This is a genomic window from Streptomyces sp. NPDC059957 (assembly GCF_042730015.1).
Taxonomy (GTDB): domain Bacteria; phylum Actinomycetota; class Actinomycetes; order Streptomycetales; family Streptomycetaceae; genus Streptomyces.
Window position 1 is genome coordinate 56052 of the sequence record NZ_JBHWMB010000017.1, and the last position, 57671, is coordinate 113722.

48 protein-coding genes and 2 pseudogenes (2 of these 50 cut by a window edge) are annotated in these 57671 nt (G+C 69.6%); 28 read left to right on the forward strand and 22 right to left on the reverse strand.

Going from position 1 to position 57671, the window contains the following annotated elements; genetic code table 11:
- Positions 1-38: the 5' end (the start) of an ATP-binding protein gene (locus ACFWBW_RS14115; protein WP_385371825.1), read on the reverse strand. 415 nt of this gene lie to the left of the window's left edge; 38 of the gene's 453 nt are visible here — the first part of the coding sequence; its start codon is at positions 36-38; its stop codon lies off the left edge, out of view.
- A 197-nt stretch (positions 39-235) separates the two neighbouring features.
- On the opposite strand from ACFWBW_RS14115, the gene ACFWBW_RS14120 reads away from it, so the two are divergent.
- Positions 236-1123: a helix-turn-helix domain-containing protein gene (locus tag ACFWBW_RS14120; RefSeq protein ID WP_385371828.1), complete on the forward strand. Its 888-nt coding sequence runs from the start codon at positions 236-238 to the stop codon at positions 1121-1123.
- Positions 1124-1135: 12 nt separating this feature from the next.
- Positions 1136-1357: a DUF397 domain-containing protein gene (locus ACFWBW_RS14125; protein ID WP_385371831.1), complete on the forward strand. Its 222-nt coding sequence runs from the start codon at positions 1136-1138 to the stop codon at positions 1355-1357.
- A gap of 82 nt (positions 1358-1439) precedes the next feature.
- Here ACFWBW_RS14125 and ACFWBW_RS14130 read toward each other — a convergent pair whose 3' ends face one another.
- Positions 1440-2615: an 8-amino-7-oxononanoate synthase gene (locus ACFWBW_RS14130; RefSeq protein ID WP_385371834.1), complete on the reverse strand. Its 1176-nt coding sequence runs from the start codon at positions 2613-2615 to the stop codon at positions 1440-1442.
- A gap of 157 nt (positions 2616-2772) precedes the next feature.
- On the opposite strand from ACFWBW_RS14130, the gene bioB reads away from it, so the two are divergent.
- From bioB to ACFWBW_RS14150, 4 genes are all read left to right on the forward strand, one after another.
- A complete protein-coding gene (gene bioB / locus ACFWBW_RS14135) occupies positions 2773-4089 on the forward strand; it encodes a biotin synthase BioB (protein ID WP_385371838.1) in 1317 nt (438 codons plus the stop codon).
- On the forward strand, positions 4082-5422 hold the full coding sequence (locus tag ACFWBW_RS14140; RefSeq protein WP_385371841.1) for an adenosylmethionine--8-amino-7-oxononanoate transaminase: 1341 nt from the start codon (positions 4082-4084) through the stop codon (positions 5420-5422). The genes bioB and ACFWBW_RS14140 overlap by 8 nt, the downstream gene beginning before the upstream one ends.
- A gap of 1 nt (position 5423) precedes the next feature.
- A complete protein-coding gene (gene bioD / locus ACFWBW_RS14145; RefSeq protein ID WP_385371844.1) occupies positions 5424-6125 on the forward strand; it encodes a dethiobiotin synthase in 702 nt (233 codons plus the stop codon).
- Positions 6126-6272: 147 nt separating this feature from the next.
- Positions 6273-7139 (forward strand): DMT family transporter, encoded by an 867-nt coding sequence (locus tag ACFWBW_RS14150; protein ID WP_385371847.1) that lies wholly within the window; start codon positions 6273-6275, stop codon positions 7137-7139.
- A gap of 149 nt (positions 7140-7288) precedes the next feature.
- Here the strand turns inward: ACFWBW_RS14150 and ACFWBW_RS14155 are convergent, their stop codons facing one another.
- Both ACFWBW_RS14155 and ACFWBW_RS14160 read right to left on the reverse strand, forming a co-directional pair.
- Positions 7289-7933 carry a hypothetical protein gene (locus ACFWBW_RS14155; RefSeq protein ID WP_385371849.1) on the reverse strand — a complete coding sequence of 215 codons (645 nt, stop codon included), beginning with the start codon at positions 7931-7933 and terminating at the stop codon, positions 7289-7291.
- Positions 7930-8361: a GNAT family N-acetyltransferase gene (locus tag ACFWBW_RS14160; protein ID WP_385371852.1), complete on the reverse strand. Its 432-nt coding sequence runs from the start codon at positions 8359-8361 to the stop codon at positions 7930-7932. The genes ACFWBW_RS14155 and ACFWBW_RS14160 overlap by 4 nt, the downstream gene beginning before the upstream one ends.
- A 380-nt stretch (positions 8362-8741) precedes the next feature.
- On the opposite strand from ACFWBW_RS14160, the gene ACFWBW_RS14165 reads away from it, so the two are divergent.
- The 6 genes from ACFWBW_RS14165 to ACFWBW_RS14190 all read left to right on the forward strand — a co-directional run bounded on the left by ACFWBW_RS14165 (position 8742) and on the right by ACFWBW_RS14190 (position 14988).
- Positions 8742-10082 carry a hemolysin family protein gene (locus ACFWBW_RS14165; protein ID WP_385371855.1) on the forward strand — a complete coding sequence of 447 codons (1341 nt, stop codon included), beginning with the start codon at positions 8742-8744 and terminating at the stop codon, positions 10080-10082.
- Positions 10079-11098, forward strand: coding sequence for a hemolysin family protein (locus ACFWBW_RS14170; RefSeq protein WP_385371858.1), 1020 nt, complete (start codon positions 10079-10081; stop codon positions 11096-11098). The genes ACFWBW_RS14165 and ACFWBW_RS14170 overlap by 4 nt, the downstream gene beginning before the upstream one ends.
- 74 nt (positions 11099-11172) lie before the next feature.
- The gene (locus ACFWBW_RS14175) at positions 11173-11964 is read left to right on the forward strand and encodes an SGNH/GDSL hydrolase family protein (RefSeq protein ID WP_385371861.1); all 792 of its coding nucleotides are present in this window, start codon (positions 11173-11175) and stop codon (positions 11962-11964) included.
- Between the two features lie 336 nt (positions 11965-12300).
- Complete coding sequence (gene purB, locus ACFWBW_RS14180; RefSeq protein WP_385371865.1) at positions 12301-13734, forward strand: adenylosuccinate lyase; 1434 nt, start codon at positions 12301-12303, stop codon at positions 13732-13734.
- Positions 13731-14291 (forward strand): G/U mismatch-specific DNA glycosylase, encoded by a 561-nt coding sequence (mug, locus tag ACFWBW_RS14185; RefSeq protein ID WP_385371995.1) that lies wholly within the window; start codon positions 13731-13733, stop codon positions 14289-14291. The genes purB and mug overlap by 4 nt, the downstream gene beginning before the upstream one ends.
- A gap of 46 nt (positions 14292-14337) precedes the next feature.
- Entirely contained in the window at positions 14338-14988 is a 651-nt protein-coding gene (locus tag ACFWBW_RS14190; RefSeq protein WP_385371997.1) for an HAD family hydrolase, read from the forward strand.
- 40 nt (positions 14989-15028) lie between these two features.
- Here the strand turns inward: ACFWBW_RS14190 and ACFWBW_RS14195 are convergent, their stop codons facing one another.
- Both ACFWBW_RS14195 and ACFWBW_RS14200 read right to left on the reverse strand, forming a co-directional pair.
- Positions 15029-15778, reverse strand: a complete 750-nt coding sequence (locus ACFWBW_RS14195; protein ID WP_385371868.1) for an ABC transporter permease — start codon at positions 15776-15778, stop codon at positions 15029-15031.
- A gap of 26 nt (positions 15779-15804) precedes the next feature.
- Entirely contained in the window at positions 15805-16716 is a 912-nt protein-coding gene (locus ACFWBW_RS14200) for an ABC transporter ATP-binding protein (RefSeq protein ID WP_385371871.1), read from the reverse strand.
- Positions 16717-16824: 108 nt separating this feature from the next.
- Here ACFWBW_RS14200 and ACFWBW_RS14205 point away from each other — a divergent pair, with 108 nt between their 5' ends.
- The 3 genes from ACFWBW_RS14205 to ACFWBW_RS14215 all read left to right on the forward strand — a co-directional run bounded on the left by ACFWBW_RS14205 (position 16825) and on the right by ACFWBW_RS14215 (position 19948).
- On the forward strand, positions 16825-18018 hold the full coding sequence (locus tag ACFWBW_RS14205; protein ID WP_385371874.1) for a sensor histidine kinase: 1194 nt from the start codon (positions 16825-16827) through the stop codon (positions 18016-18018).
- Positions 18019-18022: 4 nt separating this feature from the next.
- Positions 18023-18673, forward strand: a complete 651-nt coding sequence (locus tag ACFWBW_RS14210) for a response regulator (RefSeq protein ID WP_385371877.1) — start codon at positions 18023-18025, stop codon at positions 18671-18673.
- Between the two features lie 120 nt (positions 18674-18793).
- Positions 18794-19948, forward strand: coding sequence for an ROK family transcriptional regulator (locus tag ACFWBW_RS14215; protein WP_385371880.1), 1155 nt, complete (start codon positions 18794-18796; stop codon positions 19946-19948).
- A gap of 399 nt (positions 19949-20347) precedes the next feature.
- Here ACFWBW_RS14215 and ACFWBW_RS14220 read toward each other — a convergent pair whose 3' ends face one another.
- Positions 20348-21106, reverse strand: coding sequence for a GntR family transcriptional regulator (locus ACFWBW_RS14220; RefSeq protein ID WP_385371883.1), 759 nt, complete (start codon positions 21104-21106; stop codon positions 20348-20350).
- 400 nt (positions 21107-21506) lie between these two features.
- Here ACFWBW_RS14220 and ACFWBW_RS14225 point away from each other — a divergent pair, with 400 nt between their 5' ends.
- The 5 genes and pseudogenes from ACFWBW_RS14225 (at position 21507) to ACFWBW_RS14245 (ending at position 27816) form a co-directional block, all read left to right on the forward strand.
- Positions 21507-22346, forward strand: a complete 840-nt coding sequence (locus ACFWBW_RS14225) for an alpha/beta fold hydrolase (protein WP_385371886.1) — start codon at positions 21507-21509, stop codon at positions 22344-22346.
- 137 nt (positions 22347-22483) lie between these two features.
- Entirely contained in the window at positions 22484-24082 is a 1599-nt protein-coding gene (locus ACFWBW_RS14230; protein ID WP_385371889.1) for an alkaline phosphatase D family protein, read from the forward strand.
- 218 nt (positions 24083-24300) lie between these two features.
- A complete protein-coding gene (locus tag ACFWBW_RS14235; RefSeq protein ID WP_385371892.1) occupies positions 24301-25746 on the forward strand; it encodes a GNAT family N-acetyltransferase in 1446 nt (481 codons plus the stop codon).
- Positions 25747-25910: 164 nt separating this feature from the next.
- A pseudogene (locus ACFWBW_RS14240) lies at positions 25911-26032 on the forward strand (Lrp/AsnC family transcriptional regulator); the annotation flags it as partial.
- Positions 26033-26097: 65 nt separating this feature from the next.
- Positions 26098-27816 carry a DUF885 domain-containing protein gene (locus ACFWBW_RS14245; RefSeq protein ID WP_385371895.1) on the forward strand — a complete coding sequence of 573 codons (1719 nt, stop codon included), beginning with the start codon at positions 26098-26100 and terminating at the stop codon, positions 27814-27816.
- Positions 27817-27898: 82 nt separating this feature from the next.
- Here ACFWBW_RS14245 and ACFWBW_RS14250 read toward each other — a convergent pair.
- From ACFWBW_RS14250 to ACFWBW_RS14260, 3 genes and pseudogenes are all read right to left on the reverse strand, one after another.
- Positions 27899-28204 (reverse strand): annotated as a pseudogene (locus ACFWBW_RS14250) (rhodanese-like domain-containing protein); the annotation flags it as partial.
- A 14-nt stretch (positions 28205-28218) separates the two neighbouring features.
- Positions 28219-31230, reverse strand: coding sequence for an AAA family ATPase (locus ACFWBW_RS14255; RefSeq protein WP_385371898.1), 3012 nt, complete (start codon positions 31228-31230; stop codon positions 28219-28221).
- Positions 31227-32399, reverse strand: coding sequence for an exonuclease SbcCD subunit D (locus ACFWBW_RS14260; protein WP_385371901.1), 1173 nt, complete (start codon positions 32397-32399; stop codon positions 31227-31229). The genes ACFWBW_RS14255 and ACFWBW_RS14260 overlap by 4 nt, the downstream gene beginning before the upstream one ends.
- Positions 32400-33188: 789 nt before the next feature.
- Here ACFWBW_RS14260 and ACFWBW_RS14265 point away from each other — a divergent pair.
- Positions 33189-33575: a CS1 type fimbrial major subunit gene (locus ACFWBW_RS14265; RefSeq protein ID WP_385371904.1), complete on the forward strand. Its 387-nt coding sequence runs from the start codon at positions 33189-33191 to the stop codon at positions 33573-33575.
- Positions 33576-33730: 155 nt separating this feature from the next.
- Here the strand turns inward: ACFWBW_RS14265 and ACFWBW_RS14270 are convergent, their stop codons facing one another.
- The gene (locus ACFWBW_RS14270; RefSeq protein ID WP_385372000.1) at positions 33731-34840 is read right to left on the reverse strand and encodes a protein kinase family protein; all 1110 of its coding nucleotides are present in this window, start codon (positions 34838-34840) and stop codon (positions 33731-33733) included.
- 315 nt (positions 34841-35155) lie between these two features.
- Positions 35156-35299, reverse strand: a complete 144-nt coding sequence (locus ACFWBW_RS14275; RefSeq protein WP_385371907.1) for a hypothetical protein — start codon at positions 35297-35299, stop codon at positions 35156-35158.
- Positions 35300-36175: 876 nt separating this feature from the next.
- On the opposite strand from ACFWBW_RS14275, the gene ACFWBW_RS14280 reads away from it, so the two are divergent.
- Complete coding sequence (locus ACFWBW_RS14280; protein ID WP_385371910.1) at positions 36176-37006, forward strand: BTAD domain-containing putative transcriptional regulator; 831 nt, start codon at positions 36176-36178, stop codon at positions 37004-37006.
- Between the two features lie 62 nt (positions 37007-37068).
- Here the strand turns inward: ACFWBW_RS14280 and ACFWBW_RS14285 are convergent, their stop codons facing one another.
- The 3 genes from ACFWBW_RS14285 to ACFWBW_RS14295 all read right to left on the reverse strand — a co-directional run bounded on the left by ACFWBW_RS14285 (position 37069) and on the right by ACFWBW_RS14295 (position 38596).
- On the reverse strand, positions 37069-37866 hold the full coding sequence (locus tag ACFWBW_RS14285) for a thioesterase II family protein (protein WP_385371912.1): 798 nt from the start codon (positions 37864-37866) through the stop codon (positions 37069-37071).
- Positions 37853-38245, reverse strand: a complete 393-nt coding sequence (locus ACFWBW_RS14290) for a hypothetical protein (protein ID WP_385371915.1) — start codon at positions 38243-38245, stop codon at positions 37853-37855. The genes ACFWBW_RS14285 and ACFWBW_RS14290 overlap by 14 nt, the downstream gene beginning before the upstream one ends.
- A gap of 207 nt (positions 38246-38452) precedes the next feature.
- Positions 38453-38596 carry a hypothetical protein gene (locus ACFWBW_RS14295; protein WP_385371918.1) on the reverse strand — a complete coding sequence of 48 codons (144 nt, stop codon included), beginning with the start codon at positions 38594-38596 and terminating at the stop codon, positions 38453-38455.
- Between the two features lie 581 nt (positions 38597-39177).
- On the opposite strand from ACFWBW_RS14295, the gene ACFWBW_RS14300 reads away from it, so the two are divergent.
- Both ACFWBW_RS14300 and ACFWBW_RS14305 read left to right on the forward strand, forming a co-directional pair.
- Positions 39178-40803, forward strand: a complete 1626-nt coding sequence (locus tag ACFWBW_RS14300) for an amino acid adenylation domain-containing protein (protein WP_385371921.1) — start codon at positions 39178-39180, stop codon at positions 40801-40803.
- Between the two features lie 32 nt (positions 40804-40835).
- Positions 40836-41756: an FAD-dependent oxidoreductase gene (locus ACFWBW_RS14305; protein ID WP_385371924.1), complete on the forward strand. Its 921-nt coding sequence runs from the start codon at positions 40836-40838 to the stop codon at positions 41754-41756.
- A gap of 3 nt (positions 41757-41759) precedes the next feature.
- On the opposite strand, the gene ACFWBW_RS14310 is transcribed toward ACFWBW_RS14305, so the two are convergent.
- From ACFWBW_RS14310 to ACFWBW_RS14330, 5 genes are all read right to left on the reverse strand, one after another.
- Positions 41760-43730, reverse strand: a complete 1971-nt coding sequence (locus tag ACFWBW_RS14310; protein ID WP_385371926.1) for a hypothetical protein — start codon at positions 43728-43730, stop codon at positions 41760-41762.
- Between the two features lie 2 nt (positions 43731-43732).
- Positions 43733-45001, reverse strand: a complete 1269-nt coding sequence (locus tag ACFWBW_RS14315; protein WP_385371929.1) for an ATP-grasp domain-containing protein — start codon at positions 44999-45001, stop codon at positions 43733-43735.
- 46 nt (positions 45002-45047) lie between these two features.
- Positions 45048-45296, reverse strand: coding sequence for a phosphopantetheine-binding protein (locus ACFWBW_RS14320; protein WP_385371932.1), 249 nt, complete (start codon positions 45294-45296; stop codon positions 45048-45050).
- The gene (locus ACFWBW_RS14325; protein WP_385371935.1) at positions 45293-48076 is read right to left on the reverse strand and encodes a condensation domain-containing protein; all 2784 of its coding nucleotides are present in this window, start codon (positions 48074-48076) and stop codon (positions 45293-45295) included. The genes ACFWBW_RS14320 and ACFWBW_RS14325 overlap by 4 nt, the downstream gene beginning before the upstream one ends.
- 206 nt (positions 48077-48282) lie before the next feature.
- The gene (locus tag ACFWBW_RS14330) at positions 48283-50193 is read right to left on the reverse strand and encodes an amino acid adenylation domain-containing protein (protein ID WP_385371938.1); all 1911 of its coding nucleotides are present in this window, start codon (positions 50191-50193) and stop codon (positions 48283-48285) included.
- 776 nt (positions 50194-50969) lie between these two features.
- On the opposite strand from ACFWBW_RS14330, the gene ACFWBW_RS14335 reads away from it, so the two are divergent.
- Positions 50970-52631 carry a carbamoyltransferase N-terminal domain-containing protein gene (locus ACFWBW_RS14335; protein WP_385371941.1) on the forward strand — a complete coding sequence of 554 codons (1662 nt, stop codon included), beginning with the start codon at positions 50970-50972 and terminating at the stop codon, positions 52629-52631.
- A gap of 22 nt (positions 52632-52653) precedes the next feature.
- Here the strand turns inward: ACFWBW_RS14335 and ACFWBW_RS14340 are convergent, their stop codons facing one another.
- Together ACFWBW_RS14340 and ACFWBW_RS14345 are read right to left on the reverse strand one after the other, a co-directional pair.
- Complete coding sequence (locus ACFWBW_RS14340) at positions 52654-53280, reverse strand: hypothetical protein (RefSeq protein ID WP_385371944.1); 627 nt, start codon at positions 53278-53280, stop codon at positions 52654-52656.
- 83 nt (positions 53281-53363) lie between these two features.
- On the reverse strand, positions 53364-54737 hold the full coding sequence (locus ACFWBW_RS14345) for a condensation domain-containing protein (protein WP_385372003.1): 1374 nt from the start codon (positions 54735-54737) through the stop codon (positions 53364-53366).
- A gap of 435 nt (positions 54738-55172) precedes the next feature.
- Here ACFWBW_RS14345 and ACFWBW_RS14350 point away from each other — a divergent pair, with 435 nt between their 5' ends.
- The 3 genes from ACFWBW_RS14350 to ACFWBW_RS14360 form a co-directional block, all read left to right on the forward strand.
- Positions 55173-56132 (forward strand): TauD/TfdA family dioxygenase, encoded by a 960-nt coding sequence (locus tag ACFWBW_RS14350; protein WP_385371947.1) that lies wholly within the window; start codon positions 55173-55175, stop codon positions 56130-56132.
- 81 nt (positions 56133-56213) lie between these two features.
- Positions 56214-57329, forward strand: coding sequence for a glycine amidinotransferase (locus ACFWBW_RS14355; protein ID WP_385371950.1), 1116 nt, complete (start codon positions 56214-56216; stop codon positions 57327-57329).
- A 45-nt stretch (positions 57330-57374) separates the two neighbouring features.
- Positions 57375-57671, forward strand: the start of a protein-coding gene (locus ACFWBW_RS14360) for an amino acid adenylation domain-containing protein (protein WP_385371953.1). The gene runs 9372 nt beyond the window's last position; only the first 297 of its 9669 coding nucleotides appear in the window; its start codon is at positions 57375-57377; its stop codon lies off the right edge, out of view.

Here is a 57671-nt window from a genome sequence, read left to right on the forward strand (position 1 = left end):
CTCGGCAGAGTGACGGATGCTTCCAGATGATCTGCCATGGCGACGGTCCCTTTCCCACCGGGGCGAAGCCGCCCCGGATCTGTGCTGGACGCCAGAGTGCCACCCATCGTCCTGCCGTTTCCGCCGATCCCTCAAGATATGCATATATCTGTCGCTCAATGCGGTGAACTCTGCTACGGAAGAGCGTATTTGGACGGCAGACTGGTGCGAGCTGTGCCGGTGGAAGGAGGCGGGTGTGCAGCATGGTCCCGCGGTGCGCCGACGCAAGCTCGGCGAGGAACTGCGTGCCCTTCGTGACCGGACCGGACTCACCAGCGGTGAGGCGGCCCGGCTGGCGGGTTGGCACCAGTCGAAGATCAGTCGTATCGAGACGGGGCGCAGCGGCGTCAAGGTGGAGGACATCCGGCTGCTGCTGGACGTGTACGGGGAAGACGTCGTCAGTGCGCAGCAGCGCGCCCTGCTGGAGGCCCTCTCGGCTTCGGCGGCGGGCCCGGCACCGGACGCCGACACCGGGCGCGGCCGCCAGTGGTGGCACGACTACCGGGGGCTGCTGCCGCAGGAGTACCGGGACTTCATCAGCCTGGAGGCCGGTGCCCGGTCGGCCCGCACCGTCGAGCTGTCGGTGGTGCCGGGACTGCTGCAGACCCCGGGGTACGCGCGGGCCGTGACCCGGGCCGCGCTGGGCGGGCTGCCGGAGCCGAAGGTGGACGCGCTGGTCGACGTACGGCTGGCACGTCAGTCCGTACTGCGGGCCGATCCGCCGCTGGAGCTGAGCGCGGTGCTGGACGAGGCGGTGCTGCGGCGCACGATCGGCGGGGCGGGGGTGATGGAGGAACAGTTGAGACACCTGGTGGAGGTGGCGCGTCTGCCCCAAGTGCGGCTTCAGGTACTGCCGTTCAGCGTGGGGGGACATCTCGGCCTCACCGGGCCGTTCGTCATCTTCTCATTTCCGAACATCGCCGATCTGGATGTGGTGGTACTCGACCATTTGACGAGTAGCCTCTATCTGGAGCGGAAGGAAGACCTTGAGGCGTACAGCGCCGCGTTCCGCACCATCCAGGCGCACGCCCTCCCGCCCCGCGATTCGTCGGATCTCATCAGCGCCCTCGCTGACGACGCGTAAGGAGGCACCTCCGTGTCCGCAACCCCCTTATCCACAGGCGGACTTCTGAACAGCGCGCGGTGGCGGCGAAGCAGCCGCAGCACCGGAATGAACAACTGTGTGGAAACGGCCGCCCTCGGCGGCGGTCTGCTCGCCGTCCGCGACTCCAAGCGGACGGACGGCCCGGCCGTGCTCTTCACCGGGCACGCCTGGGACGGCTTCCTCGTCTCCGTTCGTGCGGATCTTGAGACGTAGGCACGGCGCAGGCCGGGCCAAAAGCCGGGCCTGCCGGGCACAGCAAGGCGTGACAGAGCGGGAGCGCCCGTAACGGCTCCGTCTAGAGGTCCGTGGCTCCGGCCGGAGCGGTCCCCAGGATCGTCTCCACCGCACGGCCGATCTCCACCCCCGTGAGATCCGCCCGCGCGGTCAGTCGCAGCCGGGAGATGCCGTCCGGCACCGACGGCGGCCGGAAGCACCCCACGGACAGACCTGCCTCGCGGCAGTCGGCGGCCCAGCGCAGTGCCGCCGAAGCCGACGGGGCCCGTACCGACACCACGGCCGCGTCCGGCCGGGCCGCGGTCAGGCCGGACGCGGTGAGCCGCCCGTGCAGTTCGGCGGCCACCTCGCGGGCGCGGTCCGCGCGCTCCGGTTCCCGCTGGAGCAGGCGCAGGGCGGCCAGTGCGGCGCCCGTCGCGGCCGGGGCCAGCCCGGTGTCGAAGATGAAGGTCCGCGCCGTGTTGACCAGGTGCCGGATCACCTTGGCCGGGCCGAGCACCGCCCCGCCCTGGCTGCCCAGGGACTTCGAGAGGGTCAGCGTCGCGACCACCCCGGGAGCCCCCGCGAGCCCGGCGGCGTGCAGCGCCCCGCGGCCGCCCTCGCCCAGCACCCCGAGGCCGTGCGCGTCGTCCACGAGCAGGGCCGCGCCCTCGGCCCGGCAGGCCTCGGCATGGGCCGCGAGCGGAGCGGCGTCCCCGTCGACCGAGAACACCGAGTCGGTGACCAGCAGCGCCCGCCCCCGGTGGGCGGCGAGCGTCTTGCGGGCGGCCTCCGGATCGGAGTGCGGGACGACGGCGGTCTCGGCGCGCGACAGCCGGCAGCCGTCCACGATCGAGGCGTGGTTGCCCGCGTCGGAGACCACCAGGGTGCCCCGGTCGCTGAGCGCGGTGACGGCCGCCAGGTTGGCCGCGTATCCGGAGGAGAGCACCAGCGCCGCCTCGAACCCGCAGAAGGCGGCGAGCTCCCGCTCCAGCTCGGCGTGCAGTTCGGTGGTGCCGGTGACCAGCCGCGATCCGGTGGCCCCCGCGCCCCAGCGCTCGGCCGCCTCGCGCGCGCCCCGTACGGTCTCCGGGTGCCGGGACAGCCCGAGGTAGTCGTTGCTCGCGAGGTCGAGGAGCGGGGAGGACGCCGGGCGCGGACGCAGCGTCCGGACGAGTCCGGCCTGCTCCCTGGCCCGCTCCGCTTCGTCGATCCAGGAGAAGACGTCCACGGGGGCGGGGGTGTGCTGGTGCGGCATCGACGGTCCTCGAGTTTTTGTCGGCAGTCCACAGACCTGCCCGACCCTAACCGCACGTGACCCCTGCGTCAGGTGTGGCGATACACACACTCTCTTCCGGCCATGTTGTTCGATCTCTCCTTGGCCGGGAGTGCCCGGGTGGGACAGGATCGACAGCATGGACCTGCTGAACACCCTCGTGGACAAGGGGCTGCGGCGTGAGCTGCCGACCCGCGAAGAGGCACTCGCCGTGCTGGCGACCTCTGACGACGAACTGCTCGACGTGGTGGCCGCGGCCGGCAAGGTGCGCCGACAGTGGTTCGGCCGCCGGGTCAAGCTGAACTACCTGGTCAACCTGAAGTCGGGGCTCTGCCCCGAGGACTGCTCGTACTGTTCCCAGCGACTGGGATCGAAGGCCGAGATCCTCAAGTACACGTGGCTGAAGCCCGACGAGGCCTCCCAGGCCGCGGCCGCGGGCGTCGCCGGCGGGGCGAAGCGGGTGTGCCTGGTGGCGAGCGGGCGCGGTCCGACGGACCGCGACGTGGACCGTGTCGGCAAGACGATCGCGGCCATCAAGGAGCAGAACGAGGGCGTCGAGGTGTGTGCCTGCCTCGGCCTGCTGTCGGACGGCCAGGCCGAGCGCCTGAAGGACGCGGGTGCGGATGCCTACAACCACAACCTGAACACCTCCGAGGCCACGTACGGCCAGATCACCAAGACCCACACCTACGCGGACCGGGTCGACACGGTGCAGAAGGCGCACGCCGCCGGCCTCTCGGCCTGCTCGGGCCTGATCGCGGGCATGGGCGAGAGCGACGAGGACCTCGTCGACGTCGTCTACGCGCTGCGCGAGCTCGACAGCGACTCGGTCCCGGTCAACTTCCTGATCCCCTTCGAGGGCACCCCGCTCGCCAAGGAGTGGAACCTCACCCCGCAGCGCGCCCTGCGCATCCTCGCGATGGTCCGCTTCGTCTGCCCCGACGTCGAGGTCCGCATCGCGGGCGGCCGCGAGGTGCACCTGCGCACCCTGCAGCCGCTGGCGCTGCACGTGGCGAACTCGATCTTCCTCGGCGACTACCTGACCAGTGAGGGCCAGGCCGGACAGGCCGACCTCGACATGATCGCGGACGCCGGTTTCGAGGTGGAGGGCGCCGGTACGACGACCCTGCCCGCGCACCGCGCCGACGTCGCGGCGGCGGCCACCGGGGGCTGCGGTTCGAAGAGCACCGGCGCCTCGGGCTGCGGCTCTTCGGACTCCGGCGCCTCGCTCTGCGGCTCTTCCGCCACGGCGGACGAGGCCGGCTGCGGTTCGGCGTGCGGCGGCTGCTCGGGGCACGCCGGGCACGAGGCCCCCGTAGCGGCCTCCGTGGCCGCATCCGTAGCCGCTCCGGCCGAGGGACCCGTACCGGCTCAGGCCGAAGCGGGCGAGGTCCGGCCCGGTCTGGTGGCGGTGCGCCGCCGCGGTGCGGGAACGGATCTCGCGCCCAATGCCTGACCAGCACCCCGCGCACGACCCGCTCCACTCGCCCGACGCGCTGCCGGCCGCCGAACTGCTCGCGCTGGACCGGCAGCACGTCTGGCACCCGTACGGCCCGATGCCCGGACGCCAGGAGCCGCTCGTCATCGCCTCCGCCTCGGGGGTCCGCCTGCGGCTGGCCGAGCCTTCGCAGGGGCACGACGAGCTGGTCGACGGCATGTCCTCCTGGTGGTCGGCCATCCACGGGTACAACCACCCGGCGCTGAACGAGGCCGTGACCGGCCAGCTCGGCCGGATGTCGCACGTGATGTTCGGCGGACTCACCCACGAGCCCGCCGTCCGGCTGGCCGCCAAGCTCGTCGAGCTCACCCCGGCCGGCCTGGAGCACGTCTTCCTCGCCGACTCGGGCTCGGTCTCGGTCGAGGTCGCGGTGAAGATGTGCCTCCAGTACTGGCGTTCGGTGGGGCGCCCCGAGAAGAGCCGCCTGCTCACCTGGCGCGGCGGCTACCACGGGGACACCTGGCAGCCGATGGCCGTCTGCGACCCCGAGGGCGGCATGCACGAGCTGTGGTCGGGCATCCTCCCGCGCCAGCTCTTCGCGGACGCCCCGCCGAGCGGCTTCTCCGCGCCCGTGGAGGAGTCCTACGCCGCCCACCTGCGCTCCCTGTTCGCCGCGCACCGGGACGAACTGGCGGCCGTGATCGTGGAGCCGGTGGTCCAGGGCGCGGGCGGCATGCAGTTCCACAACCCGGGCTACCTACGGGTGCTGCGGGAGCTGTGCGACGAGTTCGACGTGCTGCTGATCCTGGACGAGATCGCCACGGGCTTCGGCCGCACGGGCGCGCTGTTCGCGGCGGACCACGCCGGGATCACCCCGGACGTGATGTGCCTGGGCAAGGCGCTGACCGGCGGGTACCTCACCCTGGCCGCGACGATCTGCACGGAGCGGGTCGCGGACGGGATCTCGCAGGGCGAGGTCCCGGTCCTGGCCCACGGGCCGACCTTCATGGGCAACCCGCTGGCCACCGCGGTGGCCCTGGCCTCCATCGACCTGCTGCTCGGCCAGGACTGGCAGGGCGAGGTCAAGCGCATCGAGGCGGGCCTGCTGGAGGGCCTGGCCCCGGCCGCGGACCTGCCGGGCGTACGGGAGGTACGGGTCCTGGGCGCGATCGGCGTCATCCAGCTCGACCACCCCGTCGACATGGCCCGCGCCACCGCGGCGGCGGTCCGGGAGGGCGTCTGGCTGCGCCCGTTCCGGGACCTGATCTACACGATGCCGCCGTATCTGACGGGTGACGCGGACGTGGCCCGCATCTGCAGGGCCGTGGTCGCGGCCGCGAAGGAGGCCTGACATGGCGGTGCTGATGGTCTCGGGAACGGGAACCGAGATCGGCAAGACGGTCGTCACCTCGGCCGTCGCGGCGGCCGCCCTCGCGGCGGGCCTCTCGGTGGCCGTGCTCAAGCCGGCCCAGACGGGCGTCGGCCCGGACGAGCCCGGCGACGCGGCGGAGGTCGGCCGGCTGGCGGGCTCCGCGGTCACCACGAGGGAGCTCGCCCGCTACCCGGAGCCGTTGGCCCCGGACACGGCGGCCCGGCGCGCGGGTCTTCCGACCGTGCCCCCGGAGCGGATCGCGGAGGCGGCCCGCGAGCTCGCCCTCTCCCACGACCTGGTCCTGGTCGAGGGCGCGGGCGGCCTCCTGGTCCGCTTCGACGAGGCCGGCCACACCCTGGCGGACGCGGCCCGCCTGCTCGGTGCTCCGGTGCTGATCGTGGCTCCGGCGGGCCTCGGCACGCTCAACTCCACCGCCCTGACGGCCGAAGCCCTGCGGTCCCGCGGCCTCGCCTCCCCGGGCGTGGTGATCGGCAGCTGGCCGGCCGAACCGGACCTGGCGTCCCGCTGCAACCTGGCCGACCTGCCCTCGGTCTCCGCACTCCCCCTCCTGGGCGCGGTCCCGGCCGGCGCGGGCACCCTCCCGCCGGCCGCGTTCCGCACCTCGGCGCCCGGCTGGCTCGGCGCCCCCCTCCACGGCACCTGGTCGGCACCGGCCGGCTGACCCCGCGTCCACGGGCGGCGAGGCTCCGTACGGTGCCCCGCCCCGTCCCCCCGGTCGGTGCGGCCGGACGGGGGAACGGGTGGTGCCGTGCGGTCACCCGGCGGTGTCGTGTCGGGCACTCGCGGCGGGGCGGATGAGTATCGGGGGGTGGGCTTCCTCGTGCCGGTCCTCTTCGCGCTGTTCGCGGCGCTCAGCAACGCGCTCGCGACCGTGCTCCAGCGGCGGGCGGCGCTCATCGTGCCGCAGAGCGAGGGCTTCCGCTTCGGGCTGGTGCTCGACCTGCTGCGGCAACCGCTGTGGATCGGCGGGATCCTGGCCGTGATCGCGGCCGGCGCCGGACAGGCCGTGGCGCTGGCCACGGGCCCGCTGACCCTCGTACAGCCCCTGTTCGTCCTGGAGCTGCCGCTCGCCCTCCTGATCGCCTCGCTGGTGACCCGGACCCGGATGCCGGGGCCGCTGTGGCTCGCCGTGGGAGCAGTGGTGGCCGGACTCGGGATCGTGCTGGTGGCCGCCTCACCGACGGGGAACCGTACGGACGTCCCGGCCGACCGGTGGGTCATGGCCCTGGCGGCGTGCGCCGTGGCCGTGGCGGTGCTCGGCGTGGTCGGCCTGCGGCGGCGGCCCGGCCGGATGCGGGCCGGATGCCTCGGCGCGGCCACCGCCGTCTGCTACGCGCTGACCGCCGCGCTGATGAAGTCGGCCATGCACGTGCTCGACGAAGGCGGCATCGGCGCCTTCCTGCGCACCTGGGAGACCTACGGCTTCGCCGCGACCGGCATCTGCGCCCTCCTCCTCCTCGAACACGCCATGCAGGGTGGCCCGCTGGTCGCCTCCCAGCCCGCGCTGACGCTCGGCGACGCGGGCGTCAGCGTCGCCCTGGGAGTGCTGCTGTACGAGGAACACCTGCGGACCCACTGGTGGCTGCTCCCACAGCTGCTGGGCCTGTCCCTGATCTGCTCCGGAGTCCTCGCCCTGGCCAGGCACAGCGCGGGGACCGACGTCGACACGACGTAAGAGGCCGGCTCCGGCCCGAAGACCAGCCGACTCCGGCCCGAAGACCAGCCACCTCCACGGCGGCAACGCCTCCGCGTGCCAGCAGCCTCCGGGGCGCCAGTCGCCCCGACAGGTCAGCGGCCTCCACGGGCCCAGTCGCCCCCGCAGGGTCAATGGCCTCCGCGGGGCTCCAGGCAGCCGCCCTCGACGTACATTCCGTGGGCCTCCACGGTCACCGGCGGACCCAGCCGGCCCGTCACGCACGGGCCGCTCTCGGGGACCGACAGGACGAACGAGACGTTCACCGACCCGGTTCCGTAGACGCCACCGCTGTCGAACCCGTACCCCAGCTCGGTCAGGACCGCGCGGACCTCCTCCGAGGTGCGCGGCGCGCCCTTCCCGCCGGAGCCGCCCGTCACCGCCGCCTTGATCCGTGCGGCGTGCGCGTCCCCCCGGCACCGGGCCCCGGGGGTGAGCCGCGCCTGCTGTTTGAAGGCGTGGTTCTCCGCGTACTTGCGTGCCTCGGGATCCGCGGGCAGTTCCCCCGCCGTGGCCTCGGGGCTCGCTCCGGCCTCCCCCACGTCCGCGCACCGCGCCGCGATCCCGGGGAACAGCTTGTCGTGGCGCGCGACCGCGGCCGCCGCCTGGGCCGCGTAGTCCACGGAGGGGGTCACGGACGGCGCCGGGGGCTCCTCCGGATCTCCCGCCCCCGCCCCCGCGGTCCTCGTGCCGCAGCCGGTCAGCGCGATCACCGCGGCGGCGAGGAACAGGGCTGCGACCCGGGTGCCGGCGCCCGCGCGAGTGCGGGGTGTCACGCCGTCTCCACGAGCGGCTTGACCCAGCGCCGCCAGTGGTCCTCGCGGTGGTAGCCGGCGGCGGCCCACGCACGCTGCGCGCGCTCGTTCGCTTCGAGGACCATCGCGTCACCGCGGCGGCCCCCGACGGCGACGAAACGCCGTTCGGCCGCTTCCAGGAGCGCCGTGGCGATCCCCTGGCGCCGACGGGACGGCAGTACGGCGAGCCGGTACAGGGACGCCCGCCAGCCGTCCCAGCCAGCGATCACGGACCCGACCAGGACCCCGTCGCACTCCGCGAGGATCAGCGCCTCGGGATCACGGGTGACGAGCCGGGTCACTCCGTCCGCGTCGTCCGTGATCGACGTGCCCTCCGCCGCTTCCTTCCAGAAGGCGAGCACGGTCTCGGCATCGGCCGGCACCGCGGCCCGTATGTGCAGATCGGTCATGCCCGGGAGCCAAGCACGACCGGCCGGTGGCCCGCCACCGACTTCCGCCCGGGACGAACCGGGTGGGTGCACCCGCGCCCATCTCCCGGACGCCGGAGCAGGTTCGATGCGAAGATCGTTCACATACGGCCCCACCACACGCCCCCACCACACGGGCCCACACGACCTCGCCGTACGGTCCCGCCGTACGGCCCACCCAAAGGAATGATCCGCCCACTTTGCCCTTCCTTTACCATGTAGGCAGCTGTTCCCCTCCTCCCCTCGAACGAAAGGTGTGAGCGTCCGTCCATGGGCGAGCCTCCCAGTCCCCTCCCTTCCCGTCCGCGACAGCGCGCGACACCCCTCCTCCTGGCTGATCATGGGACGGAGGTGAAGGACCGATGACCGAAGTGCTCCTGCTCGTCGTGGCGCTGCTGCTCTGCCTTGCCTGCGGAGTCTTCGTCGCGGCCGAGTTCTCGCTGACCACCATCGAGCGCAGTGAACTGGAACGGGCCGTCCAGCGCGGCGAGCGCGGCGCCGACAGCGCCCTGGCCGCGGTCCGCAGCCTGACGTTCCAGCTCTCCGGCGCCCAGCTCGGCATCACGGTGACCGGCCTGGTCATCGGCATGATCTCCAAGCCCTCGATCGCCGCCCTCCTCAAGGGCCCCTTCGAGGCCATGGGGCTGTCCGCCGGAGCCGCGTCCTCCACCGCCCTGATCCTCGGCACCGTGCTGTCGACCATCGTCCTGATGGTCGTGGGCGAGCTCGTGCCCAAGAACTGGGCGATCTCCTCCCCGCTGGCCGTCGCCAAGCGGGTCGCCACCTTCCAGCGGGTCTTCAGCCGTGCCTTCAGGCCCCTCATCAGCCATCTGAACACCACGGCGAACCACATGGTCCGCCGGTTCGGCATGGAGCCCGCCGAGGAGCTCGCCTCGGCGCGCACCCCGCAGGAGCTGGCGGCCCTGGCCCGGCACTCCGCGAGGGCGGGCGCCCTGGAGAAGGACACCGCCGAACTGTTCATGCGGACCTTGAACCTCGCCGACCTGACCGCGGAGAACGTCATGACCCCGCGGGTCCAGGTCACCGCCCTGGAGCTGCAGACCACCGCCGAGGACGTGGCGAACGCGACGCTGGCCACCGGACTGTCGCGCTTCCCCGTCTACCGGGGCAACCTCGACAGCGTCGTCGGCACCGTCCACATCAAGGACGTACTGGCGCTGCCCGCCGAGGAGCGCCACAACCACCCCGTGTCCTCGCTGCTGCGCGAACCCCTCCTCGTACCGGAGTCGCTGACCGTGGACCGGCTGCTGGACCGGCTGTCCGGGAAGCAGACGATGGCCGTGATCATCGACGAGTACGGCGGCACGGCCGGTGTGGCCACGCTGGAGGACATCGTCGAGGAGGTCGTCGGCGAGGTCCGCGACGAGCACGACCCGCACGAGACCCCCGACCTGGCCCCGGCCGGGGAGGACGCCTCCGGGCGCGCCCTGTTCTCCGCGGACGGGTCCGCGCGCACCGACCAGCTCGAGCGGATCGGGCTGCGCGTGCCGGACGGCCCGTACGAGACGCTGGCCGGCCTGATAGCGACCGAGCTGGGGCGGATCCCGCTGGTCGGCGACAGCCTGGAGCTCGACGGCTGGCGGCTGGACGTGGTGGATGCGAGCGGGCGGCGGGCCGCGCGGGTGCTGTTGCACGTGCCGGCCGGACCGACCCCCGGTGATGGTGTGGAGGAGGCCCGATGACCGCCGTCCAGTTGCTGATCGGTCTGGCGACCCTGGTCGTCAACGCCTTCTTCGTCGGCGCGGAGTTCGCCATGATCTCCGTGCGGCGCAGCCAGATCGAGCCGTACGCCGAGCAGGGCGACCGCAGGGCGCGCGCCGTGCTGTGGGGCCTGGAGCACGTGTCGGCGCTCATGGCGGCCGCCCAGCTGGGCATCACGCTGTGCACCCTGGTGCTGGGCGTGGTGGCCGAGCCGGCCATCGCCCACCTGCTGACCCCGGTGTTCGACTTCTTCGGGGTGCCGTCCGGGCTGACCCACGCGATCTCCTTCGTGGTGGCACTGGCCCTGGCCACGTACCTGCACATGCTCTTCGGCGAGATGCTGCCGAAGAACGTGGCCCTGGCCGAGCCGGTGCGGACCGCTCTGCTGCTGGGTCCGCCGCTGGTGACCCTGACCCGGGGGCTGAAGCCGGTGATCTTCGCGATCAACGCCTTCGCCAACGCCCTGCTGCGCCTGCTGCGGGTGGAGGTCAAGGACGAGGTCGCGGCGACCTTCTCGGACGACGAGCTGGCCCGGATCGTCAAGGACTCCAGCGACGCGGGACTCATCGACGACCGCGCGAGCGAGCGGCTGCACGACGCCCTGGAACTGGGGCGGCGGCCGGTGACCGATGTGGTGCTGCCCGCGGACCGGGTGGTTCCGGCCCGCGAGGGCATCACACCGGCCGGACTGGAGCGGCTGTCGGCCGAGTCGGGGTACTCCCGGTTCCCGATGATCGACGCACAGGGCCGGATCCTGGGGTACCTGCACGTCAAGGACGCTCTGGACGCGGCCGAGCGGGACGAGCCCTTCCCGGTCGGCGCGCTGCGGACGATCGCGCAGGTCCGGGCGGAGACCCCGCTGGACGACGTGCTGACCGCGATGCGGCGCAGCCGTACGCACCTGGCGGCGGTGCTCGGGCCGGACGGGGTCATGACGGGCCTGGTCACGATGGAGGACGTGCTGCGGGAGCTGTTCGGCAGGCCCGCTTCGGCGTAGCGGGGCGCGGTGCGCCCGGCTCCCCCGGTCCCGCGTGCGGGGCCGGGGTACCGGGCGGTAGCATCGCTCCCGCCATGGAGATGAATGTGCGGTACACCAGTTTCGTCGCGGTCGGCGACTCCTTCACCGAGGGCATGTCGGACCTGCTCCCCGACGGCTCCTACCGGGGCTGGGCCGATCTGCTCGCCGACCGCCTCGCCGCCCGCGAGCCGGGCTTCCGCTACGCGAACCTCGCGGTCCGCGGCAAGCTGATCGGGCAGATCGCCGGGGAGCAGGCGCCCGCGGCCGCCGAGATGGGCGCGGACGTGGTGGCCCTGGTCGGCGGGTTGAACGACACCCTGCGCCCCAAGGTGGACATGGGCCGGGTACGCGGACACCTGGAGGAGGCCGTCGGCCTGCTGGCGCCCTCCTGCGGAACGCTGGTCCTGATGCGCTCGCCGGGCCGCAGCGGCCCCGTGATGGAACGCTTCCGCCCGCGCATGGAGGAGCTCTTCGTCATCATCGAGGAGCTCGCCGCGCGGCACGGCGCCCTCGTGGTCGACCTGTACGGGTCCTCCGCGCTCGGCGATCCGCGGATGTGGGACGTGGACCGGCTGCACCTGACGGCCGAAGGCCACCGCAGGGTCGCGGAGGCGGTCTGGCAGGCTCTGGGCCTGCCGGCCGAGGCGGACTGGAGCGCCGCACTGCCGCCCACCGCCCCTCCGGGCTGGGCCGCGCGCCGCTCGCAGGACCTCAGCTTCGCCCGGCAGCACCTGCTGCCCTGGGTCGGCCGCCGTCTGACGGGCCGCTCCAGCGGGGACGGCCGGCCCGCCAAGCGCCCGGAACTCCTGCCGTACGAGGCTCCGCCGGTCGACCGGCTCGTCTAGTGCTGTGGCCGGGAAGGTTTGCCGGGTCGCGGCGTCCGGTGCGGTGCATCGCAAGGCCGTGGCCGGGAAGGTTTGCCGGGTCGCGGCGTCCGGTGCGGTGCATCGCAAGGCGGAGGGCCACGGCTCGTACCGGACGTACTTCCGTGGTCCGACAACGCGGCGAGGTGCCGTGCCGGGCGTCGCGACCCGGTGAACCTTCCCGGTCACAGCACTAGCCCGCGGGGGCCCGCGCCCGCCCCTCGTCCGCCCCTGCGCCCTCTCGTAGCAAGGCACAATCCCGGCCGGGTCCCCTACCTGCGTAAACGCACAGCCGAGGCCCAAGTAGAATCCCTCCACGTGACTGCCAAGCCCCGCATCCCCAATGTCCTGGCCGGCCGCTACGCCTCCGCGGAGCTCGCCGTCCTGTGGTCCCCCGAGTACAAGGTGACGCTGGAGCGGCGGCTGTGGCTCGCCGTGCTCCGCGCCCAGAAGGATCTCGGCATCGAGGTCCCCGACGAGGCCCTCGCCGACTACGAGCGCGTCCTGGAGACCGTCGACCTCGCCTCCATCGCCGAGCGCGAGAAGATCACCCGGCACGACGTGAAGGCCCGCATCGAGGAGTTCAACGCCCTCGCCGGCCACGAGCACGTCCACAAGGGCATGACCTCCCGCGACCTCACCGAGAACGTCGAGCAGCTCCAGATCCGGCTCTCGCTGGAACTGGCCCGGGACCGCACGGTCGCCGTCCTCGCCCGCCTCGGCAAGCTGGCCGGCGAGCACGCCGAGCTGGTCATGGCCGGCCGCTCCCACAACGTCGCCGCTCAGGCGACCACCCTGGGCAAGCGCTTCGCCACCGCCGCCGACGAGCTGCTGGTCGCGTACGGCCGCCTGGACGACCTGCTGACCCGCTACCCCCTGCGCGGCATCAAGGGTCCGGTCGGCACCTCGCAGGACATGCTCGACCTGCTGGGCGGTGACGCCGCGAAGCTGGCCGACCTGGAGCAGCGGATCGCGGCCCACCTCGGCTTCGGCCAGGCCTTCACCTCGGTCGGCCAGGTCTACCCGCGCTCGCTCGACTACGACGTGGTCACCGCCCTGGTCCAGCTGGCCGCGGCACCCTCCTCCATCGCCAAGACGATCCGTCTGATGGCCGGCCACGAGCTGGTGACCGAGGGCTTCAAGCCCGGCCAGGTCGGCTCCTCCGCGATGCCGCACAAGATGAACACCCGCTCCTGCGAGCGCGTGAACGGCCTGATGGTCATCCTGCGCGGTTACGCCTCGATGACCGGCGAGCTGGCCGGCGACCAGTGGAACGAGGGCGACGTCTCCTGCTCCGTGGTCCGCCGGGTCGCGCTGCCCGACGCGTTCTTCGCTCTCGACGGTCTGATGGAGACCTTCCTGACGGTCCTGGACGAGTTCGGCGCCTTCCCCGCCGTCGTGGCCCGCGAGCTGGACCGCTACCTCCCCTTCCTCGCCACCACCAAGGTCCTGATGGGCGCCGTGCGGGCCGGGGTGGGCCGCGAGTCCGCCCACGAGGTCATCAAGGAGCACGCGGTGGCCTCCGCCCTCGCCATGCGCGAGCAGGGTGCCGAGCGCAACGAGCTGCTGGACAAGCTGGCAGCCGACGAGCGGATGCCGCTGGACCGGGCCCAGCTGGACGCCCTGATGGCCGACAAGCTGTCCTTCACCGGCGCGGCGGGCGACCAGGTCGCCGCGGTGGTCTCGCGCATCGAGCAGATCACCAAGGAGCACCCCGAGGCCGCGGGCTACACCCCCGGGTCGATCCTCTGACGCCCGAAGAGCTCGACTCCGCCCGTGACCGCGTCCTCCCGGACGTGGTCGCGGGCGGTCTTCGTGTCCTGTTCTGCGGAATCAACCCGGGCCTCCTCTCCGCCGCGACGGGCCACCACTTCGCCCGCCCCGGCAACCGCTTCTGGCCGGTCCTGCACCTCTCGGGCTTCACCCCGCGCCTCCTGTCCCCCGACGAGCAGGACGAGTTGCCGACGTACCGCCTCGGCATCACGAACGTCGTGGCCCGCGCCACGGCCCGAGCCGACGAGCTGAGCGCCGAGGAGTTCCGCGAGGGCGGCCGCATCCTGACGGCCAAGGTGGAACTCCTGCGCCCCCAGTGGCTGGCCGTGGTCGGCGTCACCGCGTACCGCACCGCCTTCGGCGAGCGAAAGGCCCAGATCGGCCCCCAGGAGCGCACCATCGGCGCCACCCGCATCTGGGCCCTCCCCAACCCCAGCGGCCTCAACGCCCGCTGGACCGCCGCCTCCATGGCTCAGGAGTACGCCCGCCTCCGCGCGGCCGCCGAGAACCCGGAGCCGGCCGACACCGGCCCCTAGAGCGCCCGCGCTTCCGGTCCGGAGAGCCGTCTATTCTCCGGGGATGATCACCAAGCCTGTAGAGCTCGTGATATTCGACTGCGACGGGGTTCTCGTCGACAGCGAGCGGATAGCCGCCCGCGTCCAGGTCGCCCTGGGAGCGGAGCTCGGCTGGCCCCTCACCGAGGCCGAGGTCGTCGAGCGGTTCATCGGGCGCTCCTCCGTCTCCATCCGCGAGCAGGTCACCGAACGGCTCGGTCCGGGGACGGCCGCCCTCTGGTGGGACCTGTTCGAGGAACGTCACCGGGAGGCGGTGGACCGCGGGCTGTCCCCCGTCGAGGGGCTGCCGGAGGCGCTCGACGCGATCGCCCTGCCGACCTGTGTCGCTTCCAGCGGCTCGCACGAGAAGATGCGCCACACCCTCGGCCGCACCGGCCTCTACGAACGCTTCGCGGGCCGCATCCACAGCGCCACCGACGTCGCCCGCGGCAAGCCCGCCCCGGACCTCTTCCTGTACGCCGCACAGCGTATGGGTGTGGACCCCGCCGCCTGCGCGGTCGTCGAGGACAGCCGTCCCGGCGTCCAGGCTGCCCGCGCCGCCGGGATGCGGGCCTTCGGCTACGTCGGCGGGCTGACCCCCGCCGAGCGGCTCGAAGGCCCCGGGACCGTCGTCTTCGACGACATGCGCGCTCTTCCCGGCCTCCTGGCCGACCACTGACCCCGCCGCCGGAGGCGGGGCCCGGTCGGCCGGTGCGGCGTCAGGCGTCCCGCCGCTGCACCGACACCCATCCGCCGGTCACCGCGACCAGCGTCCACAGGGCAAGCACCCCGAGACCGGCCCAGGGAGCGAGGCCCACCGAGGTGTCCAGCCGCATCATCATCTGACCGGCACGGTCCGGCAGGTACCCGGCGACGCCCTCGGAAGCCTGGCCGAGAACGAACGACAGGATCAGCACGAAGGGTATGAGCAGGCTCAGGACGGCCGAGGCACTGCGCAGCACCGCCGTCAGCCCGGCCGCCAACAGGGTCATCAGCGCGAGGTACACACCGCAGCCGAAGATCGCGCGGTAGGTGCCCGGGCTGCCCAGCTCCAGGGTGTAAGGACCCATGAAGGCCTGCCCGCCGAGAAAGGTGGCCACTGCGGTGAGCTGGCCGACCAGGAAGGCGAGTCCTCCCACCATGGCCATCTTCGACAGGTAGAGCCGTGCACGGTTCGGCACCGCGGTCAGCGACGTCCGCAGGGCGCTGTTGTAGAACTCCGAGGAGAGCGCGGTCGCGCCGAAGGCGAAGGCGGCTATCTGGCCGAAGTTGAGGCCATAGAAGGCCGCGAGGAGAGGGTCCTCCCCCATGCTGCCTTCCTCTGCCGTGCCGATCAGAGAGGCCGTCAGTACCTGAATGCCCACCGTGGCGGCGAAGATCGCCATCAGCGCCCCGAAGGGACCGCGCAGGGACCGTATCTTGATCCATTCCGAGTGCAGGACGGGGATGGTGGGCAGGGCGGTGCTCATGGGGAAGCCTCCTTGAAAGGGGTGGGTCAGCGGGTGGCGGCGAACTGGGCGCTGTCCGCGGTGAGGTCGAGGTAGGCCTGCTCCAGGGAGGCCCGCTCGTCGATCAGTTCCAGCATCGGAATGCCTTCACGGGCGGCGATGACGCCGAGTTGCTCGGCCTGCATGCCGTCCACGGTCCACCGCCCGCCCTCGGCGGTGACCAGTTCGAAGTCGTCCCGGGCCAGGGTGGCCCGGAGCCGGACGGGGTCCGTGGTGCGCAACCGCACCCTCGGGGTGCTGCGGGCGTCGATGAACTCCTCCATGGAAGTGTCGGCCAGCAGCCTTCCCTGCCCGAGGACGATCAGGTGGTCGGCGAGGGCGGCGGTCTCGGTCATCAGGTGACTGGAGACGAGGACCGTGCGCCCCTCGGCGGCCAGGCCGCGCATGAGCTCCCGGATCCAGATGATGCCCTCGGGGTCGAGGCCGTTGGTGGGCTCGTCCAGGAGCAGTACGTCGGGGTCTCCGAGCAGCGCGGCCGCTATGCCGAGACGCTGACGCATGCCCAGCGAGAAGGTCTTGATCCTCCGCTTGGCCGCCGAGGCTATCCCCGACTGCTCCAGGACCGCCTCCACCCGGCTCATCGGGATGCGGTTGGCCGCGGCGAGGAAGCGAAGGTGGTCCCGAGCCGTGCGGCCGCCGTGCGCCGACTGCGCGTCCAGCAGGGCCCCGACCTTGTGGAGGGGATCGGGGAGGTCCGCGAACCGCCGGCCGCCGATGGTGGCCGTCCCGGAGGTGATCCGGTCCAGGCCCAGCAGCAGCCTCATCGTGGTCGACTTCCCGGCCCCGTTGGGTCCGAGGAAGCCGGTGACGCGACCGGGCATGACATCGAAGGTGAGGTGGTCCACGGCCCGGGTGCGGCCGAATTCCTTGGTCAGTTCTCGGATCTCGATGCTGTTCATGTCTCAAGGTTGGCCGCCGGCCCCACCCCTCTTCCTCCCCCATGCGAGGGTTCCTTCTCCCCCACGTGGGGGAGGAGCCGCACCGCCCCGAACTGCAACGATGTGGGGATGGACCGACTGTTCCGCGCCGCGCTGCGCCCAGTGACCTACTCGCGCTGGGTGCATCTGTGCGTGCCCATGCTGATGCTGGCCATGTGGATGTTCATAGCGCCCGAGGCTCCGTGGGTGCCCATGCTGCTCGTGATACCGATGGGCCTGCTGCCCTGGATGCGACTGGCCGAGGGGCTCCAGGCGCAGTTCCTCCTCACTCCGCACGAGCGCAATTCCCAGGGCGGCCGGGAGGCCGAGGAGCAGAGTTTCAGCACCGTCGCCTCCAAGCGGTGGAGCGACCGGTGGCGGACCCTGTTGTGGCTGGAGATACGGCTCGTCGTCGGACTGGTCTCCATCTTCGCCACGGTGTGGCTGCCCGTCTTGACGATCCAGCTGATCAGGACCGGCCTCGGCGGGACGGTCACCGACGACAGGCTGGTGCCCGCCGGCCTCCCTGCCTGGGCGGCCTGGGGGCTGGCTCCGCTGCCGCTGATCCTGCTGATCGTCGTCGTGGTCCTGCTCGGCGACATGATCACGGCCATCGCCCGCCGGCTGCTGGGGCCTTCGGCGGCGGAGCGGCTCACCGCGCTGGAGGTGCGGACCGAGCAGCTGCTGGAGCGCACCCGCATCGCGCGGGAGCTGCACGACTCCATCGGCCACGCGCTGACCGTGGCGGTCGTCCAGGCGGGGGCCGCGCGGGCGGCGGGCGATCCGGAGTTCACGGACCGGGCGCTGAGCGCGATCGAGGAGACGGGCCGGGCCGCGCTGGAGGACCTGGACCGGGTGCTGCGTGTCCTGCGGGAGTCCGGCCAGCGGCCGTCCCAACGGCCCACCCTGGCGGAGGCCGACCGGCTGTTCGAGTCGGCGCGCGCTTCCGGCGCCACCGTCGACGCGCAACTGGTCGGCCCACTCGACCAGTTGCCCGACTCGGTGAGTCAGGAGGGGTACCGGATCCTGCAGGAGGCGCTGACGAACGTACTGCGGCACTGCGGTCCCGTACCGGTGCGGGTGCGGATCGGCATGGTCGCCGACCGGCTGGACCTGGAGGTGACCAATCCGCTCCCGGACCGGCCCTCCGTCATGACCGGCGGCGGCACCGGACTGCGCGGGATACGGGAGCGGGCCGCGCTGCTGGGCGGGGAGACCGAGACCGGGCCGCACAAGGGGGGTTGGAGGGTGCGTACGCGGCTGCCGCTGGAACGAATACGCTGACCGGATGCCGGTTACCGTACTGCTCGTCGACGACGAGCCCCTGGTGCGCGCGGGTCTGCGCGCCGTCCTGGACGCCCAGCCCGACATCGAGGTGATCGGCGAGGCCGCCGACGGCGCCGCGGTGGTCCCGCTGGTGCGGCAACTGCGCCCCGATGTCGTGGCGATGGACGTGCGAATGCCGCTGCTCGACGGGATCGAGGCGACCCGGGCGGTGCTGCGGAGCGTGGACTCGCCGCCGAAGATCCTCGTGGTCACCACCTTCGAGAACGACGAGTACGTCTACCAGGCGCTGCGGGCCGGCGCGGACGGGTTCCTGCTGAAGCGGGCACGCCCGTCGGAGATCGTGCACGCGGTCCGTCTGGTGGCGGAGGGCGAGACGCTGCTCTTCCCCGCGGCGGTCCGCTCGCTGGCCGCCGAGTACGGGAACCGCTCCGCGCGGACGGTACTGGAGCGGGCGGCACTGACCGAGCGTGAGGAGGCCGTGCTCCGGCTGATGGCGAAGGGGCTGACCAACGTCGAGATCGCCCGCGAGCTGATCGTCGGCACGGAGACGGTGAAGTCCCACGTCAGCGCGATCCTGGCGAAGCTGGGGGCGCGGGACCGGACCCAGGCCGTGATCACCGCGTACGAGTCCGGGTTCGTCGCTCCCGCGTGACCGGCCGACTGGGTCATCTGGGGAAGGGCTGATTCCGGCCGATGGGGGGCTGCTTCTCGCCGCCGCGCCCGGTGCGCAGTACGATCCGCCTGACAAGCTCGCTCGCTGGGAGGACACACGTTGGGGCAGCTGACCGGCGGGGACCCTTCACTGCTGCGACGGATCAACTCCGCCGTGGTGCTGCGGGCCCTGCGCGCGGCCGAAGCGCCGACGCTCACTGACCTCACCCGGGTCACCGGACTCTCGCGGCCCACCGTCGAGGGAGTCGTCGAAGGCCTCATCGGGACGGGCCTCGTCGTCGAGGCGGGCGCGGAGGAGGGTGCACGGCGTCAGGGACGCCCGGCCAGACGGTTCCGCTTCCGCGCGGAGGCGGGGCACCTGCTCGGCGTGGAGATCGGCGCGCACCGCATCGCGGTGCTGCTGTCCGGGCTGGACGGCCGGGTGATCGGCGCCGGTACCAAGGAGGTCGCCGAGACGGCCTCCGCCGACGAACGGCTCGAGCGGGTCCGCGGTGCGGTGGCCGACCTGCTGCGCCGCGCCGGGGTACCACGGGACTCCCTGCGGGCGGTCGGCGTCGGCAGCCCCGGGATCGTGGAGGCCGACGGCACCGTCCGCCTCGGCACGGCCCTGCCAGGCTGGACCGGGCTGCCGCTCGGGGAACGGCTCCGGCGCTCGTTCCGCTGCCCGGTGCAGGTGGAGAACGACGCCAACGCCGCGGCGGTCGCCGAGCACTGGAAGGGCGCCGCGACCGACACCGACGACATGGTCTTCGTGATGGCCGGGCTCAGCCCCGGGGCGGGCTCCCTGATCGGGGGCCGGCTGCACCGCGGGTTCGGCGGGGCGGCCGGGGAGATCGGCGCACTGCACCTGCTGGGGCGCGAGGTCACGCCCGAGAAGCTGCTCTCGACCAACGGCAAACCGCTCCACCCGCTGGACGAGCGCGCGGTGGCGGAGGTCTTCGCGATGGCCAAGCGCGGAGACGTGGGGTCGGTGGCGGCGGTGGAGCGGTTCATCCAGCGGCTGGTGCACGACGTGGCCGCGCTGGTCCTGGCGATGGATCCGGAGCTGGTCGTGGTCGGCGGCTGGGCGGCCGGGCTGGACGGGGTACTGGATCCCCTGCGCCGGGAACTGGAGCGGTACTGCCTGCGCCCGCCGCGCGTGGCGCTGTCCCTGCTGGGCGAGGCGGCGGTGGCCACGGGAGCGCTGCGGCTGGCGCTGGACCACGTGGAAGAGGAACTGTTCGCGGTGGAGAAGACGGTCACCGCCCGCCGCTGATCCCCTCCGGGGCCGGCACGGAGGGGATCAGCGCCGCCGCCGGTTCCTCCGGGCTGGCGACCCACACCCCGGTTCCTCCGGGCTGCCGACCCACACCCCGGTTCCTCCGGCTGCGGATCCGCATACACGCCACCGCTCAGGGCCCGGCGCCGGTCGGGGCTGCGGTTCGACGCTGATGGGTCACTGCAGGGCGAGGTCCCTTACCCGCCCTTCGCCCGTCCCCCCAGACTCCGTCCGGGGGGACCCCCGGCCGAACTCTGCCCGGACTCCGGCCCTCAAACGCCGGACGGGCTGAAAGCACTCGTCCGGGCTGCGCCCGTGCTCCTGGAACTCCGCCTGGTGGCCCGCCCGTCCACCGAGCGGGGCCACCACGTGGCGGCGGCCCCGGTCAGCAAGTGGTCAGGACGCGACCCGCGTGTCGTGGGTGATCTGCACGTCACCCGTGTCGCCGAAGGTCAGCCGGCAGGTGTCCGCCCGGTAGGTGGCCACCGATACGGCCGCCGTGCCCGCCACCGTGAAGTAGCGGGTGGTGACGAGCAGGACCGGGGCGCCGGGCAGGCGGTCCAGTTCCTTCGCGTCGTCGGCGCGGGCGGAGCCGAGCTCCACGGAACGGTCCTGGCCGTCGAGGACCAGCTTCTGCAGCTCGCGCATGACGGCGCGGGCACGCGCCGGACCGGCCGGGGCGTCGATCGCGGAGAGGCCCGGCACCGAGGAGGCCGGCACGTACAGCAGCTCGGCGGCGAGGACCTGGCCCTGCTCGACGCGTGTCCGGCGCACCGCGAGCACCAGCTCGCCGGGGGCGGTCCCGAGGAGCTTCAGGATGGCGGGGCTAGGCGCGGCCTCCGCCGCGTCCGCCGGTTCCCACCCGTCGACGCTCTCGCCGGGCCAGCTGTGCTGCGCACTGCCGACGTCGACGCCCACGCGCGGCGGGGCGACGGTGGTGCCGACGCCGCGGCGGCGCTGGAGGCGGCCTTCGAGCTCGAGCTGCTCCAGGGCCTGGCGCAGGGTCGCCCGGGCGACACCGAAGCGGGCGGCGAGCTCGCGCTCGTTCGGCAGGACCTCGCCCACGGCGAAGTCCTGGTCGAGCGCCTCACTGAGGACGGTCTTGAGGTGCAAGTACTTCGGCTCCGGCACCGTTTCGAGCTGCGTGGTCCCCACCCTGACTCCTCCTGCTATCGCCGCACTCGCCGTGTTCCAGCGGGAGTTCCGCGCCTTTGTTTATTAAAGGTTCCTGCACTATGCCTGCGACGATAGGACGGCGCACCCCCTTGGTCAAGACCAATGCTCATCACTTTGTCGGGCAGATCGGTCATATGCATCAAGCTGTTCACGGGATGTTCGTGAGCACCGCGGAAAGCGCACGGAAGACGTCACGGAAGCCACCCCGAGGAGCACTCCGAAAGCCACCTCGAAGGGCGCCTCCAAGAGCACCCCGAAAGTCGCCGCGAACCCGAAGTCCCGCCCCCAGGGGCTACCGGGCGGTAACCGGCCGGGAGACACTACTGACAAGCCGTCTCACACGGTCGCCGAAGCCGCCCGACCCCCGACGAGGAGCAGCATGACCGCCACGGTCTCCTTCACGATCGATTCGCCGCTGGGCCCCCGCACCACCACCGCCGCCTACGAGCGCAAGGGTGCGGGCGAGCCGCTCCTGCTGCTGCACGGCATCGGCCACCACCTCCAGGCCTGGCATCCGGTGACCGACGTCCTGGCCGCCGAGTACGACGTGATCGCCGTCGACCTGCCCGGCTTCGGCGTCTCGGAGCCGCTGCCGCACGGGGTTCCGTACGATCTGGGCACCGTCGCTTCGGCACTGAGCGCGCTCTGCACGGCGCTCGGCATAGAGCGGCCGCACGTCGCGGGCAACTCCCTCGGCGGGCTGCTCGCCCTGGAGATGGGGCGCGCCGGCCTGGCGCGCTCGGTCACCGCCCTCTCCCCCGCCGGGTTCTGGACGGAGGGGGAGCGCCGCTACGCCTTCACCGCACTGCGCGCGATGCGCGTCGGCGCCGGGGCGCTGCCCCGCTCCGCAGTGGAACGGCTCGCCCGCAGCGCCACCGGACGCGCCGCGCTCACCGGCAGCATCTACGCACGCCCGGGCCGGCGTTCGCCCGGCGCCGTGGTCGCCGAGACCCTCGCCCTGCGCGATGCCTCCGGCTTCGAGCAGACCCTGACCGCGGGCGGCTCCGTACGGTTCACCGCGGATCTGCCGGGCCTGCCCGTCACCATCGCCTGGGGCAGTCGCGACCGACTGCTCCTGCGCCGCCAGGGCGTCCGTGCGAAGCACACCATCCCCGGCGCCCGCCTCGTCCGGCTCCCCGGCTGCGGCCACGTCCCCATGAACGACGACCCGGCCCTGGTCGCCCGCGTCATCCTGGACACAACCAGGCTCGCCCGATGAGGTCTTGACGAGGCGTCAGCCGTCCGCATCAGTGTTCACGCATGGTTCGCGTGCGCGACGCGGGCGGTCCGGTGTGCCGCCGGTGTACGGCGGCACACTGGTCCGGCCCGTCCCCGCCGGCCTCTGGAGACGCACCGATGGCACCTCTGCCGCACACCCGACGCTCCCTGCTCGGCGGTTCCCTCGCCGTCCCGGTGGGCCTCGCCCTGTCCAGCGCCCTGACGGGCGCCCTGACCACTCCCGCCCACGCGGCGGCGCCCGCCTTCGCCCGCTCGGGCCGCCCCAACGCCTTCTGGGGTGTCCAGTCCGGCGAGATCACCGCCCACTCGGCCACCGTCTGGACGCGTTCCGACCGCCCCGCGTGGATGTACGTCGAGACCTCCCCGAGCGAGTCGTTCCGCTATGCCGTCCGCCGCCACCGCGGCCCGCTGCTCGGCCCGGACACCGACTTCACGGGCACCACCACCCTGCGCGAGCTCCCTCCCGGGCAGCAGATCCACTACCGGGTGCTCCTCGCCGACCCCGACGATCCGCGCCGCACCGGCGAGCCGGTCCACGGCACCTTCCGCACCACCCCCGCCTCCCGCCGCCGCGACGTGCGCTTCCTGTGGTCCGGAGACCTCGCCGGTCAGGGCTGGGGCATCAACCCGGAGCTCGGCGGCTACCGCGTCTTCGACGAGATGCGCCTGCGGGACCCCGACTTCTTCCTCTTCAGCGGGGACACCATCTACGCCGACGGGCCGATCCAGGCCTCCGTACCGCTGCGCGACGGAACCCTGTGGCACAACGTGACCACCGAGGAGAAGGCGAAGGTCGCCGAGACCCTCGCCGAGTTCCGGGGCAACTTCCGCTACAACCTGCTCGACGGCAACCTGCGCGATTTCAACGCCCAGGTGCCGGTCCTCGCCCAGTGGGACGACCACGAGGTCCGCAACAACTGGTACCCGGGACAGATCCTCGACGACCCCCGCTACACCGTGAAGGACGTCGACACCCTCGCCGGCCGGGCCCGCCGGGCCTTCGGCGAGTACTTCCCCGTCACCGACCTGCGCGGCGGCCGCGCCGAGGGCCGGATGTACCGGGTGATGCGCTACGGCCCGCTGCTCGACATGTTCGTCCTCGACATGCGCACCTACCGCGACGCCAACTCCCCCGGCCGCCAGACCGACGACCCCATCGGCATCCTCGGCCCCGAGCAGCTGGCCTGGATCAAGCGCGAGCTGTCGCGCTCCCGCGCCACCTGGAAGGTCATCGCCGCCGACATGCCGCTGGGCATCGTGGTGGCCGACGGGGCCGCGAACTTCGAGGCCGTCGCCCAGGGCGACCCTGGCGCACCGCTCGGACGCGAGCTGCAGATCGCGGAACTACTGCGCCACATCAAGCACCAGCGCATCACCGGCACCCTCTGGCTCACCGCCGACGTGCACTACACGGCCGCGAACCACTACGCGCCCGAGCGGGCCGCCTTCACCGACTTCGCACCCTTCTGGGAGTTCGTCTCCGGACCCATCGGCGCGGGCGGCTTCCCCTCCGGCCGGCTGGACGCCACCTTCGGCCCGGAGATGGCGTACGTCCAGTCCGCGCCCTTCGCGAACATGTCCCCGTCCGAGAACCCCCCGTACTACGGGGAGGTCGAGATCGACGGGGACGGCGGCGAGCTCACCGTCCGGCTGCGCCGCCAGGGAGGCGGCGTACTCTTCACCCGGACCCTGCAGCCCGGACGGGTGGGGCAGTAGGCGGGCCGGCGGACGGCGGCAGCAAGCGGGGCGGCAGGCGGCGGCAGCAAGCGGGTCGGCAAGTGGATCAGCAGGCAGGAGCCGCCGAGAGCCGCCCGCCGTCGCGCCGGGATCTGAAATCAGCCGGAAAACAGGGCGAAATCGGCCAGATGGATCCTTAACCAGTCGGTCACAGATCGTTCGTGATCACGCAACACCCCTGCGTCACAGTGGTCTGCATGACTGAGCGTATTCCTGCCCCTGCCCAGCGTCCCCACCGCCACCACTGGCGCCGCGACGTCGTCGAGCTCGCCGCTCTCTTCTGCGCCGTCGCGGTCGCCGACGCCATCGCCAATCTCGTGGTGCACGGCCCCCGCGGCCCGGTCCTGCTCGTGGCCTCGGCCGTCGCGCTCCTGGTCACGGCGGCGTTCCACACCTGGTGGGCACGCCGCCACAGCCATGCGCCCCCGCCCACGGACACCGCGCCCGCGGACCCGGCCACGGGAACGGCGGCGGCCCTGGCCACAGACGGTGCGGACGACGGTACGGACACGGCGCCGGCCTCCACCCTGTGGCGGATGCGGACGACCGTGCGCGACGAGCCCGGCAGCCTCGCCGCGCTCTGCACCGCACTCGCCCGGAGCGGGGTCGACATCCTGACCCTGCAGACGCACCCGCTCCCCGAGGGCGGCACGGTGGACGAGTTCCTGCTGCGCGCCCCGCAGCAGCTGCCCTCCGCGGACCTCACCAGGGCCATCTCCGGCGCCGGCGGCCACAGCACCTGGATCGAGCGCGCCGACGCGCACGACCTGGTCGACACCCCGACCCGCGTCCTGGGGCTGGCCACCCGCACCGCACTGGACGCCGCCGAGCTGCCGCTCGCCCTGCGCCAGTTGCTCGGCCGCTGCACCATTCACTCGATCCCGGCGACCACCCTCTCCGGGCGCCCCAACGCCGGCGCCGACGCGCCCGTCGAAGGCGTCCTGGAGGCCACGGTCATGAAGCTGCGCGACCCTTCCGGCGGTGCGATCACCATCGAGCGGCCCTACCTGCCCTTCACCCCGACCGAGTTCGCCCGCGCCCGCGCGCTCGTCGAGCTGGACGCCCGGCTCGGACCGCGGGTGCCGCGGAGCCGCGACGTACTGACCCTCCCCGAGGGCAACGAGATCACCGTCCGCCGCGCCGACGGCTCCGACCTGCCCGCGGCCCGCGCCATGCACGACCGCTGCTCCGAGCGCACCCTCGGCCTGCGCTACCACGGCCCCGTCGCCGACGCCGACCGGTACCTCGGCCACCTGCTGAGCCCGCGCTTCGGCCGCACCCTCGCCGCGACCACCGCCTCGGGCAAGCTCGTCGCCCTCGGCCACCTGCTCTGGGACGGCGACGAGACCGAGGTGGCGCTGCTCATCGAGGACGACTGGCAGCGCCGCGGCATCGGCTCCGAGCTGCTGGGCCGGCTGATCGGGATGGCCGTCGAGGCCGGATGCGACAGCGTGTACGCCGTCACCCAGGCCCAGAACACCGGCATGGTCGCCGCCATGCGCGGTCTCGGCCTCCCCCTCGACTACCAGATCGAGGAGGGCACCCTGGTGATCACGGCCCGGCTGGACGCGACCCCGGTCAGCTCCCGGCTGCCGTACGAGCTCCCGGGCGAATCCCGCGGCCTGCCCCGCGGCCGGCAGTGACCTGCACGGCGGCCGCCCCGGCCCGCTCCTGAACGGGCACGCACTCCATCGCCCGGTCCGGCGCCCGGTCCAGCGCCCGGTCCAGATCGGCCAACAGGTCGTCCACGTCCTCCAGCCCGACCGACCGACCGACATGCGCAGCAGCCGGTCGCTCACGCCCGAGGCGCGGGCTGGAGGCACTGCCCCTCGTACAGGTGCGCCCGCACCGCCGCGAGCCGATCGGTCCCTTCGTCGAGCGCGGCGCTCGCTGCCGGCCTCGCGGGCCGTCTTCCATTTCTGCTGCCCCCTGCGTCAGCAGGTTGGCGATCTTTGGTGATGACGCGGACCCGTCCCGCATACGAAGATGTCCACATGTCAGACATCCTCACCAGTGACAGCGCCGCACGGCTGCCCCGCCAGGTCGCCGATGCCTACGTCGACGACCTCATCGCCATCGACCCGATCACGGGCACCTATCTCGGTGTCGCCGCGAGCTCCGGCCAGCTCCCGGACCTCTCCCCCGCGGGCCGCGCGGCGGCCGCCGCACTCACCCGCACCACGCTCGCACGGCTCGACGCCGCCGAGCGGCAGCCGGGCGCCGACAGCGATGCCGAGCGCCGCTGCGCCCGCCTGCTGCGCGAGCGCCTCAACGCCGAACTCGCCGTCCACGAGGCCGACGAGGACCTGCGCGCGGTCAGCAACATCCACTCCCCCGCGCACTCGGTCCGCGAGATCTTCTCCCTGACCCCGGCCGAGACCGACGAGGACTGGGCGGCGATCGCCGAGCGGCTGCGCGCCGTACCGGTCGCGTACGCGGGCTACCGCGAGTGCCTCGCGCTCGGCCTGGACCGCGGCCTGTTCGGGAGCCCGCGCCCCACCGCCACCTTCATCGAGCAGCTCACCGCCTGGGCGGGCGAGGGCGAGGGCGCCGAGGGCGCGGGCAAGGGCGGCTACTTCGCGGAGTTCGCCGCCACCGGCCCCCAGGCGCTGCGCGCCGAGCTCGACGCGGCCGCCGCGGGCGCGACCGCCGCCGTCGTGGAACTGCGCGACTGGATGCGGGACGTGTACGCCCCCGCCGTCGAGGGCAAGCCCGACCCCGTGGGCCGCGAGCGCTACGCCCGCTGGTCGCGCTACTTCAACGGTGCCGACCTGGACCTGGACGAGGCGTACGCCTACGGCTGGTCCGAGTACCACCGGCTGCTCGCGGAGATGAAGGCCGAAGCCGCCAAGATCCTCCCCGACGCGGGTCCGTGGGAGGCGCTGGCGCACCTGGACGTGCACGGCACCCACATCGAGGGCGTGGACGAGGTCCAGGCCTGGCTGCAGGGCCTGATGGACGAGGCCATCGAGAACCTCGACGGCACCCACTTCGAACTCGCCGAGCGGGTCAAGCGCGTGGAGTCGCGGATCGCCCCTCCGGGCGGCGCCGCGGCCCCGTACTACACGAACCCGTCCGAGGACTTCTCCCGTCCGGGCCGCACCTGGCTGCCGACGATGGGGCAGACCCGTTTCCCCGTCTACGACCTGGTCTCCACCTGGTACCACGAGGGCGTTCCGGGCCACCACCTCCAGCTGGCGCAGTGGACGCACGTGGCGGACCAGCTCTCCCGCTACCAGGCCAGCGTCGGTCTCGTCAGCGCCAACGCCGAGGGCTGGGCGCTGTACGCGGAGCGGCTCATGGACGAGCTGGGCTACCTCAAGGACGCCGAGCAGCGCCTCGGGTACCTGGACGCCCAGATGATGCGCGCCACGCGCGTCATCGTGGACATCGGCATGCACCTGGGTCTGGAGATCCCGGCGGATTCGCCGTTCCACCCGGGCGAGCGCTGGACGGTCGACCTGGCGCAGGAGTTCTTCGGCCTGCACAGCGGCCGGCCGGGCGACTTCGTCGAGAGCGAGCTCACCCGCTACCTCTCGATGCCGGGCCAGGCGATCGGCTACAAGCTGGGCGAGCGCGCCTGGCTTCAGGGCCGTGACAACGCGCGTGCCGCGCACGGCGATTCCTTCGACCTGAAGGCCTGGCACATGGCGGCGCTGTCCCAGGGCTCGCTGGGCCTGGACGACCTGGTGGACGAGCTGTCGAAGCTCTGACCGCCGGGACCCGCACCACGGACGGACGGGCCGGCTCCCTCGCGGAGCCGGCCCGTCCGTCCGGGCACGCGGCGGCCGGTCGTCAGCAGCCGCAGTCGTCGGAGTCCGTGGGGGCGGTCAGCGGGTCGGCCTCGGCGCGCTGTTCGCGGCCCTGCCAGGTCTCGACCTCGAAGCCCTCGCGGATCCAGTACTCGATGCCGCCGAGCATCTCCTTGACCTGGAAGCCGAGCTGGGCCAAGGCGAGCGCCGAGCGGGTTCCGCCGTTGCAGGCGGGGCCCCCGCAGTACGTCACCACGGGAACGTCCTTGTCGAGGAGGCGCTCCGCCTGCTCGGCGACGAGGGCGTTCGGCAGGTGGACGGCGCCGGGCACGTGGGCCTGGTCCCAGGAGGGGGGCAGGGGTTTCAGCCCGTTCCGCCCGCCGTGCGGTGCCGCACCACCGAGCCACCGCGCTGCTTGACGATCTCCAGCTGGGCCTGCACCCGGGTCCGCAGGTCGGCGACGTGGCTCACGATGCCGACGCTGCGGTCACGTTCGCGCAGCGAGTCCAGCACGTCGAGCACCTCGTCCAGCGCCTGGTCGTCGAGGCTGCCGAAACCCTCGTCGATGAAGAGAGTGTCGAGCCGCATGCCGCCCGCCTCGTCGGTCACCACGTCGGCCAGGCCCAGCGCGAGCGCGAGCGAGGCGAAGAAGGTCTCGCCGCCGGACAGCGTGGCGGTGTCCCGCTCGCTGCCGGTCCAGGCGTCGACCACGTGCAGCCCGAGCCCTGAACGCCCCCGTCCGCTCGCCCTGGCGTCGGAGTGCAGCAGGGTGTAGCGGCCGCCCGACATGCGCAGCAGCCGTACCGTGGCCGCGGCGGCGACCTGCTCCAGCCGGGCCGCGAGCACGTAGGCCTCCAGCCGCATCTTGCGCTCGTTGTCCGCGGAGGTGCCCGCGGTGAGTCCGGCGAGCCGGGCCACCCGTTCGTAGGCCTCGCGCAGCGGTCCCAGGGAGCGCAGCTCCCGCTCCGCCTGGAGGGAGAGCCCGTCGAGGTCCCGGCACCGGACCCGGGCCGCGTCCACGGCGGACCCGGCCGTACGAAGCTTCGCGGCGGCCTGTGCCGCGTACGCCTCGGCCGCCTCCGGCGCGGCCGGAGGCAGGGCCGCCGCCGCGGCGGTGTCGGCCTCGCCGAGGCGGTCGGCCAGCATGGCCTCCTCCGCCTGCCAGGCGTCCGTGCGGCGTTGGAGCGCGCTGCGTTCGTACTCGGGGAGCACGGCGTCGGCCGCCTCCTCGATGGTGTCGAAGCCGGCCTTGAAGGCGGCGTCGGCGAGCTGGTCGTCGGCCTCCTTCAGCCGGGCGGCGGTGGTTTCGGCCCGGCGCAGCGAGACGGCAGCCGCCGTGACCATGCGGACCCTGTCCTCCAGGACTCCGGCGCGGGCCGCCACGCTGGGCGCGCCGTCCCGTACGAGGGCCAGCTCCGCTTCCAGCGAGGCCTGCTCCCGGTCCAGGGCCTCGCGGCGCGAAGCCCGCGCCGCGGCCCGGGCCTCGGCTTCGCTCCGCTCGGCGCTGCGCACGGCGTGCTCCCGCTCCGCGCGGGCCAGCCGTTCGCGGGCGGTGTGCAGTCCGGCGGCCGCGGCGTGCGCCTCGGCGTGACGGGAGCTCAGCCCGGAGGTGAGTTCCAGGAGCTCGGCGGTGGTGGCCTCCCCCGCGGCGGCCGCGGCCTCGGCGCGGGCCTCCCGTACGGCGGCCAGCCTGCGCTCGACCGCGGCTCTGCGCTCCTCGGCTCCCTCGAAGCGGGCGTGCGCCGCCTCCTCCGCGGCCCGGTCGACGTGACCGGGGGCGGGCCGGGCGGGAGCGGGGTGCTCCGCGGCCCCGCACACGGTGCAGGGCTCGCCCGCCACCAGGGCGGCGGCGAGCTCCGCGGCGATCCCGCGCAGCCGGGTCTCCTTGAGCTCCAGCCAGTGCTCCCGGGCGCCGGCCGACTCCTCCCGTGCGGTGAGCAGTTCGCCGGAGGCCCGCTCCGCGTCCTCGTCGAGGGCGTCGCGCCGCCGGGCGGCGTGCAGGTGCAGCCTGGCGGGCTCCAGTTTGCCGGCGAGCTGCTCGGCCAGGGTCGCGGCCTGCTGGGCGTCGTCCGCGCGCCCGGCCAGCTCGGTCCGGGTGTCCTCCCAGCGGCCCAGCCACTCGGCGGTCTCCTGCTGCTGCTCCTCGGCGGCGCGGGACTCCCGTTCCAGGTCGGCCCGTTCACGGCCGATCTCGGCGCTGCGCTGCTCGGAGCGGCGGGCGGCTCCGAGTGCTCCCAGGTCGCCCCGCAGCCTCTGCTCGACCGCGGCCAGCTGCTCGGTCCCCGCCTCGGCGAGCTGCGGCGGCAGCTCCGCCCGGGCCACCGACTCCGCGTGCGCGGCGGCCATGTGGGCGCCGGCGGCGGCTCCGCGCAGCTCCAGGGCGGGGGCGACCAGGGCTCCGCGCCGGGCCCGGTCGAGGAGGGCGCGCACCCGCTCCCGCTCCGGACCGGCCTCGGCGAGCAGCGCCGCCCGACGGCTGGTCTCCGCGTGCCGGCGTTGCAGCCGGTCGAGCTCCCGCGCCTCCTCGGCGGCCCGCCGGGCGGCGTGGTAGCGCCCCTCGACGGCGGCGAGGGCGTACTCGGCGACGGTGAGCCGCTCCCGGGCGGAGCAGCGCACGACGGCGGCCCAGGCGCGGATCGCCCCGGCCAGCCCGGGGTCGCCCGGCTGGTGCCGGGGCAGCGGCCAGGCGCGCAGGTCGGCGGCGTCGCCGGCGGCCTGGGCGAGCCGCTGGGCGGTGTGCAGCACCTGCTCGTCGCCGGCGCGGACCTTGGCCTCGGCGGCACGGCGGCGCTCGCCGAGCAGGGTTTCCACGGCGGCGAAGCGGCGGGTGTCGAAGAGCCGGCCCAGCAGCCGGCCGCGCGCCACCTCGTCGGCCCGCAGGAAGCGCGCGAACTCCCCCTGCGGCAACAGCACGACCTGGCAGAACTGCTCGCGGCTCATGCCGAGCAGCTGCTCGATCTCCTCGCCGATCTCCTGATGGGAGCGGCTCAGGGCGTCCCACTTCTCCCCGTCGTACTCGCGCAGCCGGCTCTGCGCCTTGTCCTTCGTCGTCCCGGTGCCGCGCTTCTTGGGCCGGTCCTGTTCGGGGCGCCGGGTGATCTCCAGGCGCCGGCCGCCCGCGGTGAGTTCGAGGGTGATCTCGGTCGGGGTGTCCGAGGCCGCGTGGTCACTGCGCAGGCTGGTGCCGGTGGCCTGCCGGGAGCCCGGGACGGAACCGTAGAGGGCGTAGCAGACGGCGTCCAGGACGGAGGTCTTGCCCGCGCCGGTGGGACCGTGCAGCAGGAAGATCCCGGCGCCGGAGAGGGCGTCGAAGTCGATCTCCTGGGGTTCGGCGAAGGGCCCGAAGGCGGTGATGCGGAGCCGGTGCAGCCTCATCGGTGGGTCTCCTGCCGGCTGTCCTCGGCCCGGACCTCGTCGAAGGCGCCCTGGAGCACGGACCGCTCGGCCTCGTCGGAGTAGCCGCCGCCCCCGCGCACGTGGGCGACGAAGTCCTCGGCGATCTCCCGGTCGCTGCGGCCCTTGAGGCGCTGCGCGTAGGACCCGCCCGCGTCCTCGGTGCGGCCCTCGGGGTCGAAGGCGAGGCTGAGGGTGTGCGGGAAGCGGGCGGCGAGCCGCGCCATGGGGTCCTCGGGCCGCACGGGGTCGGTGAGGGTGGCCTCCAGCCAGGAGTCCTCGTACCGGGCGTACGCGCCCTCGGAAAGCAGCTCCTCCAGCGGCCCCCGCACCCGGGCCAGCCCACGCGGCACGGGGGTGTCGACCCGCTCGGCACTCACGATCTCCCCGCCCTCCCCCATCTCCACGAGCCACATGCTCTTGCGCTGATCGGCTTCGGAGAAGGAGTAGGCGAGCGGGGAACCGGAGTAGCGGACCCGTTCGTTGATCGTCTGGCAGCCGTGGAGGTGGCCGAGGGCGGCGTAGTCGACCCCGTCGAAGACGGAGGCCGGCACGGCCTCGACCCCACCGACGGTGATGTCGCGCTCGCTGTCGCTGGCCTGCCCGCCGGTGACGAAGGCATGGGCGAGGACGATGGAGCGGGTCCCGGGCGCCCGGCCGGCGAGGTCCGCCCGGATCCGGTCCATGGCCGCGCCCAGAACGGCCTCGTGGCTCACCTTCGCGGCACCGAACTCGTCCTTGACGAGTGCCGGCTCCAGGTACGGCAGCCCGTACAGCGCCACGTCACCGTGTACGTCGGCCAGCACCACGGGGTCGGCGCACCCGGCGGGGTCGGTCCTGAGGTGGATCCCGGCCCGCCCGATCAGCCCTGCCCCGACACCGAGGCGACGGGCGGAGTCGTGGTTCCCGGAGATCATCACGGTCGGTACACCGAGGTCGGCGAGCCGGTGCAGGGCCCGGTCGTACAGCTCGACGGCGGGCAGCGGGGGCACGGCACGGTCGTACACGTCACCGGCGACGAGGACGGCGTCGACCTCGTGCTCCCGTACGGTCTCGACGAGGTGGTCGATGAAGGCGGCCTGAGCGCCGAGCAGGTTCACCCGGTGAAAGCTCCGGCCCAGATGCCAGTCGGAGGTGTGCAGGAACCTCATGAAATCGCCCTGACCTGCACGTTTACCCCTACTGCGCCTCAAAAGTCAGCACGAACCAGCACGGGGGCTCGCCATCAACGCTTGCCACGCTAACGCATGGCGCCCCCTGATCCGCCGCTCCCTTCAGATCACCCCGAAAAATTGGAGGACAATTCTTCGAGCCGTCGATCCTTGCGGCTCCCGAAAAGAGGCCTGCCGCAGCAGCACGCCCGCGTCGTACACGCCTCCTCAGTCCTCCACAGTGGAACGGTGTCCGGGTGCACGCCACGCTTGGTGGCCTCTGCGACCCGGCGCGCACCCCATCCCGGCCCGGAGCGGACGACGCAGCTGTCTTCGCCACGGTGCTGCGGGATCGCACGGCGGCCCTCACGCCGAGTTCACCGAGACGCTCGCGTTGTGCCTCGGTGAGCCAGTTCCGTGCGGCTCCGAGGGGCGAGCAGCACCATTGAAATCGAGTCAGCCCCATCCCACGTTCTGGCTCGACGTGTGGCGTCCGGCGCTTTTCGAGAAGGACCTTGCCACGTAGGCATCGAAGCAGGACCGCGGATCACGCCGCGAAAATGGGATGTGGTGATGTGGGCCGGCCATGAGGTGCGCCGTCAGGGCGCGTTTATGGAAGAGGTGGGGGGTGTTGAGGTCTTCGGGTGTTCTCGTGGAGGGCCACGAACCGCTCACGGTGGAAGGGGCGGCGGAGGTTGCCGGAGAGGCGGCGCTGTCTCGGGAGGGCTGCGCGGTTCGCGGTCGAGTCGCAGGGCGCGGATGGTGCCTGGCGGATGCCGTCGCAGCCGCGTGCGCTGGAGAACGCCTCTCCTGTCGGATGCCAGTGCGCTGCCGGACCAGGCCAGCCTCGACTCCGAGTTTGGCCTCGCCTACCACGAGCGGGTGCGCGTCTTCTCCAGCAGCGCGGACCAGGGCATCGCTGTACGGCCGGCCGATCGCCCGAAGCTGGCACCGCTCGCGGTCAAGAAGGCTGCCACGGCCGCGCCGCTGCGAGTGCTCCTCAACGGTTGCGAGCTGTCCGAGAAAAGAACCATCCTCGCCGCGGATGACCTGTTCGACGGAGCCCTGCCCGGCGCGTCCATCTCCATGCCGCTGGAAATCGGCCCGTCCGCTCCGGAGGCCATCGCGTCCGGCGCCTACGAGGGGACGGTCAGCATCACGCTGGCCCTGAAGTAGGCCCCGGCCTGGCCCGGGCCCACTGCGCCCCCACCCTCAGCCACGCCGTCCCGGTTCGTGGGGGTTCCATCCCCTGAGGTGCGGCTCAAGCTCCTCCGACGTGGGTTCACGTGTGTGAGGCATCCCTGGAAGCCCGCTCAAGGGGTCTATGGACTTTACATATTCCCTCGCCCACTCCAACCAGCGTCGGGCCGAGTCCGGTGCCGCCTCGTCCCCGGCGACCTGTCCGCTTCGAGGACCCTGTGGATCGCCTGCAACGGGTACTGACTCTCCCTGCTCTCTTCCTGAATCTTGAGGTAGAAGTCCGTCAGCACTGCGGCGAGCGGTGCATGGCGGGAGAGGATCGCCCTGGCCTCTGGCGATCCGCCCGGCGGTTTCTCTCCATCGGCACATGCGTGAATGAGTGCCACGCGTTCATTCCGCTCGTATCCGTAGAGAGCAGTGATCAGCCAGTTCACCAGCCAGCTGACCGTGTAGCAGCGATCGTAGGTCCGGTGCAGTTTGAAAAATCGTGTCTCGGACGGCGACAGATCGAATCGAGAGGAAAGGGCCAGGCCGTAGTCCGCGAAGTAGAGGCGTTGGCCGTCCGTCAGGATGTTCTGAAAATGGGCGTCGAAGTGCAGGAGCCCGCGAGCGTTCATGAAGGCCGTGCCGGCATCCAGTTCGCGCTCCACCATGGAGAGGGCGCGGTCAGCGCATTCTTCATCAGCCTGCACCTGACCGGTGAGCCACTCGTGGAGCGTCTGAGGAATGTACTCCAGGAACAGCACGAGGCTCGCAGAGGACTGCTGAAGGGCCTCGATGCGACGGCGCACCTCCGACCGGCCTCCCCAATAGGCGACGACCCGTTCCACGTCTGCGAATTCTTTGGAAAGCGAGGCCGTGTCCGGCAGCACGCGCCAGTGGTACATCATCGGAAAACCTTGGCGCTGGCCTCCGAGCACCCAGTTCGTCGTCATGATGTGAACAACGAGCTCCCGCCACGCACCAAAACCGGGCCCGCCAACACCGTACTGGCAGTAGGTGGGAAGTCCGAACAGGTTGGCCGTGGACCGCTCGTGCTCCGGCAACCGCTCCACGTCCGTAAGCGGCACGCGTTTCACGAAGACCGACCTTCCGTCGACCTCCATCAACGCGGACTTCCCACCGATACCGGAGCCAAGCGGCACGGCGGCGTCCACGAGCTCGGCCAGTCGGTGATCGCTTCGCAGGGCGAGCCAGGTGGAAACAGCGCTATAGGCAGCCAAGCGGGCTTCTTCTGACATATCGGGGGGCTCGACTGCTACCTGCATCGAAACGCCGACCTCGTCTCCATCATGCCCGTGAGTGTTCATCAGCTGCCTCTGCACTGTAGGCACAGGTCGGTCAGGAGATACGCGGGCTCGACGGACCGGGCCGGCTGTCAGGAGCCAGCACCCACGTTCCGCTCCCTGGCAGGGCCGCAGCCTCGAACGCGCCAGGAATACGACAGCTGCAGAACAAGTGCTCCGCGCCGCTATGAATGGTGCGACCGGTAGCGCGGTGCGATCCGAGGGCGGCGGTGGGCATGAGGTTCTCCACAGGCTGGGAGCCTAGCCGGGTCAGGTATGCAGGGTGGGGTCGGTGCTCAGGCGGGCGAAGGCGCAGAACGGCCGAGAGCTTGAACGGCGGATGAGGCGGGAGCGCAGGGTGCGCAGGGCAAGCAGTGCGGCGAGCAGGGAGAACACCGTCGTGACGGCAAGCATCTGAGGGAGGCTGGCGAGCAGCAGCAGTCCCGCCACGGCCGGGCCTGATCCGTGTGGTGATTGAGCTGGCCGTCTGCGGACTCGGCAGTCGCGATACCAGCCACCGGCTGTGTTGCAGTGCGCCGACGCCGCTGCGAGGTAGATATCTCGCGGTGCGAGGTGATCCCCCCGTCACTGACGTGGGCGGGCTGCATAGGCCGGCCTGATGCTCCGGGGGGCGAGTGCGAGAGCGATGGGGGCGGGCAGCCGCTGGCAGGTGTTCTGCGTCAGCTTTGTGGTCCTCGATCCGCTGGTCGTCGTCCTCGTGGGACTTGTGCGTCTGAGGGTGTCTGGTTGTCGAGGGGTGTGAAGGTACTGGACGTCATCGCGAACTGGACCGTCCACTGGCGGCAGTTGCGGGAGGATCCTGCGTGGCTGCTGCGTCCGGACGGGCTGTTGCCGATCACGCTGTTCGGTCTGTTCGTCATTACGTCCTCGGTTCCCTTGCATCGATCCGGTCGGCGCCGACGTGGAAGCCCTGCCGTCTCCCGAAGACGCGGCGGAACTGGCGGCCGTGCTCCACCCTCGGGAGCGCGCCGAACTCGCCGCTCTGCAGGCCCCGCTGGAGTACCGACTGGCCGTGGCTCGGGCCCGGGTCCGTCCGCACCGGTCCCGGCCTTCCACCAGTGCGGACACGGCAAGCAGATGCACAGCCTCGTGCGCGTCCGACCAGGTCCGCCACCACCAGGTCACTCACAATAGAAGTGACCCTTGCATTGACATGGCCACATACGTAAGATCAATTCAGTCACCAACTCGTATGGTCCTCACGATTTTACGCTTGGTCACTACAGGGACATCCTGGCCGAATGTCCGCGTCGGTTGAGGAGTCACTTGATGGATCACGCGATATCGGTCTACACACTCGGAACTTTCGAACTGACCATTCACGGGAATCCGGTCCAGCGATGGAGGGCGGGCAAGGCCCGCGACCTCCTCCAGTTCCTCTTACTGCACCAGGGGCGAGTGCTCTCGCGGGAAACGCTCCACGAGTCACTGTGGCCGGGATCCTACTGGTCGGCGAATTCGAGTTCACTCAAAGTGGCGGTGCACACCCTGCGCAGAATTCTGGCTAACTGCCAAGACTCGTCCGGGGAGACAAGCTCACCGTCGCTGCGCCTGGTGACTCGCGAAACCGGCTACACCCTGCAGGCCAGGGGAGTCTGGGTGGACTCCGAGGCCTTCGATGACCTGGTCGACCAAGGGCATCGCGCCGAGTCGGCCGGCGCCCATCGCGAGGCGAGCCAACACTACCGGACGGCCGCGGAACTGTACGGAGGGGACTTCCTGGCGGGCTCTCCCATGGAATGGGCCAATGTCCACAGAGAATGGCTCCGAAGTCGATACCTCTACATTCTCCAGCGGTTGGCCGAAAATAGTCTCGTGGAAGACGATCCACTCTCAGTGATGCGCTATTGTCGTCGGCTTCTTGAAATCGAGCCATATCGCGAGGAGAGCTATCGCATGCTGATGTACACGCATGCTCAGCTCGGACAGCTCAATCAGGTTCACCGCTGGTACGACATATGCACGACACGCTTGCGCGAAGACCTGCAAGTCACCCCAGAACCCGCGACCACACTCACGTACAACCGTGCCAAGCACGGCCAAATCGACGCGCACAGCTGGGAATCCATCAACTTTCCCAGCCACCCGGCAGCCCACTGAAATCAGCCGACCAAAGGCTGACGCCACTGAATCGCCTTGCACTCTCCGCGTTTCCCATAAGTTCAGCGCTCTTTGTGTGCCAGTTCGGTGCACAGCGCCTCCCGCACCATCGCGATGACCGTCGCCTGTTCCTCCTCGATGAACATATGGCCGCCATCCAGGTCGAGTCGGCGCAGGGGCTGCTGCGTTTCGCGGGCCCAGCCAGCCATCGTCTCGGGTCCGGCCTCAGGGTCGTTGTGCCCCGCCAACGCGACGATGGGCGTGGACAGGACGGGGCCGGGCGTGTGGCGATAGCGGTCGGCCAGCGCGAAGTCGGAGCGCAGCATCGGAAGCAGCAAAGAGAGCATCTCCTCGTCGTCGAGGATGGCCTGGGGAGTCGCCCCCATGTCCCGCAACAAAGCGATGAACTCCTCGTCCGGCAGGTTGTGTTGGGGGGGGCGCGCTCCGCACTCACGCGGCGGTGCACAGGCCGCGACGATGAGGAGGAGCGGAGGGCGTCCCCGTCGGGCCAGGCCCTGCGCGATCTCGAAGGCCAGCAGTGCGCCCAGGCTGTACCCGAACAGCGCCAGTGGCAGGTCACTCTGCAGCGGGGCGGTGGCCTCGACCACGGCGTCGGCGATCCTGTGCAGGTCGTCCTCGAGCGGCTCGCCCCACCGATGGGCCCTGCCCGGCAGGCACAGCGGGAGTACGTCCGCGGTGCCCGCAAGTGCCTTGCCCCAGGCCCGATACACAACGGGTGAGCCCCCCGCGTAGGGCAGGCACAACAGGCGTACGGCGCAATCCCCGGGGGCGGAAGGAGTGGGGAACCACCGGCCCGTTGCGGTGGCCGAGCCGTGGTGGCTGTCGTCACGCGTGGGCACGGGACTGCCCCCCGTAGAGGTCTTGGTGGCTGCCGTCGCGCTCGGCCGTCAGGTGGTCATGGCCGCCGAGTTGCGCGAGGCGTCCTCGGCCGACGACGACGATCAGGTCGGCGAGGCGTGCGCGCACGATGGCCGCCCTTGACGGGCCGGCGGACTTGGTGCGGTGGGAAGCCCCCCAGAGCGCCCGATTGATCGACGGCGTCAACTGCACGACGGTCTGCCCGGCGGCCCCGACGTACGCAGCCGGCAGCACGCCCCGTTCGCCTCGCATTGGTTGTCCACCCTGGGACACCGACCGGCCCAGCGATTCGGCGACCGCCTGGGCGACCGGGCCCGTCACTTGCAGCATCAGGAAGACCACCCCCAACAGCAGGGCCACGACGACGGTTTCCCGATCGAGGCCGTCCTGGCACCTGAGTCCCACAGCGAACCGGCCACTGTGCCGACGGTCACCGGCAGGGATCGCCGGGCGCCTGCAGCCGAGCCCTCCGTGCCGTCCTCCACCACCTGGGACCGCTTTCTTCTTCAACGTTCACCGCAGAGCCGGCCGCCGGGACGAGGCTACGACGCTGCAGTTCTCCTGCGGTTACGTCGACGAGGGCTGTTCCTCGGACTCCCGCACACCCCATTCCTCGATGCTGTGGATCACCAGTTCGTTGGTCGGGTTGTCACGGATGCCGGCGAACTCCGACGCCACGGCCCGGAAGGTGGGCCACTGGTAGAGCCGCACTTGCGCATGGCGTGGGAGACCTGCGTGTTCAGGCGGTCCCGTACCAGGACGATCGGCGCCTTGACGAGCTGGTGAACGCCGTCGGTCAGCGCGATGACGTCGCGCTCGCCCATACTGCGGCGCTTGCCTTTGCCTGCCGGGTCGGAGATCAGCCGGTGGCACAGCCGGGTCCGCGAGCCGGGCCGCATCGCGATCAGTCCGGCCACCGACAGGCGCCCCGACCTGCGTCCGCTGAACGTCAGACCGGCGTGATGCCGCGCCGGCCCCAGGTGCGTCCTCGGCCCGGTGTTCGGCCGACTGCGTGGCACGGGCCTTCCCACGACACTGTCCGTGGCGGCGCGTTCGGCGACTTGGACCGGTCGACCGTCCTCTCGGAGCAATGAGCGGATCGGACCGCACGCATAACCACGGCCTAACCCCTCATCGTTAGTTTGAACCCCGTCCCAACCAACTCCCTGGGGAGACATCATGGCGCCGGTGCGGTCGCGATGGCTGATCCGTGGGTTCTCGGCTGGTGCACCGGCCGGGGTCAGCCGACGGCTGACCGCTCAGTCACGCCCTTGCGACCTTCGGAGCGTCTCATGACCACCGATCAGTCGGCTCGACACCCGAGCCCAGTCGAACAGTCGAACGAGACACGTTACGACTATTCCGCGACCAGTCGCATCATGGATCTCATCGATTCGGCCGCAGTCAAGTACGCCGAAGATCCGGCCGTTCGAACGACATCCGGAGTCGCGCTCACGCATGGCGAACTCGCGGCCGAGAGCTCACTGCTCGCCGAGCATCTCGCTGCGCACGGCGTCCTTCCGGGCACACCTGTCGGCCTGCTGGTCGATCACGTGCCGGAGGCCGTCGTCGCGATCCACGCGGTTCTACGCGCAGACGCCTACTACGTCCCGCTGGATCCACGATGGCCGGCGCGCCGCACGGCGGAGGTACTCAAGGCGAGCGACATCGGACACGTCCTCGTCACGGAACCGTACTGCGGCAGGGCAAGCGGCATCGGCGACGACATGACGATCATCGCGGTACGCAACGGCAGTGAGCCCGAGGTGCTCGCGAGATCCGACTCTCGACCGTCCGTCCGGCAACACGACGCCCGACCCGTAGGACCAGACCAGTTGGCCTACACGATATTCACGTCGGGCTCCACGGGACGGCCCAAGGCGGTGGCGGTCCGGCACACCAGCGTCGTGAACCTGATCGAGTGGTTCAATCGGCGCAACTCCATCGACCCGAGCGACATCCTGCTGCAGGTCGCGTCGTTCAGCTTCGATCTGTCGGTGTACGACCTCTTCGGGGCCCTGGCTGCCGGTGCGAGTGTTCTCCTGCTCCCCGATGCCGATCTGGAAGAGCTCGAGGAGATCGCGATCGCCCTCGTCGAGCACCGGGTGACGCTGTGGAACTCCGCGCCGGCCATGTTCACGGCCGTGATGCTGCTGCTCGACGAATCGTCCCGCCGGCACCGGGATCAGCTTCGTCGGGTCTTCCTCAGCGGTGACTGGATCCCGCTGAACACCCTCGAGGTTCTCCGTCGTGAGTTCCCGCGCGCGGCTCTGGTGGCGCTCGGCGGTGCCACCGAGGCATGCGTCTGGTCGAACGACTTCGTTGTGGACGAGGTGGACCCGTCGTGGCGGAGCATCCCGTACGGGCATCCGATGCAGAACAGCCGGTACTACGTCCTTCGCGAAGACCTCACCCCCTGCGACATCGACGAACCGGGCGAGCTGTACATCGCCGGTGTCTGCGTAGCCGCGGGGTACCTCGGCGATCCGGCCCTGACGGCGGACCGTTTTCTGCCGGATCCGTGGGGCCAAGACGATGATTTCACCATGTACCGGACCGGCGATCGTGCTCGCTGGACGTCGAACGGTTGGGTCGAATTCCTCGGCCGCCTGGACTCGCAGGTGAAGATCCACGGGTTTCGGATCGAGCTCGGCGAGATCGAGCAGGTGGCCATGCGGGTCCTCGACGTCGACGAGGCGGTTGCCCTGAAGCTGGACGACGGAGACTCGCCCTACCTGGCCCTCGCACTGAGGGCTTCGGCAGAGCTGGACGCCAAGACGGTCAAGAAGAAGCTGGGTCAATGGCTGCCCAGGTACATGGAGCCCCGTCGCGTGCTCGTATGCCGGACCTTTCCGGTGAGCCAGACGGGCAAGGTCGATCGCGCAGCGCTGCGGGAGCTCTTTCAGCCCGCCCGGTAGCGACCGTCTCGGAGTTATCAAGGGGAGTCTCGATGTACGACGATCTCTATGACGTCATTGTGATCGGTGCGGGAGCGGCGGGCCTCACCGCGGCCACCATGCTCGGCCGTTCCATGCGAAACACGCTCGTCATCTCCAAGCCTCTGCGCCGCAATTCGTCGGCGAGCTCGGTCAGCAACGTCCCGTTCGCAGATGGGACCTCCCCAGCGGACATCTATCGGAAGATGGAACAGGACGCCGTTCGATATGGCGTGACCATGCTGTGGGACGAGGTCACATCCGTTAAGGCGTACGAGGACCACGTCGTCGTCGAGGGCGGCGCGCATCCCGGTCTGCGCGGCAGAAGACTGCTTCTCGCCACCGGCCGCGTTGACGTCCTGCCGGCCTGGCTGCCGGACGGTGTTTGGGGCAAAGCGGCCTTCGACTGCCCCTACTGCCACACGTACGAGCGCAATGGCACCAACTTCGTCTGCGTGGGCACTGGGGACGAGACACTCAAGATGGCAGCCTTGTCAAGGCAGTTCGCCAAGCGGATGACAGTACTCGTCAGTGATCCATCGGCGAGCCGGGGAAGACTTGCCCGCCTGCTCTCCCGCCACGACGTCGAAGTGCGGTGCGACGAGGTCCTCCGTGCCTCCACGAACCCGGCGGGCGGCGTCATCCTGGAGACGGCCCACGGGCAGACCCTCACCGCCGACACCCTGCTGCTCGGCGATGTGGTCCAGCCCCACCGGAAGCTCGCCGAAGAGCTCGACCTCGATCTGTCGGCGGAGGGCTTCCCCGAGACGAGCCTGTACGGAATGACGTCGAATCCGCTGGTCTACAGCGCCGGGAACGTCGAAGGGTCCTCGTACTTCATGTGGACCGGCGCGGCGAGCAGCGGGATCAACGCTGCCCGCGCGATCTGCGAGGATCTCGCCTTCGCCAGTGAACTGCTGGAAGACTGGGAGTGAAGCTCACGCGGTCGGCGAGACCGCTACCGGCCGTGAGGCATAGTGGACGCGCCCTCCCGCCACGGCTACGAACCTGACGAAGTGCTCGTGGTGCGCGAACGCCTCGGTGCTCAGCGTGGCGTTCACGCGCATCCGTGTAGGAGGCCCAGGCATGATGGCGAACCGCTGCGCGTCCGGAAACGCCACACCGTAGTTTGCAGCCCCCGACGTATGGATGGCACCGGCCGCGACGATCTCCTGCGAGACGCTCGCGGCGGGTGTCATCAGCACGTCGACGGTGACGGTGCCCGGCCGCTTCCACACACTCGGGCATTCAATGAGCACCTCTCTGATGACCGGGTCGAGCGGAGAGTCGGCGATCGGCCCGCACACGTTGCAGATCAGCATGCGACGCCCAACCTGCTCGTACACCGGGTGCCGCCCCACAAGTTCCGCCAGCCGGCCCGTGCAGTACGGGCAGGCCTCGTCGATCGGGCGGACACTCGTGTCGAGAATGCCCTCCCACATCTCGTTGAGGGCGGAGTGGCTCATCTTGCCGAACTCGTGGAAGTCGGCGACTGCGCTCAGTTCGGCCTCGGCAATCAGGCCGTCAAGCCGGCGCAGCGGGCCGAGGACCTTCTCGGCGGGCTCCGCGCCGAGGGCCTTCTTCTTCAGCGTCCGGGAGAGTTCCAGGACTTCGGCTTCCATGGCGACGATTCCGTCCGGTGGCATGAATCCGGTCGGCTCGAACTCGCGGAGTGCCCGCACGGTCCGGCCGAGTCGCAGCAGTTGCGGCTTCAGGTCGCGGACGCCATCGTGCACGCCGGCGGTGGGCTCGGCGTCGGTGGTGGACGGTTCGGATCCAGCTCCCGCGGTCACCCAGGGCAGTCCGAGGAGGGCGAAGTAGGGCAGCTCACGACCGGTGGCCCGGAGGTGGTCGTTGATCGCGGCGCAGGTCCGCCCGGCGTCCGTGCCCGCCGCCGTCGCGGTGCCGACCAGTTCGTTGATAGCGAGGTTCGGCAGCATTTGATGAATGGCGCCGATGTAGGCCGCTGGGATCCCGTACTGGAATGCGCCCGCCAGTTGGTACTCGGCCGCCACCAGGCCGGTGCCGGGGCGCCAGGCCATGCACGAATTCGCGAACACGATATCGGCGTGGACGTGGACCGCCTTGATGACGTCCCGCGCCCGGACGCCGTCCCGGAAGCAGCGGTCCGAGAAGGCACAGCTCGGTGTGCCCGCGTCATGGTCGGACGGCCCCCGGTGTCCTGCGTGGTCGCCGCAGATCACGGTGTCGTTGAGGATCAGGGCATGCTCTCGGCCGGCCGACGCGAAGGACACCAGTCCGGTGTGCCGCTCGAACAGCATGGGCTCGAGCACCGCGCGGGTCGCCCGGTCGCCGATGACCCATTCCTGCGCGGCGTCCGCATCGTCTGAGGCGGCCGGGATTCGGCTCGCCGCCGCAGGCTGACGCAGCCAAGGGATCACGGTCAGCCGGCTGCGCTCCGGAGCTTTCCGGAGATGACAGCTGAGTCCCTTGGCGAGCAGCCAACTCAGCTCGGAGAGGTCCGGCCCGATCAGGAATCCGATCGTGGCGTGTCGGCCATCATGCCGGTATGCGTTGACGGCCTGCAGCGAGTCGGTAACCACGTCGAGATCGATTTCGTCGTGCAGAGCGATGAAGACTACCTGCGTGACTTCGAGGCGTGCGTCGAGCATCCGGCCCAGTCCGCCGGTGGGCAGCGCCATGAACGAGCCATCGACGCGATCTGCCAGTGCCCGTCCCACGGCCGTGGCCGTCGACCCGGCCGGCGCCACCACCAGCGTGCCCGAGACATCCGGGTCCTTGCGCCCGGTAGGTGCTCCCATCAGGCTCGCCAGGGCGGCAAGCCGGTTGTCGTCGACGCTCAGCACCGGCACGATCGTTGGATCGCGTAGGTCACGCATGTACGAATCGGCTGCCGTGTGGACGACGAACGGGGCCGTCTGCTCCATTGCTACTCCATGTCGTCTTGGTTCGGATCGATGGTGAAACCACCTGGACGCCCTGCTTCCACGGCAATTCGGCGGAGTTCTCGATGATCCGCGGCGACCTGTGCGGGGTCGCTGTGCGCCAGGACCGCCATGCCGAGCCGTTGCGCGTCGAAGAGGTCGGCGGTCTCCGGAACGTAGTCTCCGTCTTCAACGCTGACCTGCAGGTTGTAGCAGCTGGGCAGGTCCATGATGGCGTCCAGGCGGGAGAGGTCGCTGACGACTCCGGCGGATCGCACAGCGAAGAAGATTGCGCGGGTGGTGAGTTGGAGCGGGTAGCCGTCAGGGATGTTCCGGTCCCCGGTCAAGTACCGCACCATGCGGTCGACACTGTTGTCGCCGGTCGCCAGCTCGCAGGTCCACGGATGCCCGCCGCCGGAGAGCCGGGCGTTGACCTCGATGAGCAGCGGCCCGGCCTCCGTGACCATCACCTCAGTGTGGGCGGCGCCGAACGTGATCCCGAGTGCATCGAGGGCCCTTTTGGCATAGTCGATGATCGCGTCATTGCCCGGTGCGCCCATCGGCAGGATTTCCATGCTCGAGTACAGGGCGATGTGTCGCCGACTGGAGACTTTGTGGTAGCGCACGACGTCGTTGACCGTGTGCCTGCCCTCGTAGCTGAAAGTGTCCACGGCGTATTCGACGCCCTTGACGTGCTCTTGTACGAGCACCTCGGAAATGCGCGACCCGTATCGGTTCGCCGATCCGAGCAACTCTGTGACGACGGCACGCAGATCATGTCCGCCGGGAACGAACCGGACGCTGTCCGTACCAGCCGAGTCGACAGGTTTGACCACCAGATCACGGTCGGACAACCCCTCACGGGTGATCCAGGTGATCGCGTCGCCGGCGTCGGACGTACACAGAGATTTGATCGTCGGCAAGCCCGCCGCAGCGACAGCGGCGATCATGTCGCCCTTGTGATGGCGCGCCGATCCGAGGTCTGGCGCGTTCGCCAGCTTGGGCGTCAGCACGGAGGCCAGCTCGTCGGCCAGCTTGACGCCGGTATGGGTCCCCGGCACGATCGCGACCGGATCGAGTTCTCGCAACCGGCGGACGAGCGGCCCGAGTTCACCGCCGGCGTAGGCGATGTGTTCGTCGAAGTCGGACAGGCGAAGCGTCGCGGAGTTCGGCGCCGAGGGCCCGGACAACGTTACGGCGCACGGCGAGAAGCCGCCCTGCCGGAAGGCCGGCGCGAGCATGTTTCCCGACGAGTACGGCTCGACGATGATCACGGTTCCTCGACGCATGTCCTGTTCTCTCCTCGGAGGCACGGGCCGGTTACCTCTCCTCGTCGATCCGGGCGGACAGGCGCGCGATCGTGCGACATTCCATGATGTCCTTGAACCTGACCCGCTTGCCGAGCGCAGCACGAACCTGGGAGATCACGCGAGTGGCGAGCAGCGAGTGCCCGCCGAGTTCGAAGAAGTCGTCCTCGAGACCGACCTGCTGGTCCCGGAACAACTTCTGCCAGATCTCCAGCAGTACTTCCGTGGTGTCGACGGTGGACGTCGACGTGTTGTCGCTCATCCGGCCACTCCTCTCTTCTGCGTCGCAGGTGCCCGATTCCGGCCATGGGCTGCAATGAGCTCCGCATTGACGGCGGACATGATTGTTTCCAACGGCTCCGGGCCGAAGACCTCGTAGTGGTTGCCGCTCACGGACCAGGTCTTCAGTCGGCCGTCGACGAACTTCTGCCACGAGCTCGGGTCCATCCCCTGTTCGACGCTGTCCGCCGCCGTGAACATGAGAACGTCCCCGCCGAAGCAGCCGGATCGGTGCTGCAGCAGGGCGCTGCGGTTGCTCGCGAAGACCTGAGCAAGTGCCGGAAGGTATTCGGCGGGGATGGCCGCCGCCGTGCCCGGCGACGCCTGGAGTACTCGGCGCAGCTCCTCCGTTGTCAGCTGCTCGTCGACCTCAGGCGTCTCGACGTTCTGCGCCGCATCGGTCTGCTCGCCGTCCCAGGGGTAGCTGTCGAGGAGCGCCAGCATGGACACCTCTTCTCCAGCGGCTTCGAGCATCACGGCCATGGCGTGTGCAACGTTGCCGCCGGATGACCAGCCGAGGAGCTGGTACGGGCCGTTCGGCTGGATGCGACGCAGCTCGCCGACGAAGTCTGTCGCGATGTCCGTCAGCGTCTGGCCGACAGGTCCGTCGCCGCGGATTCCACGTGATTGCAGGCCGTATATCGGAAATCCGTCCGCCAGCCAGCGGCTCATCGGCGTGTAACACCAACTCAGCCCAAGGGCAGGGGGTATGACGAACACCGGCGTCCGGGCGCCCTCGGGACGGATGCGCAGCACTACGTCCAGGCCGTCGGCGGCAGGACCCGCCTTGCCGGCTCCCGCCTCGGCCTGGTCCAGCCACCGATCGATCCCCACCGGTGTCGGCTGATCGAACACCACGCGTACCGGCAGTTCCGTGCCGAGCGTCGAGCGAATGCGGCTCACCAGGCGCACCGCCATCAGGGAGTGTCCGCCGAGCCCGAAGAAGTTGTCGTCGACCCCGACCTTCTCCACTCCGAGGACCTGGGCGAACGCGCCGCAGAGGGCGTCCAGTCGCGGTGTGCGGGGACGTGTGGCAGTGTCTGCGGTCACCGGGACCGTCGTGTCGACAGCGGTCCGTCTCGCCGGCCGGGCGTCGACCGGCAGCGGTACGGCGAGTTCACTGAGCGGCGTACCCGGATTCTCGGTCACTGCATCGATGATGTGTACGGCGTATTCGGCGATGCGCTCCACTGTCGAGCGGTCGAAGAGGTCGGGACTGTATCCGAGCCAGCCCTCGATACCGGTGCCGGCGCCTTCGTCCGCCTCTGGCAGGGTGAAGTTGAAGGACAGGTCGAACATCGGGAGGCCGGGGAGATCCACCTCTTGCGGCTCGGCGACGCAACCGAAGAGGTCGCGCCCGGCACCGGTCCCTTCCTCAAGGACGACCATAACCTGGAACAGCGGGTTCCTGGATGCGAGCCGGACCGGGTTCAGCAGGTCGACGATCCGGTTGAACGGCATGTCCTGGTTGGCATACGCCCCCATTTCGGCCTCGCGAACACGGCCAATCACCGTGTCGAAGGTCGGGTCTCCGTCCCAGGTGCATCGCAGCACCTGGGTGTTGACGAAGAAGCCGATGGCCTCCTCGAGCCCCGGACCGGTCCGACCCGACACCAGGCCGCCGATCGGGATGTCGCCGCCGCCGCCGAGTTTGGCGAGCAGGACCACGACGGCCGCGCGCAGGGTCGTCAGCAGGGTGGCCTGTGCGGCTGTCGCCTGTGCGAGAAGCCGGCGATGGGCGTCCGGCGAGATGGTGAACGGCGCGCCGTCCGCGTGTGCGGTCAACCGCGCCGGACGCGATCGGTCCGCCGGGAGCGGCAGCTCTTCCGGGAGGCCGGCGAGGTTCTGTGTCCAGTATCGCGCCTGGCGGGCGATGATGCTCTGGCCGTCGGACTCACGGCCCAGGAGGTCTCGCTTCCAGATGCTGTAGTCCGCGTACTGCACGGCGAGCGGCTGCGGCTGCCATTGCAGTCCGTCGCGCCTCGCGAGGTATGCGGCGGACAAGTCACTCCAGAGCGGGGCCATCGACCAGCCGTCGCCGGCGATGTGGTGCAGGGAGATCAGCAGGACGTGTTCGTCCGAGCTGGTCGCCAGAAGCCAGGCACGCACCGGAGGCTCGGTGGTGAGATCGAACGGCAGCGCGGCGCGCCACGACAGCTCCGCGGCGATCTGGCCGTCGGCGACGTCCACGACGCGAAGTCCCGCCCGGGCGGCGGCCGGGTCGAGCACGACCTGGTGGGGCTCGCCTTGATCGCGGGGAAAGACCGTACGCAGGATCTCGTGCCTGTCGATCAGCCGATCGAACGCCCAGGCGAGCGCGTCCCGATCCAGTGGCCCGGTCAGCTTCAGCGACAGCAGGATGTTGTGATCCGCGCTGGGTCCGCGCAACTGTTGGTAGAACCAGAACGTCGACTGGCCGGGGGACAGCGGGATCGCCGCAGGGCGATCGGCCGGCTGGGGGCGCGGGCTCGCCGCCACCGCCTGGTCGAGCACCTTCGCCAGTCCCCTGGGGGTGGAATTCTCGAAGAGGTCACTGAACGTGATATCCCCCGGGAAGACCGTTTGGATCTGGCCGACCAGTCGGGTGGCCAGCACCGAAGTGCCGCCCATGTCGAAGAAGTCCGCATCGGCGTCGACGCTATCCACCTCGAACAGGATCGCGAACATCTCGCACAGCACCGGTTCGCTGGAGGATCCCAGCGACTGGACCGGAGTATCCGGTACGGACATCGACCACTCTCCGGGCATCTTGAGTCCCATCATCAGTCCTCTTACAGCTACGACGGCCGCACAGGTGCGAGCATCCACACCGGTCGGCGATAGTCAGTGCGCTCCGGCTTGCCGGGCGACTCACCAGACACCGTGACCGTCACGGGCAGGTGCGTGATGCGCGGTCCGGTTACGCGGCGGTTCAGCAGCGCGGTTCACAACTCGGGCAGAACCTGCCGCAATGCTGGACTACGCCCCTTTCATGCGGCATTGGCGAAGTCGGGGCTTGATATCAGTTCCGCGATCGATGGGTACGTGAACAACGACGCAATGGTGATGTCGATCTGCAGGTCGGTCTCAAGCCGGCCGATGAGTCTCATGACCAGCAGGCTGTTGAGGCCGAGGCGGAACAGATCGTCTTCCAGGCCGACCCTCTCGGGTTCCACACCGATGATCTCCGCGACGAGTGCCTGCAACCGGGTCTCAAGTTCTGTCTGGGGGGCTACGCCGTCGCCCTGGGCCGCCGGCTGGAGATCGCGCAGGGCTTGGGTGTCCAGTTTGCCGTTTGCTGTCATCGGCAGCTCCGAGATGTGCACCAGCGCGCCGGGGACCATGTATGCGGGCAGGTTGAGTTCCAGATGCCGGAGGAGTTCCTCAGGAGCCGGCGGGGCGTCGGCGACGTAGAACCCGACGAGGGAGTCGACCCCAGTTGCTTCCGCGCGGCGCTCAGCGGGTACGCCAGGCAGGACCACGCTCTGCGTCACACCTGAAAACTTACCGATGACCGCCTCGACTTCGGCGACTTCGACCCGGAACCCGCGGACCTTGATCTGGGAATCGTTGCGGCCGACGTAGTCCAACACGCCGTCCAAGCGCCAGCGGGCGAGGTCTCCTGACTGGTACAGGCGGGCGTTGCGCCCCTGGGGGCCGTACGACAGGTCGGCCTTCTCCACGTCGGTCTGGAAAGGGTTGAGGATGAACTTCTCCGCCGTCAGCCCCGGCTGGTTCAGATAGCCGCGTGCCAGCCCCGGGCCTGTGAGGTAGACCTCCCCCACGGCGCCTGTTGGCACGGGACGCAGTGCTTTGTCCAGCACCAGCACATGTGCGTTGTCATGGGGCCGGCCGATCGCCAGGTCGAACTCCCGCACGGTGTGCGAGACCGTTGAGATGGTGACCTCTGTGGGGCCGTACTCGTTGAAGACGGGCACTTCGTTGGCCCGTGTCATCTCATGGAAGCAAGCGGCATCGAGAGCCTCGGCTCCGACTACCAGCCGCTTCAGAGTGGGGACGTTTCCAAGTCCGATGTGCTGGAAGAAGGTTGGTGTGCCGTTGATGTGCGTGACCCCGTGCGCGTTGAGGTACGCAGTGAACTCCGCACTATTTCGCCACAGTTGATCGGGCACCACCAGGAGGGTGTTTCCGGTCAGCAGCGCGAGGACCATCGGGTAGACCCCGCCGTCGAACGCGTAGTTGAGGAGTTGCAGTACGACTTCCCCGCCCTGGCTGGTCATTCCGTACCGGGCGCTGCTGGCACAGACATGGTTCACCACGGAACGATTCTCGATCGACACCCCCTTGGGTGCGCCAGTGGTCCCGGAGGTAAAGATGACGTAGGCCAGGTCGCCGGCATGGGCGCCGGTGACACTCGGCACCGGGCGGCTGCCGCCTTGCCGAGAGCGCCGCGAGGGACCGTCTATGACCCTGACGGCCGTACCGCCGGAAGGCGCGGACAACCGCACCATGCGCTCGCGGTGCTCCTCACCACAGAGCACCACTGGGGCAGCGGCGTCCTCCAACATGTACCGCGCACGACCATCCGGGGTCTCCGGGTCAAGCGGAACATAGGCACCGCCGGCCTTCCACACGGACATGATGGCCACGGTCATCTCGAGGCTTCGGCTGAAGCACAGCGCGACGAGCCGGTCAGGCCCGATGCCATGCTCTTCGATGAGATCGCAGGCCACCCGGTCGGACCACTCGTCCAATTCCCGGTAGGTCAGCTGCGCGTCACCGAACAGCACTGCGGTTGCGTCAGGAGATGCGCTTGCCCGCTCTCGGAACACATCGGCGATTGTCTTCTCCGCCGGAAAGGGTCGGTCGGCACCCCTGCCGAGTGCGATGAGCCTGTCCCGTTCACCGTCTGACAGGAGGTTCAGATCACCAATCTTCATGACACCCTCGCAAAGTGCTTGAGAACGGACAGATCTCTGCTCGTGCTGCGCGCAGCACGAGCAGAGAGAAACCAGTGACTCCCCGCAGGTTGCCGCGGTGGCCTACGAGCGGGCGGCGTACCGACTCCGGACGCCCGGTGCGATGCCACAGAAGGTCTAATGCGCAGCAATTGTCACAGGCAGGGAAGAGAACCCATTGGAAGTCTTCACGGAAAGGTAACAGAGGCGTCTGAATTGCGCCAGGGTCGAACGTTTACAAGCGGCGGCTTGACATAGCGTTTACAAACGGTGGCTTGAAATGTGGCCGAATGAGCACCCCTCCATGAGTTTCGAACCTTCAGGAGCCAGGCAATACGCTCGAGACGGACATTAGCGCACGAGTGGTCAATTGACCCGATGGACCTTCATGTGGAAACATTGCCTGTACACCAAGTGCCAAGGTAGATTCGACTCAGGCCGCTACAGGCAAGGGAAACAATCCACGATTCAGTGCGAACTCTCGTCATGCAAGCGCGCCTTTCGATTCTCTTTCGCTTCTGCAGCACCTCATTTTCCAGTTCGGTGTCTCGTTGCGTACGGCTAAGGTCAGGGAACGTCCTGGCGCTTCCCGATTTTTGCGTCACCAACCATTCCCTCAGGAGTGGGTGACATATTCGTTTCTAATGTCAGACCGCAGGACGTCTGCGTGGCGTGCGACGACTTGACCGAGTTTGCCCGCCTTCTGACGTGCCTGACGGACTCCAGGCTGCTATGCGGCCAGAAGGTGCGGCTGATCGATGCTCATATGTGGAATCAAGGCATCGCACGACGGTGCGGTTGCCGTTATCGAAGAGGGTCGCCTTCTCTTCAGCGTCGAGATGGAGAAGCTGAAGAACGGGGAACGCTACAGCGCTCTCGGGGACCTGAGGCGGGTGGCTGAAGTCCTCGCCACGGAGGGTCTGTCACCGACCGACATAGACCAGTTCGTGGTCGACGGCTGGTACACGAAGGATGCCGCAGGCAAGCCGGCTATCGACGTGAACATCGACAGTCGGCCGATACAGCTCCGAGTCGCACCGTATGTCGAGAGCCCCGGGGACGATGGGCCGCTGCAACGCCACACATTCAGTGGCAACGGCTTCAACGACTATGCCAGCTTTACCCACGTCGCCAACCATCTCCTTGGCGCGTATTGCTCAAGCCCGTTCGCAGCCCGGGGAGAAGACGCATTTGTCTTGGTCTGGGACGGCGGCATCGTGCCGCGCCTCTACCAAGTACAGGCCAAGACCCATGAAGTAACCATGGTCTCGGCCTTGCTGCCCGTTACGGGCAGCAGCTTCGCGGACTTCTGCGCACAGTTCGAACCATACCGGCGCGACACCGACAGCCTCTCGACGGACCAGCAGATACGCTATCACCTCTCCATCGCAGGGAAGGCGATGGCATACGCGGCCAAAGGTCGAGTCGAGACCAGTTCCTTTGCCGTCTTCGATAACCTTATCGCTGAATTCCCTGACATCACCGCCGAAAGAATTGGCGTACTGGGAGACAAGGTAGCTTCGAACCGAGATGAGCTGCTGCCAGGCCTGTCCAATGCGGACATCATCGCCTCCTATCAGGCATACCTCGGCCACACTTTGCTAGAGCGGCTCACCTCGGTGGTGGAACGTCGCTTCCCGCAGGGAGGGCGGAACCTGGTACTCGGCGGTGGCTGCGCGCTCAACATCAAGTGGAACTCGGCGATTCGGGCCAGCAATGTCTTCCAGGAGATCTTTGTCCCGCCCTTTCCCAATGACGCGGGGGCGGCCATCGGAACAGCCGTCTGTGAGATGTTCAGGCGCGGTAGGACCGTGCTGGAGTGGGATGTCTACAGCGGGCCGTCGATCAGCACAGGCACACTCCCCCGTGGGTGGCGGGCACAGCCCTGCGACGAGCGTCAGCTCGCCGCCCTCCTGCACGCCGAGGGTGAACCGGTGGTAGTCCTTTCCGGCCGGGCGGAGTTGGGCCCGCGCGCCTTGGGTAACCGGAGCATCCTGGCGCCCGCGACCGACGCCCGGATGAAGGACCGGCTCAACGCCATCAAGAACCGAGCCGCATACCGGCCCGTTGCGCCCATCTGCCTGGAGGACCGCGCGCCGGAGATCTTTGCCCCTGGCACGCCTGACCCCTACATGCTCTTCGAACACCGCATGCGGCCCGGTTGGGCCGAGCGCGTCCCGGCGGTCGTTCACCTGGACGGCACCGCTCGGCTCCAAACCATCGCGTCGAATCAGGACACGGACACCGCGCGCATCCTCGCTGCCTACGCGGAGATAAGCGGGGTACCTGTGCTGTGCAACACCAGTGCGAATCTGGAGGGGCGGGGCTTCTTCCCCGATGTCGAGTCAGCGGCCCGTTGGGGCGGGACTCGTTACATTTGGTCGGAAGGGACACTATATTCCAGCCCCGAAGTGGTGTGATGTTCTGGTGTGGAGCTCCCGGTCACTGCCCGTCCGCGTAATCTGCCCTCTCGAAAACCACGAAGCTCATGGGAGTTCCGGCCGATAGCACGTCGATGACGTTCAAGCCATAGTGCTCCGCACACGTGACGTTGGTTATCGCCGCGGCATGGCCCGAGTCGACCATTGCGCGGCGGCAGGCGAGGCTGTTCGATGTGACCTGCTCGGTTTCCTTGAGGCTGACACCATCGATTAATTCGAGAAGCTTGTAGGTGGCTGGGTGGTAGTAGATCTTCGCGAATTCAGTGTATTTCTTCGCGTTCTGAGCGGGAGCCGCCAGCACCATGTCGGGAATCGGGGCTACGAATGCCTCTACGGCCCGCAGTGCGGGGTCGAAGAAGAATGCCCGGATCTCGGGATAGGCGCCGGCGACCAGGAGAGCGTCATGCTTCCCGGCTTTCACTTTCTCGGCGGCCGCTTCGAAAATCGGGTACCCGAAAAGAGCACCCGCCCGTCCACGGGCGGCCCACTCCAGCCCCACCGTGACGCTACAGGTGAGCCCGGCAGGATCATCGGCGAGCGTGGCAGCGGACCTGTAGCGCGGGACGCCATCGATCTCCATGCAGAAGGCAGGATCCATATTGGTCGGGATGTGCAGTTCCGTACTCAATGACTTCAACGCTCCCGAGGGTATGCGAGCTGACGTGTATGGGAACTCTCCGCCACCGGACCTGGATGGAGGCGACCGGCGAGTCAGACCGCCGTGGCAGACTGGGGCAAGCAGTCGATGAGTGCGCGCTCCAGATCGCGCAGAAACCCTGCGATATCGGCGGAGGTAATCGCCGCCGTGTCGGCCCGCAGGGTGATGAAGAAGTACGTCGAGTCGCTCTGCGAGGCGAGGTAGAAGCGCTCGTTCTCCACAGTGGTCCCCTCGACATAGTCGTACCGGGATTCGGTCAGCAGGCGCTCCGCCTGCGCCCGCGTGACTCCGGTGCCGGCCGTAGGCTGTCCCCTCGCGCCCTCGGGGTCGGGCAGATGAAGGTTCACGACGCACGCCAGTCGTGCCCGGGTCTCCTCCGGGCCGTATGACTTACGCAGCACATCGGCCAGGTCGTGAGGGTCGCAGTAGCCGGCGAGGGCCGCGAGCATCCCCGCGCGATGGGTCCGGGAAATGATTTCCTGCGGTGTGCGGTCGGCCATGTCGACGGCTACCGGAACTCCCTGAACAAGGGTGCCGGCGTAGCTCGTCGAGTCAGCGTCGAATCTGTGGCTCGCCGCCATGACGAAGCCGAATTTCTGACTCCCTGTCCGCTTGGCGACCAGCGTCGCGGCCATGGCGTGGATGACCGATGCCGTACTGACGCCCAGTTCCGCAGCGATCTCGAGCGATGCGGCGCGCACGGCGGCGGAGCGCATCGAGAACGTCTTGTACCGCGGGCTCTCTGGCCGGTGGCCGATGTAAGGAAGCGGGTCGTCCGGGAACTTGACGAGTTCCTGCTCCCAGAACCGGATGCCTCGTGCCGAGCGCCGGACACTGTCCGCCTCGCCTTCCATCTGTGCACGGTCCACCGGGTGCGTGATGCGGCTCGGAACCTCTCCCTCCGCATTGACTGGGTGTCCGCTCATGAATGACCTGAAATCGTCCAGGACGGACACCATTCCGTGGCAGTCCATGGCCATATGGAAGGCACAGAGAACGACGTACTTCGGGACGCCGTCCGAGGATATGACGGCTGCGCGGAGGGAGAGCTCAGGGAGCGTGAATGGCACGCGGTTGAACTCGGCCTCGACGGTGCCGGCCGCCGAGTGGGCGTCCTCCACTGGGACGTCTCGCACCTCCGCCCGCAAATGACCTTCAGCCACAATCAGCTGGTGCGTATTCTCGTCTGCGGAGACTGGGAATCTGCTGCGAAAGGTTTCGTAGCGACTGAGGAGGGCAGAGAGGGCCTCGGACACTTGATTCATATCGCACATGTCCGGAATTGCTACCGTATAGCTGTCACCCAGGTCGGCGTAGTGCGGGGCACGTGACGCCACCAAATTCCATATCCAGCGCTGACCCCAAGTCAGTGGAAAATTTCCCGATCGATTGCCGCTAAATGGGATGTTCAGGAAGCATTGCTCCATGGTTAATCGCACGCCCCGTACGGAAAGAAGGTTTAGGCCACAGGGGTGGCTTCAGGCCAGGCCACCGTGGGATGCCGGGATGTAACACCTCCTTTGAAGCTAACACGGAGTGGATCATCATGTCACCCATAACTCGCTCTTGACTTTGTCCGATAGTGCGATCTAGTGTTTCAATCCAGGCACAGGCAATGCTGCGGAAGCGCAGCTACCGTTAAAGCGGAATGGCTTCCTTGCCCTTACTTTACCCTGCCGTAAACTCTTCCGGCGTGACGCGGAGTCCATTCTCGCCTTCAAATCTCGAAACAGTATGCCGACGACGCAGCGGTAAAGGCCCAGTGAAGGCCGATATCACTGATATTCCGGGGTCACCGTACTCGGCCGTGAATACGGGCGCCTCACGTGCCGCAGCGCTGTGAGCCAGTCTAGGAGCCCAAGGTGAAGCACACAGGTGATGACGAGGGGATCGATTTCGCGTCGAAGGACGGCCGAGGTCCCGTGCTGCTGCGGCCGGGGAAGGGCGCAGAGCCCTTCTTATGGCTTGCGGAAAATCAGCCTCGAATCGAGAACCTCCTCACCACCTACGGTGGTGTCATCCTGCGCGACCTCGGAACCAATTCAGTGTCCGAGTTCAACCGGGTGGTACATACCTTCAGTTCTGAACTCCTTGAGTACGTCCACCGCTCCACGCCTCGCACCAAGGTGGGCGGGAAGCTTTACACTGCCACGGAGTATCCGGCAGACCGAATAATTCCGCTGCATAACGAGAACTCATACACAGACTCATGGCCCAGTCGCATCTACTTCTATTGCGCAGTGGCTGCCGAACAGGGCGGTGAGACGCCGACAGCTGACTCACGACGTGTATACCAGCGGATCGACCCCGCGGTGCGGGAAAAATTCAAACGCACGGGTGTACTTTATGTCCGGAACTTCACCGACGGTATTGACCTGAGCTGGCAGGAAGTCTTCCAGACCACCGAGCGCGCAGTGGTCGAAGCGTACTGCGCGGAGCATGGCATTGAAGTCGAGTGGAGGTCAGGGAGCACTGCTCTGCGCACCCGACAACGCTGCCAGGCGGCCCTGCCGCATCCGCGCGGCGGAGAATTGGTCTGGTTCAACCAGGCGCATCTCTTCCACATCTCCGCGCTCGCGCCCGAAGAGCAGGTAACGCTCGTCAATGAGCTGGGTATCGAAAACGTTCCCCGCAACGCGTTCTACGGCAATGGCGACTCGATCGAGCCAGCGGTTCTGGAGCATATCCGCGAGGCGTACGAGCAGGAAAAGGTTGTCATTCCGTGGCAGCGGGGGGACGTCATGATACTGGACAATCTTCTCTTCGCGCATGGCCGCAACCCGTATCAAGGGGACCGCAAGACAGTCGTTGCCATGAGTTGATCCACGGCATCTTTCAGATCTGCTGCCCACGGCCTCTCCTCAAGCGCGCGACATCCCACGCTCACCTTCGAAGGAATCCACATGCTTGCAGACTCGTTCGGAAACCCCGCACAGCGGGTCGTCAATTCCCACAATGGCTGGGACCCGCTCGAAGAGGTCATCGTCGGAAGCGTCGCGAATTCGGCGAGCCCCGGCTTCGAACCAGCTCTGCGGCCCTATTTCCCGGCCCCGGAGCAGCGGGAGTTCAAGGCAGCACGGCGCAGTGACGCAGAGATCGAGGCGGCGAGCGCCCAACTGGACAATCTCGCGAGGGTACTTGAAGGCGAGAACGTCATCGTGCGCCGGCCCACGCAGACCGATTTCTTCACTGAGGTGAAGACGCCCACGTTTCAGGTGCGCAGCCAGAACACCAGCGCGTGCCCACGGGACGTCCTGCTCGTCGTCGGCGACGAGATCATCGAGGCGCCCATGGCCATGCGGAGCCGCTTCTTCGAGTACTTGCCCTACCGAGAGCTGGTACGGGAGTACTTCCGCCAGGGCGCCAAGTGGTCCGCCGCCCCCAAGCCAAGTATGTCCGACGAGATGTACGTCCAGGACTTCTCCGTCGACGACGGCCCCTTCGACGCGGACGGCCATCCGGCGCTGACCGGCCTGGAGCCCTCCTTCGACGCGGCGAGTTTCAGTCGCATGGGCAGGGACATCTTCTACCAGCCGGACATCGTGACAAACGACTTCGGCGCCGCCTGGCTGGCCCGGCACCTCGGCCCGGAGTACCGCCTCCACAGGGTCCGTTTCCGAGACCCTCACCCGCAGCACATCGACGCGACGATGGTTCCGCTGCGCCCGGGGCTCGTCATGGTCAACCCCGAACGCCCCCCGGTCGACGACACGATCGCGTTTTTCGAGGAGAACAACTGGCGGGTCGTCGCCGCAGAGCCCTCGGTGCGCGGCAGCTTCTACAACACTCCGGAGATCAGCAACTGGATCTCCATGAACGTCTTCAATGTCAACGAGGAGACGATCATCTGCGAGGAGCGGGAGAAGCCGATGATCGAGCTGTTCAAGTCGCTCGGGTTCCGGGTCATTGCCATCCCATTCGCAAACGTTTACCACTTCGGCGGCAGCTTCCACTGCTGCACCGTGGACATCCGGCGGACGGGCGACCTGAAGTCGTACTTCCCCGCACTGGATTCCTGACTCGTCCAAGAACCCGTCCGCCCCATCCCTGAGGAAGATGTGCACATGCGTCGTTCGTACGACGGCTCCGCCCGGACCGCAGAGACCATGGTGCATCAGCTGTTCGAGGAGCAGGTCCGTGAACAGCCTGACGCCATCGCCATCACCTGTGGCGACACCAGCCTGACGTACCGGCAACTCGACGACCGGGCCAATGCCCTGGCCCGGATTCTCAGGCACTCGCACGCGGTGGGACCGGAGTCCCTGGTGATGCTGGTCCTGGAACGCAGCCCGTACGTGCTTGTCAGTATGCTCGCGGTGCTGAAGGCTGGCGGAGCGTATGTACCCGTCTCCCCGGACAGC

Bases quoted from the DNA above. Each gene is read 5' to 3' on its own strand.
- ACFWBW_RS14130 (WP_385371834.1), bottom strand. From the start codon at position 2,615: ATGCCGCACCAGCACACCCCCGCCCCCGTGGACGTCTTCTCCTGGATC.
- bioB (WP_385371838.1), top strand. From the start codon at position 2,773: ATGGACCTGCTGAACACCCTCGTGGACAAGGGGCTGCGGCGTGAGCTG.
- ACFWBW_RS14140 (WP_385371841.1), top strand. From the start codon at position 4,082: ATGCCTGACCAGCACCCCGCGCACGACCCGCTCCACTCGCCCGACGCG.
- bioD (WP_385371844.1), top strand. From the start codon at position 5,424: ATGGCGGTGCTGATGGTCTCGGGAACGGGAACCGAGATCGGCAAGACG.
- ACFWBW_RS14160 (WP_385371852.1), bottom strand. From the start codon at position 8,361: ATGACCGATCTGCACATACGGGCCGCGGTGCCGGCCGATGCCGAGACC.
- ACFWBW_RS14165 (WP_385371855.1), top strand. From the start codon at position 8,742: ATGACCGAAGTGCTCCTGCTCGTCGTGGCGCTGCTGCTCTGCCTTGCC.
- ACFWBW_RS14170 (WP_385371858.1), top strand. From the start codon at position 10,079: ATGACCGCCGTCCAGTTGCTGATCGGTCTGGCGACCCTGGTCGTCAAC.
- ACFWBW_RS14175 (WP_385371861.1), top strand. From the start codon at position 11,173: ATGGAGATGAATGTGCGGTACACCAGTTTCGTCGCGGTCGGCGACTCC.
- ACFWBW_RS14195 (WP_385371868.1), bottom strand. From the start codon at position 15,778: ATGAGCACCGCCCTGCCCACCATCCCCGTCCTGCACTCGGAATGGATC.
- ACFWBW_RS14200 (WP_385371871.1), bottom strand. From the start codon at position 16,716: ATGAACAGCATCGAGATCCGAGAACTGACCAAGGAATTCGGCCGCACC.
- ACFWBW_RS14205 (WP_385371874.1), top strand. From the start codon at position 16,825: ATGGACCGACTGTTCCGCGCCGCGCTGCGCCCAGTGACCTACTCGCGC.
- ACFWBW_RS14210 (WP_385371877.1), top strand. From the start codon at position 18,023: ATGCCGGTTACCGTACTGCTCGTCGACGACGAGCCCCTGGTGCGCGCG.
- ACFWBW_RS14225 (WP_385371886.1), top strand. From the start codon at position 21,507: ATGACCGCCACGGTCTCCTTCACGATCGATTCGCCGCTGGGCCCCCGC.
- ACFWBW_RS14230 (WP_385371889.1), top strand. From the start codon at position 22,484: ATGGCACCTCTGCCGCACACCCGACGCTCCCTGCTCGGCGGTTCCCTC.
- ACFWBW_RS14235 (WP_385371892.1), top strand. From the start codon at position 24,301: ATGACTGAGCGTATTCCTGCCCCTGCCCAGCGTCCCCACCGCCACCAC.
- ACFWBW_RS14245 (WP_385371895.1), top strand. From the start codon at position 26,098: ATGTCAGACATCCTCACCAGTGACAGCGCCGCACGGCTGCCCCGCCAG.
- ACFWBW_RS14255 (WP_385371898.1), bottom strand. From the start codon at position 31,230: ATGAGGCTGCACCGGCTCCGCATCACCGCCTTCGGGCCCTTCGCCGAA.
- ACFWBW_RS14260 (WP_385371901.1), bottom strand. From the start codon at position 32,399: ATGAGGTTCCTGCACACCTCCGACTGGCATCTGGGCCGGAGCTTTCAC.
- ACFWBW_RS14270 (WP_385372000.1), bottom strand. From the start codon at position 34,840: ATGTCAGAAGAAGCCCGCTTGGCTGCCTATAGCGCTGTTTCCACCTGG.
- ACFWBW_RS14275 (WP_385371907.1), bottom strand. From the start codon at position 35,299: ATGCTTGCCGTCACGACGGTGTTCTCCCTGCTCGCCGCACTGCTTGCC.
- ACFWBW_RS14280 (WP_385371910.1), top strand. From the start codon at position 36,176: ATGGATCACGCGATATCGGTCTACACACTCGGAACTTTCGAACTGACC.
- ACFWBW_RS14300 (WP_385371921.1), top strand. From the start codon at position 39,178: ATGACCACCGATCAGTCGGCTCGACACCCGAGCCCAGTCGAACAGTCG.
- ACFWBW_RS14305 (WP_385371924.1), top strand. From the start codon at position 40,836: ATGTACGACGATCTCTATGACGTCATTGTGATCGGTGCGGGAGCGGCG.
- ACFWBW_RS14310 (WP_385371926.1), bottom strand. From the start codon at position 43,730: ATGGAGCAGACGGCCCCGTTCGTCGTCCACACGGCAGCCGATTCGTAC.
- ACFWBW_RS14320 (WP_385371932.1), bottom strand. From the start codon at position 45,296: ATGAGCGACAACACGTCGACGTCCACCGTCGACACCACGGAAGTACTG.
- ACFWBW_RS14325 (WP_385371935.1), bottom strand. From the start codon at position 48,076: ATGATGGGACTCAAGATGCCCGGAGAGTGGTCGATGTCCGTACCGGAT.
- ACFWBW_RS14330 (WP_385371938.1), bottom strand. From the start codon at position 50,193: ATGAAGATTGGTGATCTGAACCTCCTGTCAGACGGTGAACGGGACAGG.
- ACFWBW_RS14335 (WP_385371941.1), top strand. From the start codon at position 50,970: ATGCTCATATGTGGAATCAAGGCATCGCACGACGGTGCGGTTGCCGTT.
- ACFWBW_RS14345 (WP_385372003.1), bottom strand. From the start codon at position 54,737: ATGGAGCAATGCTTCCTGAACATCCCATTTAGCGGCAATCGATCGGGA.
- ACFWBW_RS14355 (WP_385371950.1), top strand. From the start codon at position 56,214: ATGCTTGCAGACTCGTTCGGAAACCCCGCACAGCGGGTCGTCAATTCC.